The organism is Alteromonas sp. RW2A1, assembly GCF_001886475.1.
Classification (GTDB): domain Bacteria; phylum Pseudomonadota; class Gammaproteobacteria; order Enterobacterales; family Alteromonadaceae; genus Alteromonas; species Alteromonas hispanica.
The window spans coordinates 1,536,957-1,594,627 of sequence record NZ_CP018031.1 but is presented as its reverse complement, the minus strand read 5'-3'; the positions used below and the strand labels follow the sequence as shown (position 1 = coordinate 1,594,627).

Here is a 57,671-nt window from a genome sequence, read left to right as displayed (position 1 = left end):
AAGGGCGGCGAATTCTACCACCACGCTGTTAAACTTACAATTACTGCAGTCGTAAAAAAGCGCCGTAGAAGGCGCTTGTTTAGTATTAGGAAACCAGTTACCAGAACTATCTTGTTAACACAATGCGATAATGTGCTTTCCCCTCGCGCAACCGCTCAACGGCTTCATTTATCTGGTCGAACCTAAAGGTTTCTGTGACTGGCTCAATATTATGTTGCTCAGCAAAGTCCAGCATGGTTTTTATTGTGGCAGGGCTGCCAACCGGCGAGCCTGAAACACTTTTCTGTCCACCAATTAAGTTGAACGCACCAATATCAAGAGGCTCAAGTGTAGCGCCGACAAAGTGCAGCCTACCTTTTGGTGCAAGAGTCGATAAATACAGGTTCCAGTCCAGCTTTACATTTACTGTTGAAATGATGAGGTCGAAACGGCCTTCTGCTTGCTTTATTTCATCTTCATCGCGACTATTTATGGTGTCGTGAGCGCCAAGCTCGTGGGCTTCTTTTTTCTTCGACTCGCTAGAGGTAAAAGCAACCACCTTACAGCCCCAAGCGTTCAAAAATTGCAATGCCAAGTGACCTAGACCGCCAATACCCACCACGCCTACTTCAGATGTTGGCTTGATATCGAACTGAACTAATGGATTGAAAACGGTGATGCCGCCGCAAAATAGTGGACCTGCTTTTGTGCTATCCAATTTTTCAGGCAATGGCACTACGGCGCGAGCCTGAGCACGCACTTTTTCAGCAAAACCACCATGGCGACCGCCAATAGTCATAGAGGCTTGCTGGCATAAATTATGGTCGCCTTCTTCACACGTACGACAGCTATTGCAATAACCTGCATGCCAACCAAGACCGACTCGCTGGCCAATTTGTAGCGACGTAACATGAGCGCCTACTTTGCTGATGGTGCCGACCACTTCGTGGCCAGGTACGAATGGGTACTCTGTAATTCCCCATTCATTATCTAGCATGCTTAGGTCGCTGTGGCAGATACCGCAACTCTCTACGTCAATTTCGACATCGTGTGCGTCCAGTTCGCCGGGGTCATATTCAAACTTTTCTAACTTCCCACCGGCTTCTTTTGCTGCGTATGCATTAATCATTGCGCTCTTCCTTAATCGTTGCTGTTAACTTAAATCAATTTTAATAACACGAATTCGTAAAAGAATAATTACGCGTATTTTTGCAATACGATCAATGCTGTTGGCAATGTGATTGACTCAGCAAACACTGTTAGTGGGTGTTTGTTCCATCAATAACTTTACTGGCGTCGAGTACTTTTACGCTTTGTACTTCTAACACAGTACCGAACTGAGTAATTGTCATCATTTGAGGCTTGGTTATGCCCTCAATCTCAACCACTAAGCCGTTTTTTTGGTAAGTTTTATCTAAGCCATGCAGCGTAAAACGATCGCCTTTCTCTGTAATAAAAGCAAAGAATCCGCCTTCAAGCTCTTTGTAAATAATACTTCCTTTTAAGGTTACGTTATCTTTGATATTGACCTCTTTTGCTTCTGCTTGCGTTACTGGTTCAGCTGCCAATTCTGCTGGCGCATCTTTTCTTGCTTCCATTTTTTCAATGGTCGCTTTGTTTTCATCGTATAACTCTTGGTTAGAAACCGTAGACTCAACGTTTTCGTTGTCCTCTGTACACGCAGAGAGGCCGAACACTGTCGCTATGGCAATAAGCATTACTTGGGCTTTTGATTTAACTATCGGGTTTTTCATTTCTACGTCCTTTGTTTTTGTTTTCTAAAAGAATACATGCACTTCTCATAGCACGTAAACTTCTTTTCAACGTATACACCATGACTATGTGACAATAAGGGTATATGCTAATTTGTCACTTAAGTACATTTAATCAAAGCGCTTTGCGATAAAGCGTAGAGCAATTTCAAATTGAAATGCTTAACATTATTAACGAACAAAGAGGTTTATATGAAAACAATTGGCTATGCAGCGCATTCTTCAGACGCCCACATGGAACCGTATCACTTCGAGCGTAGAGCATTGCGCGATAACGACGTGGCCATTGAAATCCTCTATAGCGGAGTGTGTCATTCTGATTTGCATACCGTAAATGGAGATTGGGGCCCTCAGCCCTATCCACTAGTTCCGGGTCATGAAATTGTAGGAAAAGTGATTGATGTGGGCTCGCAAGTTAGTGATTACAGCGTTGGTGACCATGTTGCAGTAGGTTGTATGGTTGATAGCTGTCAAAGTTGTGACCAGTGCGAAAAAAGCGAAGAGCAATACTGCCGTAACGGCATGACGCCGACTTACGGCGCTCCCGATCGCATTTCTGGCGAAACCACACAAGGCGGCTACTCTAAGCACATAGTTGTTCGTCAAGAATTTGTATTGCGAGTGCCTGAAGCTCTAGATCTATCAAAGGCGGCGCCAATTTTGTGTGCCGGTATTACTACGTATTCGCCGTTGAAAACCTGGGATATTAAAGAAGGAAGTCGAGTGGGTGTAATCGGCATGGGCGGCCTTGGTCATATGGCGGTAAAATTAGCCGTAGCCATGGGGGCAGATGTTACCGTTATTTCTCGCTCTAGCTCTAAAGAGAAAGAAGCGAAAGCGAGTGGTGCAAATGATATTTTGGTTTCCACTGATAAAAAGGCAATGAAAGATTCTGCCTGTGCCTTCGACTTAATAATCGACACAGTTCCTGTAAAGCACTCGGTAGACCAATACACACCGTTGTTAGATATTGATGGTACCTTGGTCATCGTTGGTCAAATTGGGCCAATGGAAGAATCGATGACAGCGCCTCTTGTTCTTGGACGTCGTCGCGTAGCGGGTTCTCTTATTGGCGGAATCAAAGAGACCCAAGAAGTATTAGATTTTTGTGCAGAGCACGACATCCACCCAGAATGTAAAGTGATTAACGCCGACCAAGTGAATGAAGCCTTTGATCATTTAAGAGCCGGTGACGTGGCTCATCGCTTTGTTATTGATATGGCGAGCTTGTCTGTGTAACACGCCCTAGACGTTCGCAGTTATGTAACGGTGGCTTAGCTTAATATTGGCTATGGGTTTTATTGGCTAGGCCTTCTATTGGCTACGCTTTGTATTAGATAAGATAGCCGCTTCATATCTGCGGGCGATTTTTGAATGAATAGCTTTTGCAGGGGTGTGACGCTAAGTCGCCGCCCTGAAATTGATAGAGCGCGGTAAAAAGTCGCGAGAGTAGTGAAAAGGAGTTGAGTTGTGACGCTTGTTTTTGTGCACGGTTCTGGTTGTACCCATCACGTATGGTCTTATCAAACGTCTTTCTTTAATAACAGCATTGCTCTCGATCTTCCTGGGCATCCTAACGGAAATGCACTCACTGACATTGAAGCTATGTCGCAGTGGCTACTATCTGTGCTTGAAGAGCGCAATTTGCATGATGTGGTGCTCGTGGGTCACTCTCTAGGTAGCGCAGTTGTATTAAAAGCCGCTTTAGATATCGCCACCTCTAAAACCGAAAGTCATCGGGCGGCAACTTCCGAGATCAGCAGAATAAAGGGCCTAGTATTAATTGGCGCTGGCGCGAAATTAAAAGTTATGCCGCAGTTTTTAGATGCACTGACTGGGGTGGTAGAAAAGGGTGAGGAGTTCCCCGGCTTTTTATTGGCACCAAACCAAACACTGGCTGAACCACTTAGAACTGAGGTGAATACGGCCATGGTGAAAAATGGCGCAGCCGTTACGCTTACCGACTTTTTAATATGCAATAGTTTCGACGTTATGGGCTCATTGCATAAGGTTTCTTTGCCTGTTCAGCTTATTGTGGGCAGTGAAGATGTAATGACCCCCGTTAAATATTCGCATTATTTAAACGAACAGCTTCCAAACGCGAGGCTAAATATCATTGATGATGGAACGCATATGGTATTTGCCGAGCAGCCAGATATCGTCAATCAATGTATAGAAAACTTTATCGCAAACCTTGATTGATATAATGCCCAGTTTTAGGCCGGAAAGAAGCTCATACAAAAAAAGCGAGCTCGCGCTCGCTTTTTTATAATGCTTTTGTGCGATACTTTTTCAAGCATCTCAAACCAGTATCTTTTACGGATATCCGATTTTAATATTCAAACATCGCTGAGATAGACTCTTCGTTACTGATACGGCGAATAGTTTCCGCAAGCATTTCAGACAACGTAAGCTGTTTGACTTTCCCCATTTTGCGCATTTCTGGGCTTAGTGGGATAGAGTCTGTCACTACAATTTCATCGATAACAGAATCGCGTAAGTTTGTTACTGCGTTTCCTGAGAAGATGGCGTGCGTGGCATAGGCGTAAACTTTTCTTGCACCGTGTGCTTTTAACGCTTCTGCTGCTTTTGCAAGCGTACCGCCAGTATCAATCATGTCGTCCACAATAATACAGTCGCGGTCTTTAACATCACCAATAATGTTCATTACTTGCGCTACGTTCGCTTTAGGGCGACGTTTGTCAATAATGGCTAAGTCGGTATCGTTAAGCAGTTTCGCTGTTGCACGGGCTCTTACCACACCGCCAATGTCGGGTGATACAACAACAGGATCGGCAAAGTCTCGTCTTACCATATCTGCAAGCAGAATTGGTGTACCGAACGCATTATCAACCGGTACATCAAAGAAACCTTGAATTTGCTCAGCGTGAAGGTCAATCGTAAGAACACGATCTACTCCCACGTTTGACAAGAAATCTGCCACAACTTTTGCAGTGATAGGTACTCTTGCTGAACGAACTCGACGGTCTTGACGAGCGTAACCGAAGTAAGGAATGACCGCAGTAATACGACCTGCCGATGCGCGGCGCAATGCGTCGATCATCACAATCAGTTCCATTAGGTTATCGTTGGTAGGGGCACACGTAGACTGGATAATAAAAACGTCCGAACCACGGACGTTTTCATGAATTTCTACGCTTATCTCACCGTCACTGAAACGGCCTACTTTGGCATTTCCAAGTTTGGTGTAGAGACGGTCGGCGACTTTCTGGGCAAGTTCTGGTACGGCATTACCTGCAAAGAGCTTCATATCTGGCACAAGTGATTTCCTCAGTGCGTTGATAAAAGAGATTTGGCTGGGGTAGCAGGACTCGAACCTACGCATAGCGGGATCAAAACCCGCTGCCTTACCAACTTGGCTATACCCCAATTTTTAAGTTCTGTCCGATGTGGCGTTCACGCTATTTATATTGTTTTTTTTTGTTTAATAGTGGTGAGCTATTTACACCTTTTGCAACAAAACCCTGCCACGCATTTGGCAATAATGCTAATACATGTTCTGCTGAAGCTTTGTCGGAAAAAATGGCAAATACGCATGCACCTGTGCCCGTCATTCTCGACGGTGCGTAGTGTAACAACCACTGTAATAATTTTGCAACTTCGGGATGGCAATTAGCGACTAATTGCTGACAATCATTGCGTGTTTCTTCAAATATGTAGTCTTTCCACTGAATAGGGGGGGTGTTTCTAGGTAAATCTTTGGCTTGAAATACTTCTGCTGTGCTTACGTGTACACCAGGGTTTGCAACTAAATACCACTTTTCTTGCTGCTCGGCTGGTGTGATATTTTCCCCTACGCCTCCTGCAAAAGCGGTTTTGCCCCGAACAAAAATGGGCACGTCTGCGCCAAGTGCTAAACCAAGGTCAGCCAGTTGATCTTCACTAAGCCCTGTTTTCCACAGTAAATTAAGCGCCACTAATGTTGTGGCTGCGTTCGACGAACCCCCGCCGATACCGCCTCCCATAGGTAAGCGCTTATTGAGGGATATTGTGACACCTAACGGCGAATTTGCTTCCTTTGCCAGTAGTTTGGCCGCTTTTACAATAAGGTTATCTTCATCCCTGACGCCCTCAAGTGGGCTAGCCATGGTTATTTTTCCATCATTAGTAATGTCGAAAGCCAGCTCGTCGCCGTAATCTAACATCTGAAAAAGGCTTTGAAGCTGATGGTATCCATTATCTAAGCGACCAAGTATATGCAGAAATACGTTGAGCTTGGCGGGGGATGGCCACCAGTCTTTTTTTAGTGAGTTAGCGTTTGGCATAGATGCACTCATTACAAAGTTGTCCATTTATATATTTTTATTTTTAATTGAGTTTGCGGCGTCAGTGATGCATCAGGTTGTGTGTTTGAAGAGTTCTGTTCTTGTGCGAACGCCTGCTGCATCGGCAATTGAGTTAGCGTAATGCTGTGGGGTAGCCATACACTGCTGTCTACTTTACCGTATTGGCCGTAGCGTACTGTCCAATTGCTGCAGCCATTACATCCGCTTTGTAAAGTATCAACAAGGCCTTTATCGGTTAACGTAAAAGTATCGTCTTTAAGAGGAAGTCCTTTTACCCATGAGAGCAGCGGTGCCACAGGGATGATAATGCCAGTGGTGTTGTAAATTAGCGATTCTGGTTCTGCATCGTAATAAGTTTCACCATCCACCACTAATGTAGATTGTTCACTGGTTACATTTAAGTCAACCATGCTTACGCCGAGAAAATTACTTAATCTAAAATCAAAATCGCCTGAATCGTTTTTCCAGACTAGATTTAGACTTACCGCTTCGTTTCCTTGCTTAAATGCAATTTTGCCGCGCATTTGCCAGCGCTGAATTTCGGCTACCTTTTCAAGCTGTGCGGTGAGGTTTACTGCGTGCTGTGGGCCTTTTGGTGCGGTGCTACAAGCACTTAAAAATACTCCGGTGAGAAGAATTACGGTAATGACACGCAGCATAATGTAAATAATTTCCTTGATGGGTTGGGCGAAAACATCGCACATATTATGTGAACACAGTTTCACGAATACTTTCAATCATTTTGGCTTTTTCGTACAATGCGCGTCCGACGTTGCCAGCACAGATTTGAATGACTTTACTTGCCCTTGGCATTAACCACAAGACAGCCCCCGTAGCGCTTCGCGAAAAAGTGGCTTTTACACCAGATTCTCTGGTGGCTGCGCTTGCGAGTTTGAAAAGTGTTGAGGGTGTAAACGAGTCAGTGATCGTCTCTACCTGCAATCGAACCGAACTCTATGTTAATACGCAAGATGACACCGGAGAAAAAATTCTGCGGTGGTTAAGCGACTTCCACCATCTTGATGAGCAAGAGATTGCGAAAAATAGTTATCTTCTTGCGCAGGATGACGCGGTTAAGCATATAATGCGCGTAGCCAGTGGTTTAGACTCGTTAATTCTTGGCGAGCCGCAAATATTGGGTCAGGTAAAACAGGCGTTTGGTGATGCCAAACATTCTGGCATGATAAGCAGCGAATTCGACAAACTGTTCCAGCACACTTTTTCAGTAGCAAAACGCGTTCGCAGCGAAACCGATATTGGCGCTAACGCGGTAAGCGTAGCTTACGCTGCCGTGCAGCTGGCAAAACATATTTTTGCTGAGCTACCCAAACGCTCTGTGTTGTTGGTTGGTGCTGGCGAGACTATAGAGTTAGTGGCACAGCATTTAAAAGAGCAGGGCGTTAAACGCCTTGCTGTAGCAAACCGCACGGTAGCAAGGGCAGAAGCACTTGCCGAAAAACTCGATGCAAGTGTGTACACACTGTCTCAAGTTCCAGAACACCTGCACGAATTTGATATCGTTATTAGCTCTACAGCCAGCCAGTTACCATTAATCGGTAAAGGCATGGTAGAAAAGGCACTAAAGCAGCGTAAAAATACGCCTATGTTTTTGGTCGACCTTGCCGTTCCCCGTGACATCGAGTCGGAAGTTAACGAGCTAGGCGATGCGTACTTGTACACTGTTGATGACCTACAGCACATTGTTCAAAAGAACTTAGAGAACAGAGAGCAAGCGGCGTTAGAGGCGCAAAAGTTGATTGACGAGCAGGCCAGCCATTACATGAGTTGGAAGCAATCTCAGCAATCAATAGATTTGGTCAAGCAATACAGACAGAAGGGCATGCTTCAACGCGATGATATAGTGGAAAAAGCAAAAGCCCAGCTAGAAGAAGGCAAAAGCGCAGACCTTGTTATCGAGGAAATGGCGTACAAGCTAACCAATGCGCTGTTACATCCCACCACGCTTGCGCTTCGCGAAGCGGCAAGACACGACGACCCAGCATTGAGTCGCTGGATGGGACAGGCATTAGATTTATCTGATGATCCATCAGATGAAAATAAATAAGGTAATAAAAAGAATATGAAAGAGTCGGTAGTTAGAAAACTCGAACATCTTGTTGAGCGTTTCGAAGAGGTTCAGGCTTTACTTGGCGATCCTGACGTTATCGGCAATCAGGATAAATTTCGCAATTTATCAAAAGAATTCAGTCAACTTGAAGGCGTTGTCGATGGCTTTAATGCTTATCAGCAAGCGCAAGAAAACCTTTCATCAGCGCAAGAAATGATGAATGAAGACGACGCCGAAATGCGCGAGATGGCCCAAGAAGAGTATAAAGAGGCCAAATCTGAAATAGAACGTCTTGAAACAGACCTTCAGTTATTACTTCTTCCTAAAGATCCGAACGATGATAATAACTGCTTTTTGGAAGTTCGTGCTGGCGCAGGTGGCGATGAGGCGGCTATTTTTGCTGGCGATTTGTTCCGCATGTACAGCCGATATGCCGAAAATAAAGGCTGGCGTGTAGAAGTGATAAACGCCAATGAAGGCGAACACGGCGGCTATAAAGAAGTGGTCGCTAACATTAGCGGTGACGGTGTGTATGGAAACCTTAAATTCGAATCTGGCGGTCATCGCGTACAGCGTGTGCCAGAAACAGAATCTCAGGGCCGTATTCATACCTCCGCGTGTACGGTAGCCATTTTACCTGAAATTCCAGAGTCTGAAGCAATTGAGATTAACCCTGCCGACCTACGCATAGATACGTTTAGAGCCTCGGGTGCTGGTGGTCAGCACGTCAACAAAACCGACTCTGCTATTCGTATTACGCACTTGCCTACCGGCCTGGTGGTAGAGTGTCAGGACGAGCGTTCTCAGCATAAAAATCGTGCTAAAGCTATGTCTGTGCTGCAAGCGCGTTTAAATCAGATAGAAGAAGAGAAACGCGCAGCAGAAGAAGCGTCTACTCGTAAGAGCTTGGTAGGGAGCGGCGATCGTTCTGAGCGCATAAGAACGTACAACTTCCCGCAGGGGCGAGTTACCGATCACCGTATCAACTTGACGATTTACCGCTTAGATGAAGTGGTTGCAGGTGATTTAAATCAGCTAATTAACCCTATTTTGCAGGAGCATCAAGCCGACTTACTCGCGTCTTTGTCTGACGAATAGTATGCGCATCGATGATGCCCTTGTATGGGCAGCAAAAGAGCTAGAGGGTGGTGAGTCACCCTCGGTTGACGCTAAAGTGCTGTTAGCCAATGTTATTGGCAAAGATGCCACCTACCTGTTTACTTGGCCAGATAAAACCCTCGAAACACAAGCTTTAGAGAGATTTAAACAGGCGATAGAGCGAAGACGTCTTGGTGAGCCGGTAGCCTATATAACGGGAAAACGAGATTTCTGGACGTTAACGCTTGCTACTTCGCCTCATACACTCATACCACGTCCTGATACCGAGGTGTTGGTTGAGCAAGTGCTTAATCGGTTGCCTCATAGTAATAAAGGTAATGAAGATAATGACGCTTGCTTCTCCATTTGTGACTTGGGCACGGGAACGGGAGCCATTGCGTTAGCGCTAGCCACGGAACTTCCGCAAGCCTCTGTAACCGGTATTGATTTCAAGCAAGAGGCCGTTGAACTTGCCACACACAACGCGTCAGTCAACCGCATAAGCAACGCCACATTTATTCAGAGCGATTGGTTTGCTGCACTCAATAATATGCAGTTTGATGTAATCGTGTCTAACCCGCCATATATTGAAGACTCCAGCACTTACCTAAAACAAGGTGACGTTCAATTTGAGCCTAAAACAGCGCTTATATCCGGAGAAGATGGCTTGCGTGACATCAGGCATATTATTAACAAATCGCAGTCGTATCTCGCCGCCGGTGGTCTCATTGCTTTTGAGCACGGCTTTAATCAGGGAGAGTCGGTGAGAACGCTACTACTTAAAGCAGGCTTTACTGATGTTGAAACAGTCAAAGATTACGGTGGAAACGATCGAGTGACCTTGGGTTTTCTTCCAATCTAGCACCGCGTTAACCGCCATGCTGTCAGGGCACTTGCTAATATTGTGATATGCATTAGTATCTTGGTTAAAAAATAAAAAGGACATTTACCCAATGAGTGACGACTTTCTTTTTGCTGAGGATGACGACGATAGTAGCGGTGAGAATCTTGGTAGCTGGAAGATACTTATCGTCGACGACGAGCCCGAAGTTCACACAGTAACTCGTCTTGCATTGAATGACTTTATTCTTAATGGTAAATCACTCGAATTTATTAGCGCTTACAGCGGCGAAGAAGCAAAGGCTATGTTTAGAAAGCATAGCGATATCGCTGTTGTGTTACTCGATGTAGTGATGGAAACCGACGACGCTGGTCTTCAGGTTGCGAATTACATCAGAAACGAATTAGACAATCATTTTACCCGCATTATTCTGCGCACAGGTCAGCCCGGCCAGGCCCCCGAAAAAGACGTCATTATAAACTACGATATCAACGATTATAAATCTAAGACCGAGCTAACAGCGCAAAAGCTTTTTACCGTTATGATTGCTGCGTTACGTTCATATCGCGACATCATTGTAATTGAAGAAAACAGAGCCGGTTTAGAAAAGATCATTGATGCATCGGTAGATCTCTTTTCATCTCATTCGTTAGAAAAATTTATGCAGGGCATTATTCAGCAGCTTGCGTCTATATTGGGTTGTTCTAAGGATGCGGCCTACATCACTACAGCTGTGGCAACCACATCGCGTACACTTGATGTGGATAATGGCAAAATTGATGAAGACGAGCTTTATGTGTTTGCAGGTAACGGAGAGTATTCCTCGAAAGAGGGGCTACCACTTAAAAGTGCAATAACAGATGAAGAGTACGCCCTTTGCGAACAAGCGATGAAAGAAAAGCAAATTGTGTATGCAGACGACCATGTGGTTGCCTATTGCAATAGTAAGTCGCACAAAGGCGCGCTTTTGTATCTTTCTGGTTTGCCTCGCCGTTTGTGTGAAAACGATAAACACTTAGTGAAGCGATTTTCAAACAGCGTTCAACTTGCCTTCGATAACGTGTTAAAGACACTAGATTTGGAGGGCACGCAACGAGAAATTATTGAGCGCCTCGGTCACGCTCTAGAGCACGAATCTGGTGATTCAAACCACATTAAGCGAATGGCAGAAATGGCAGGTTTAATGGCACAAAAATTAGCGCTGCCTGAGCAAGAAATTGATACTTTCAAATTGGCCATATCCTTACATGACATAGGAACATCTCAGGTACCTAAATCTATATTGCACAAAAGTACGCCGTTATCCGACGATGAGATTTTTGCGATTCGTCAGCACGCGGAGTTTGGCTACCAAATATTAAAAGACTCTTCTCGACCTACTATTCAGCTAGCTGCTACCCTTGCGCGCCAGCACCATGAGCGATGGGACGGCGATGGATACCCAGAAGGCTTAAAAGGCGAGGAGATAGATCAAAAAAGTCGTATTGCGACACTGCTAGATGTTTTCGATGCCTTACTTAACGAGCGTCCTTATAAGCCAGCATGGAGCGTGGAAAAGGTTGTAAACACGCTAGAAGAGGAAAGCGGACGCCATTTTGATCCCAAACTGGTGTCTCGATTACTTAAACATTTACCCGCGTTTTTAGAGATACAAGCGCAGTACCCCAACAAAAATCAATAATAGGAACGCAAATTATGTACATGATGGCAAAACATCTTCATTTAACGGCAGTTGTGCTAAGTATTCTTTTCTTTATCTTTCGTTTTGTGTGGGCACAATTCGATGCCACAGTATTAGCAAAAAAATGGATAAAAATATTACCTCATATTATCGACACCATACTGTTGGGAAGTGCGCTTTGGCTATGCGTTATTTTGTCGCAATACCCCTTTGTTAACGCTTGGCTCACCTTCAAGTTATTCGGTGTTATTTTGTATATCGTATTTGGGTTGTTTGCACTGAAAAAAGCGAAGACGGCTGCGAGTCGCTGGGGTTTCTTCGTTGCTGCATTAGCCGTCCTCATGGCAACTGCCATGGTAGCCGTGACAAAGCAACCGCTTTTCTAGAAATTAATATTGGAAGTAAAAATGTCTGTATCTAAGCAAGTGATAAGTGTTGGCAATGTAGAAGTGGCTAACCATCTACCGTTTGTTCTCTTTGGTGGCATGAACGTGTTGGAGTCGAGAGACTTGGCAATGCAAATAGCCGAGCACTATGCTGAGGTGACGCAAAAACTGAATATCCCTTACGTGTTCAAAGCGTCCTTCGATAAAGCCAATCGCTCTTCTGTGACTTCTTATCGAGGGCCTGGCATGGAAGAAGGCCTGCGTATATTTGAAGAAATAAAATCTACTTTTAACGTTCCCCTCATCACCGATGTTCACGAGCCGCATCAGGCAGCACCCGTTGCTGAGGTAGTCGATGTTATTCAACTTCCCGCATTTTTAGCCCGTCAAACTGACCTTGTTGTAGCAATGGCGAAAACGGGAAATGTGATTAACGTGAAAAAGCCGCAGTTTTTAGCGCCTCATGAGATGCGTCATATCATTGGTAAACTTAACGAGGCCGGTAACGATAAGGTTATCCTTTGTGAGCGAGGAAGCAGCTTTGGCTACAACAACCTGGTGGTTGATATGTTGGGCATGGACGCGATGAAAGCCTACGCACCGGTAATTTTCGACGCTACTCATGCGCTGCAAATGCCTGGCGGTCGTGCAACGTCTGCAGACGGTCGTCGAGCACAGGCTGCTCAGTTGGCAAGAAGTGGGATGGCGTTAGGTTTAGGGGGATTGTTCATTGAAGCACATCCAAACCCTGATGAAGCGAAGTGTGATGGACCTTGCGCATTACCGCTGTCAAAACTGGAGCCTTACTTAGCTCAAATGAAAGCCTTAGATGATTTAGTGAAAGGGTTCGCAGAGCTTGATACCAGTAATACCTAGTACAGATGTACCTTTGTTATAGCTAGCAGCCAACAAGATGTCTTGTAGCAAGATTGCACTTAGTGAGATGAAACTTAGCGAGATGAAACTTAGCGAGACGGCATTTAACCGGGTGATTTGTAAACAATTGATATTCAGCGCAGTGGTTACTCGTTGTCTATAGCGAGAATAGCTAAAAAGTGAGTGCTGATGGCGTATGCCGGTGTTAGACACCGGCATGCGGATCAGGTGTGATGAGGAATTATTCGCCCGCTTTTTCTACCAGGCTCTCTTCACGTTGGGTCTTTGCTAACAAGTTTTTGTGTAGCGAGATTTGAGTCTCTTCAGTCAATATTGCCGTTGACTGTTTCTTAACAACAATGTGTGCATCGTTAGCCGGTAATACTTCAGCCATTTTTACATTCGTCATAGCGGTATTGATTAGCGACGCAAGATTGATCTTTTCTGGTTGTACGTTAGCATTTGCAGCGGCGCTTACAAACGCCATAACTGATACACTAGCAACAAGTAATTTTTTCATTTTCACACCTAATAAAAATAATTAAATAAAATGTGTTCAATTGTTAATGCGGTTAACAATTAAGCATCATAAAATACTGAAGTTAATAGTTCTTTTTTTAATTTCGGGTGAATTGTAGACAGTTTGGGCGTAAAGTGAAAACGAGTAAAAGTATGGCTTGCCATTAGTAAAACTAATGCTATTGTCATGATCAGGTCACATTGGATTAAGAAAACGCTATGCATCGACGTTTACCCCCGCTAAATGCGCTAAAAGCCTTTGAGGCAGCAGCTCGACACCTCAGCTTTACTAAGGCGGCGGAAGAGCTTTTTGTGACCCAAGCAGCGGTTAGCCACCAAATAAAAGCACTTGAAGAATACTTATCAATGAAATTATTTCTCAGGCGCAATCGAACCCTGCTGCTCACCGAAGAAGGGCAGGCTTACTTTCTAGAACTAAAAGAAATTTTTAAGCACCTGCAAGATGCCACCGAGCGTTTGTTAGCAAAAGGCAGCAAAGGCGCTATAACGGTAGCCATGCCGCCAAGCTTCGCCAGTCAGTGGCTGGTACCCCGCATCAATAAGTTCAGCATTGCCCACCCAGATATTGATGTTCGTATTAAAGCAGTAGATTTTGATGAAGGATTTTTAGCAGACGATGTCGATGTAGCCATTTACTACGGCAAGGGGCGTTGGACAGGCTTGCAAGCCGATCAGCTACACAGAGAGTTTTTAACACCCTTATGCTCGCCCATGTTATTTCAAGGGCCTAAGCCATTATCTACGTTATCTGACCTGCGCCATCATGTTCTGCTTCACGATATGAGCAGGGCCGCGTGGAAAAACTGGCTGAAACATGTCGATGTATTAGGCGTAAATGTTAATCAAGGTCCCGTATTTAGCCACTCTATGCTAGTGCTGCAAGCGGCAGCCCTTGGCCAAGGGATAGCGTTAGGTAACACTATTTTGGCGCGACCAGAAATTGAAGCCGGGCGGTTAGTCATGCCCTTTGAAGAGCGGGTGGAAAGTAAAGATGCGTTCTATCTGGTGTGTGAGGAATCTCAGGCTGAATTGGGCAAAATTGCCGCTTTTAGAGAGTGGATCCTCGCGTTAGTTGAAGAAGAGCAAGACAATGTTTGATATTGAAATAAAAAGAGCAGCTTCGCCTTTTGCACGCCTGTTTTTAGCCCATGGGGCAGGAGCCGGTAAGGAGCATGAGTTTATGCAGGCGATGTCGCTGCATCTCACAAACCTTGGTATTGATGTTGTACTGTTTAACTTTGCTTATATGCAAACGATAAAAGCTACCGGAAAGCGCCGTCCGCCAGACAAAGCAGATAAATTGCTTCAGCATTTCACAGACGTAATTTGCGACGTTAACGCAAAAGAGCCTCTGCTACCTTCGTTCATTGGCGGTAAGTCAATGGGCGGGCGTATGGCAACCATGTTGTTGAGCGAAGCAACTGCATCTCAGCAACATCAATCCAATGAAGCGTCAGTTGAGCAATGTGAGTATTTAGCTGGTATCTACGGCGCTATCGCTCTTGGCTATCCGTTTCACCCTCCTGGAAAACCAGAAAAAACGCGCACAGCGCATTTAGAAACACTCACCAAGCCGCTGCTTGTTATGCAGGGAGAGCGTGATACCTTCGGCACTCAAGCAGATATCAGTACATATTCACTGTCTTCGTCGATAAAGGTGAAGTATCTGCCCGACGGCGAACATAGCTTTAAACCCAGGAAAGCGAGTGGATACACACAAGAGTCTCATATTCAAACCGCGGCCGAAGCTACAGCTGAATTTATAAAAGCAGTAATGAATGAGCGAAAAAGCGTTATAGAAGAGACCGGTTTGGATGAGAAGTCGCACGCTCAGAATTCATCTGCTGAGAGGTTGTTATGAAAAGCGATACAAAAAGCTATACGAAAAGTCACACGAAAAACGAAACGAAGAGCCAGACTGACACCGTTAATGAGAGCACCTGCGAAGATACAAAAAGTATTGCGAAAGTCTATTTAGTTATTGGAGCACTTGCGGCTGGGTTAGCCGTGATATTAGGCGCATTTGCTGCGCATGGCCTCAAAGCTGTGCTGTCCGCACAGCAATTAGCCACATTCGAAATTGGCGTTCGGTATCAAATGTATCACGGTCTAGCACTCTTGTGTTTACCAGCCCTGTCCACAGTAATAGTGTCGAAATGGGCAAATCGTGTGGGTTTTTGTTTTACAGTAGGCTGCGTACTATTTAGTGGTAGCTTGTATGCCCTTGCCATCACAGGAATTAAATGGCTTGGACCTATCACGCCGTTAGGTGGCACATTTTTCATCGTTGGCTGGACGCTACTTACTGTTGCCTTAGTAAGGTCTAAAGCTAGTAAAAATGCTCAGGAAAACCTAGGGCAAACAGTATCGCCAGAGCAAACCGCTGATTCTGAGCAACAAAATGCAAGTCAATTTAAATGAGTCAAAAATGAGTCAAACTAGTGTAATAGCCTATTGTCGCCCAGGGTATGAAAACGATGCTGCAAACGAGCTAACCACGCGCTATGGCGAGGTAAGTATATATGGGTATCCGGTCTCAAAGAAAAATAGCGGGTTCGTGTTATATCATCTCTATGATGCGCAGCAGCTCAGTAACGCCATTGCCGAGTTCGCCGTTAGGGATACTATTTTTCCTCGTCAATTAATTGCTGCTTTTGCGACCTTAGCGAATATCGAAAAAGAAGATCGCGTGGGCCAAATTCTTGAGTGTCTGAAAGATGTTGAAAAACCCTTGTCTATCTTTGGAGCCATTGATATTGAATATCCTGATACCGAAGAAGGGAAAACATTAGCCAAGTTTTGCAAAAAGTTTACTGTGCCCATGCGCCAAGCTCTTCGCAAAGCAGGTTGGCTTACTGCAAAGGAAAATACCGGCAAAGCAAAAATTCATATTTTCTTTGAGTCCTTCGAGACATGCCACATTGGCTATTCGTTACCCACTCATGCAAGCAAAGACCATCTGGGAATATGCAGACTTAAATTTCCCAGCGACTCACCAAGTCGCTCAACCTTAAAACTAGAAGATGCTCTGGTTAATATGTTGAGCTCTCAAGAGCAAGCAAAAGTGCTTCGCAGCGGCGGGAGAGCGGTAGACCTGGGCGCCTGCCCTGGTGGTTGGACTTATCAGCTGGTAAAACGAGGTATGTATGTAGAGGCCATTGATAACGGATTGGTAGCCGACTCACTCATGCAAACAGGTCTTGTAGAACACCACGCCGCCGACGGCTTTACATATAAACCACAATTTGGTCGCGTCGATTTATTAGTCTGTGATATGATAGAGCAACCCGATAGGGTAGCAAAGTTAATGGGCGATTGGCTGGTAAAACACTGGGCGACGCATGCTATCTTTAACCTAAAGCTCCCTATGAAACGGCGCTTTGAAACAGTGGAAGACGCTGTAGCGCTGCTAAAGACGCGATTACAGGCATTGGAAGATGCGTTTTCGGTCAAGGTGAGGCATCTCTACCACGACAGAGATGAAGTAACAGTAACAATTATTCGCACTTCAAAACATGAGGTGTGATTTTGTTATTTTAAAAAAAGTGTCAAAAATGAATAAGTTTTTGATATTTATAGAAAAGAATTAATCGGGGCTTGGTTTTGTACAGTCGATTTATCGGTTTGTGCTAAAAAAGGTGTAAATTTGGTACAGAAATCCTTATAATCCAGCCGTTTTTTTACTCTGAACCAATTGAAAGTGAACTAATGTCAGACTTATCTCATTACAGAAACATTGGTATTTTCGCCCACGTAGACGCGGGTAAAACTACCACAACAGAACGTATTTTGAAGCTAACCGGTAAAATCCATAAAACTGGTGAGGTTCACGATGGTGAATCTACTACCGACTTCATGGAACAAGAAGCTGAGCGTGGTATTACCATCCAGTCTGCAGCGGTAAGCTGTTTCTGGAAAGACCACCGTTTCAACGTTATCGATACTCCTGGACACGTTGACTTCACCGTTGAAGTTTACCGTTCACTAAAAGTACTTGATGGCGGTATCGGTGTATTCTGTGGTTCTGGTGGTGTTGAACCACAATCAGAAACTAACTGGCGTTATGCTAACGAATCAGAAGTTGCACGTATCATTTTCGTGAACAAATTAGATCGTATGGGTGCTGATTTCTATCGCGTAAAAGAGCAAGTTCGTAAAGTGCTAGGCGCTACACCTCTTGTTATGACATTACCTATCGGTATTGAAGACGAATTCGTTGGTGTTGTAGACGTACTTAACAAGCAAGCATACGTTTGGGATGACACAGGTCTTCCTGAAAACTACGAAATTAAAGACGTTCCAGAAGACATGGTTGACTTGGTAGAAGAATACTACGAGCAACTAATCGAAACTGCTGTAGAGCAAGACGATGACCTTATGGAAGCGTACATGGAAGGTGAAGAACCTTCTGTTGAAGACATCAAGCGTTGTATCCGTAAAGGTACTCGCGACCTTGCATTCTTCCCAACATACTGTGGTTCTGCATTTAAGAACAAAGGTGTTCAGCTAGTACTAGACGCCGTTGTTGATTACTTACCTGCGCCTACAGAAGTTGATCCACAGCCTCTAATGGACGAAGAAGGTAACGAAACTGGCGAACACGCTATCGTATCTCCTGATGAAACGTTTAAAGCGCTTGCGTTTAAAATCATGGATGACCGTTTCGGTGCCCTGACATTCGTACGTATATACTCTGGTAAACTTAAGAAGGGTGACACCATCCTTAACTCGTTTACTGGTAAAACAGAGCGTGTTGGCCGTATGGTTGAGATGCAAGCTGATGAGCGTATTGAATTAGAAAGTGCTCAAGCCGGTGACATCATCGCAATCGTGGGTATGAAGAACGTTCAAACTGGTCACACACTTTGTGATCCGAAAGACAAAGTAACGCTAGAGCCAATGGTATTCCCAACTCCAGTAATCTCAATTGCTGTACAGCCTAAAGATAAAGGCGGTAATGAGAAGATGGGTATTGCTATCGGTAAGATGGTTGCTGAAGATCCGTCGTTCCAAGTAGAAACTGACGAAGATTCTGGTGAGACTATCCTTAAAGGGATGGGTGAACTTCACCTAGACATCAAAGTGGACATTCTTAAGCGTACTTACGGTGTTGACCTTATCGTTGGTCAGCCTCAGGTTGCTTACCGTGAAACTATCACGCAACAAGTTGAAGATAGCTACACGCACAAGAAGCAATCAGGTGGTTCTGGTCAATTTGGTAAAATTGACTACCGCATCAAGCCTGGTGAGCAAGGTTCAGGCTTCACGTTCAAGTCAACAGTTGTTGGTGGTAACGTACCAAAAGAATTCTGGCCTGCAGTAGAGAAAGGCTTCAAGTCAATGATGGACGAGGGTGTTCTAGCTGGATTCCCAGTACTTGACGTTGAAGTTGAACTTTACGACGGTGGTTTCCACGCAGTAGATTCATCTGCAATCGCATTTGAAATTGCAGCGAAAGGCGCATTCCGTCAGTCTATTCCTAAAGCAGGTGCACAACTTCTTGAGCCAATCATGAAAGTTGACGTGTTTACTCCTGAAGATCACGTTGGTGACGTAATCGGTGACCTTAACCGTCGTCGTGGTATGCTAAGTGACCAAGAAGCAGGTTTAACAGGCGTTCGCATTAAAGCCGACGTACCGCTTTCAGAAATGTTTGGTTACATCGGTTCACTACGTACAATGACATCAGGTCGTGGTCAGTTCTCTATGGAGTTCAGCCACTATGCACCATGTCCACAGAACGTATCTGACAAAGTAATTGAAGAAGCGAAAGCACGCAAAGCTGCTAAGTAATTAGCAACTTGCTTCCACCGCTTTAGCGGTGGTTTTAATAGTATTTAAAGCCAGTCTTCACAGACTGGCTTTTTTGTTTGCCCAGCGAAGCTGGCAAACCCGTCAGGTTGAAAGAAACCTGAATCACCCTGACTGAGGGGAAGATAATCCGAATGGCAAGGGCGTTAGCAAGTGATATGAAGTATGCAGGAGCCGTATACGAGGCCCGTACGTACGGTTCTGTGAGAGGGATGAGGCGCAAGCCTCACCCTACTCGATATTGGCGAAGAGATTTTTTCAAGGCGCGGTTATGGTGTTTCATCTTCAACGTAACCTTGGCTTTATCGTCACCAATACCTTCACGGCTGTAACTACTCTCGATAAAGAGCAACGTCATTTCACTAAGGATCTTTTGAGTATTTTCATTTAAATGCGAAGAGACCTTGTTGAGATATTCCCGAGGGCTTAAATATTGCCTTTCAACGCCGCTATGTTTTTCAATGGCTGACAAAGCGTTAAGATAAATACGGTGATACTTAGGCAGGGTAGACTGGCGCTGGATAGGAAAGAAATACACCAGCAATATAACGCCTACAATGCTCAAGGTAGCCAGAAATACTGCGGTCATTTTCTTTGTCGTGATTTGGCCTAATAAGTCTTCAAGTAAGTCTTTTTGCTTGTTTGCATCGAATCCTAAAATCCACTTACTCCATTGATAATCCATCTGCCGCATCCATTTTTGCAGCGTAGTAAATAGCGCTCCTTCCCGCAAATCACCTAACAGTCCGTCGGTACGCTTTTCACCAAATTCAGCTAAAGCCTGCTCAATGCCATACTGCAAACGCGAAGGCGCTACCATGCTGGTGGGGTCGTAGCGCACCCAGGTATCGTCTATTAACGCTTCCACCCACGCATGCGCGTCGTATTGTCTTACTTGCAACACGTTATCGTCTAGTTGCTCACCCCCCTGATAACCTGTCACCATTCGAGCTGGCACACCGCCTGCTCGCAGTGCAAACGTCATAGCACTGGCGTAATGAGCACAAAATCCGGCTTTTTCTTCAAATATAAATCTATCGATAGGGTCTACCGGCATTGCGTTAGGCTCTAGCGTGTAGGTAAAACCCTGTTGTTTGAAGTAGTTCATTATGGCTGAAGCTAACCCCTTGGGTGTTGGGTTCGCTTGTTTAAGGCTGCTTACCCACTGGCGAGTTTCTTGGTTAGACGTTGCTGGTAATAAGCTATTCAACTGCCGCTCAAATTCGCCTACCGGGTTGGTTACCGGCGTAGTGGGTAGGTAATCGAAGTAAAACGACTTTTTGCTCATAAGTGGCGTCGATGTCCGTAGGGTGTAGTCGAACTGCGCATTAACCGTAATGTTATTTTTTCCATTATTGGGCGCGGATAACTCCAGAGCAAACAGCCAGTTTTGCTTTGTGGGTTCAACAATCATTTCATAGCTTTTTGTCTCGCTTACACCGCTTTCATCGCTTTCTTCACTTTCGGCAGTATTGGCAAGAAGTAAAAGAGGAGGCGTACGCCGCATAGTTGCAAGCTGTCTTTCCGCCTGCTTGCGTTTTTGACTTATTGACCATGTTTTGCCATTAAAGTCTTCCATAACCAGGGCACGCCAGTAGCGCTGTTGAGGCTCTGGAACGGCGCTCGCAGATGGAAAAGTGGCAGTGAACGCGAGTTCTGATGATTTTGCCAGTGACGCTATGTCTCCGGGTGTTACTGTGTCTGACAGACCCGTTTGCTGAGACTTGGACGTGGGCATTTGCCACAGCGGCGGCAGTTGGGGCATCACCAAAAACAGTAATGCAGCAATGGGAATAGACTGAATAACCAAAGTGCCTACAAATTTAGCGCTACTTTTGAGCGGAGTTACCGGGCCATGGTAATAGGCAAGGGAGAGCAATAAAAATAGCAAAACTCCAAGATACCCTAGCCATGCAATAACACTGAGCGCTGAAATAAAGCCGCAGCCAATAAGAAAGAGGCTGGTACAAAAAAGAAGGTGGAAGTCTCGTTTGCTATCTAGCAGCATAAGTTTAAGGGCAAATGCGATAGCCAGCAGATTAATCATGCTGTTAAGCAAGCCTATTGAAAAGCCAAACCATGTAAGCGCAAACAAAGATAACACTGCGAGCAAGTTAACGGTGCGAGCATTGGGCAAATGACTGCTCTTTTCAAAAGAGACAGTGCGAACAACAATGGCGCACAATCCCAATATGATTACCCATATCATCAACTCTTCGGTTAGTGTAAGTAGCAATACTCCGTACGCAATAGCCAGCATGAAATATGAAATAGGCTTGTGAGATGATAGCGCCGAAGGCTTTAAAAGCGCTATCACGATGACGCTGCCTCTGCTGAGAAGGTGTCATTTGGATAGGTGCGCTGTGGTAAATTCAGAAGTGACAGTGCTTTTAAGCATTGGTGAGTATGGCTGTCTCCATAATGGGGGCTAATATCGATAGAGCGATACTGCAAGCCAAACTGATTACCATTTTTACTCTGCTCAATAACATGATGGGTGAGAATACTGATAGCCCGCTCAACGTCTATTTGGTTATCTACAGAAAGATAATATTTTTCGTTAATAGGATCTGAAAACTGTTTAACTACCCAGTCACCGCTTTTAGCAACTTGCTTCCAGACCACCCGGTTGAGCGGCTCTCCTGCTTTATAGTCACTCAGGCTATGAAAGTCTGTACTGCTATGGCTAGAGGTTGTTGTATCGTTTTTACTTTGCTCTGACTCATCAAAAGGTAAGGCGACTTGTATTGCCTCATCTTGCAGTGGTTTAGGGTAAACCAATATATCTGCATCAAAGTCGAGGTGTGTCCAGCATTTAAACAAACCCAGTGGAAAATCGCAGGCAAGGGTAAGTCTAGGTAATGAATATTTACCCCTTTTGCTTCTTTTAATGGGTACTGAGAGCCGTTGTTGAGATTTTTCTTCGGCGTTAAGAATAAAAGACACGTGCTCTTTTGTGTCTAACCACCTTGCAACTAAATTACCTTTGCACGGTTTGTCTTGCTGTGCGTAATGCTTAATGACAACAAGCTGAAATTTACCTGTTTGATGGCAATGAAAAGGGGCTATTGGCTGGGATTTTACCGCCAGGCGGGCAAAGTTTTGATGAGTGTAAAATAGCGTAAGAAGCATCACACTCAGTAAAATATAGCTCAGCAATACCATAAGATTGTTTTGATAATTCGTGCCCAATAAAAACAGACAAAGCGCCATAATAATAAACGACCAGCCAAAGCCAGTGGGTAATACAAAAATGGAATTCAAGGTAAGGCTGTGCTGTGAGGCTGGCGGAATTCGCTTATCTAACCATCTTGAAAGCATTGTTGATAAAATTGCTTTCCTACGATGAGAAAGCCGTGCTCTTATACTCGTATTTTGCTTTTGCTTGAATTCGTGCTTCGCCGCGTTAGACACCGTTATCAACCTTACTCACCTTATTAAGCCGCCAGAGGATCGATGCTTTCAAGCAGTTTTTTACTGAGCGTTTCGCCAGCAGACTCTCTCGCGTAAGTGCTGTTATCAAAACCAGTGCCTTGATGCTGTGATGACGACGTTAGTCTGTGAGCGGTAATGGCCGTAAATACCGCTTGTACATCATCCGGGGTTGCAAACGCCTTGTTGGAAATAAAGGCCCAGGCTTTTGCTCCTTGCAAAAGCGCTCTACTGGCTCGTGGCGAGAGCGGGTTGGGGTAAGCGCTGTTACTTCTACTTTCATTAACCAGCATCAAAATGTAATTGATAAGCGCATCACTGGCGTGCACGTCATCAACGCTTTTTTGAAGCGCTGTAAGATTCCCTTCGTCTAATATCTGTGAAAGTGCGGTTGAGGCATTAGATTGTTTCAGCATAGCTTTTTCGGCATCCCACTCTGGGTAACCTAACGATATACGCATGAAAAACCTGTCGAGCTGAGATTCTGGCAGCGGATATGTGCCCGACTGAGAACTTGGGTTTTGAGTCGCTATAACGAAAAATGGCGAGGGCAGAGAGTGAGTCGTGCCATCTATACTGACTTGGCGCTCTTCCATAGCTTCAAGTAAGGCGCTCTGGGTTTTAGGACTTGCTCTGTTTAGCTCGTCGGCCAGCACCACTTGACTAAAAATAGGGCCGTGGCGAAAAGTAAATTGTTTATCGGTATCGGCCTCGCCAGTGTGGAAAATATTGACACCTAGCATGTCGGAAGGAAGCAAGTCTGAAGTGAACTGAATGCGTGAATATTGTAACCCGAATACTTGGGAAAGCGCATGAGACAGGGTGGTTTTCCCCATGCCTGGTAAATCCTCAATAAGCAGGTGGCCGTTTGAGAGCAAACAGGTAAGCGCCAGCTTGAGTTGGTGCTGTTTGCCAATTATTTTTTCACCTAAAGCCTGTAAAATTTCTTCAATATCTAAACGCATTGCATTATCACTTAAGGTTAATTGTTGTGGATTGCCTGCTTCATCAAACATGCTTGAATTAAAGCACATAATTGCAGCTATTATTTACTGTTACGCGCCTGCCTTCATTAAAGCGCAATAGTGCTGTTGTAGCTTCTTATTACTTTTTGGGGCGCTTTGTTGTCGTTGCATTCGCATAAATGAACCAGAATTGTTTTTTAGTTCAGTCTATTAAAAGCCGCACAATTTAATTCTAGCAATGTCGGCATACTAGATTCTGCTGTACTTTAATACCCAAGTATATTTGCTCATTACTTGGCTGCTTACATATTAAGTGGCATTTTGTGCTGCGTAGTTATTCTGTGTTGTCTATAATGGTGCATCTAAAAAAGGAAGTAGTTATGAAAAGCATTGAAATAGATGATGATTTATATGCCTTTATCGCCAGTCAAACAAAGCATATTGGTGAGAGTGCATCGAAAATTTTAAGACGTTTACTGTTACCCGAAGACGGGGCAGCACTGCACAGTGTTAAAACGCCAGCGGCATCTTTGGCAAACAATACAGCAAACAGCTCAGTAAAGAATGCGAGTGCTTCGCAAAGTGCTGAAGCGGATAAAAAGGTAGAAGTATCAACAACTCAAAAACAAGTGCCTTCTGCAACCGCCATCTCAAATACGGCTACCGAAAAAGCCACAGTAACCAGACAACGTAAATCGACTGCAGGCGCAGCTCAAGATGATGCGAGCACTAGCACGTCAGCAACCTCCTCTTCAACGAGCAGAGCGAAGCAATCTCCGGTGAAAAAGGCAGCCTCGGCAAAAGCAGCGGTAACATCTGCAGCACCAGTTAACGAGAATGCCGATAGTGAAGCAAGCAGCGCTGCACAAGCTCATGATAAAGACGATATTTTAACTCTGGTATCTAAAAGCGCATTGTCTACATTCACAAAACGAGTAGATCAATTCTTGTTCGTTTTAAGTGCAGCGCACAAACTTAATGCAGATAGCTTCGAGCGCGTAGAATCAATTAAGGGCAAAAATAGAACCTATTTCGCAACAAGCAAAGAAGCCTTGCTCGAGAATGGCAGTAGCACCAATCCCAAAGCGATACCAGACAGTTCTTATTGGGTAGTAACCAATAACAACACCGCTAAAAAAGTGAGTATGTTGGAACAGGTCTTGCGTCAGTTAGGCTATTCACCAGAAGTTATCGACAGCGTGATCTCTCGTTTCTCTTCTGAAGGCAAATAATCGACCCTATATCATAAAGGACTAAAACATGGCATTACACCCTCAAGCTGGACAGCCTGCGGCAAAAGAACAGCTTATTAACGTTGCGCAACTGGTAAGTCAGTACTATAGCTTTAAACCTGATATTCGCGAGGCAGGTCAAGGCGTATCTTTCGGTACGTCTGGCCATAGAGGTACAGCGTCAAACTGTACCTTTACCGATACCCATATCAGTGCCATATGCCAAGCGTTGGTTGAGTACAGACAGCAAGAGGGAATAACGGGGCCTTTATATATAGGGAAAGACACCCATGCACTTTCTGAACCCGCTATGGTGACTGCAATAGAAGTGCTTTGCGCCAATGGTGTCGATGTCGTTGTTCAACGAAGTGATAATGCAAGCTTGGGGTATACACCAACACCGGTTATTTCTCGCACTATAATACGCTATAACCGAGATAACACGGAACATCAGGCTGACGGCATTGTAATTACGCCATCACACAACCCGCCTTCAGATGGTGGATTTAAATATAATCCTCCCCACGGCGGTCCAGCCGACAGCGATGTGACCAAACTCATCCAAGACAGAGCCAATGCGCTTATTGCCGATGGAAACAAAGACGTTAAAAGAATTGATATTTTAAATGCCCGCGAGCGCAAGCTTGTTCGCGAAGAAGACTTCATGGAACCCTATATTGATGACTTAGCGAAGGTTATCGATATGGAAGCGATTGCTAAAGCAAACCTCACGTTGGGTACAGACCCGCTCGGCGGGGCAGGCATTGGCTATTGGTCGCGTATAAGCGAAAAATACGGTATCAAAATTGAAGTGGTCAACGACAGTGTAGACCCCCAGTTTGGTTTTATGCGAAGAGATAAAGACGGCAAGCTGCGCATGGACTGCTCTTCTGCTTACGCCATGGCTGGACTTATTGAACTAAAAGATAACTTTGATTTAGCGTGGGGCAACGATCCAGACTTCGACAGACACGGCATTGTGTGTAAGAGCGTAGGGCTGATGAACCCCAATCATTATCTTGCTGTGGCCATTAATTATTTATACACCCACCGCTCCGAGTGGCCAGCTTCTCTTAAAATAGGCAAAACCTTAGTATCTAGCAGCATGATTGACCGCGTAGCGAAAAGTTTAGGCAGACCGTTGGCAGAAATGCCCGTTGGCTTTAAGTGGTTTGTAGACGGACTAGCCAATAGCCACATTGGCTTTGCGGGCGAAGAAAGTGCCGGAGGCATTTTTCTAGAGAGAAATGGTGACACTTGGGCAACTGACAAAGATGGCTTCATTCTTTGTTTACTCGCCGCTGAAATTTTAGCGGTAACGGGTAAAGATCCAGGCGAGCACTATATTGCTTTAACAGAACAATTCTCTGCTCCCGTTTATAACCGTGTCGATGTTGCCGCCACCCTAGAGCAAAAACAAAAACTATCGGCAATGGATGCCTCTGTTGTAACCAACGATATGCTGGCGGGAGAGCCCATTGTATCCATACAAACTCACGCACCCGGTAATAACGCAGCTATTGGTGGTGTGAAAGTATCGACTGAAAATGGCTGGTTCGCTGCGCGTCCTTCAGGTACCGAGCAAATATATAAAATATACGCAGAAAGCTTTAAAGGTGAAACTCACTTACAGAACTTAATTGAAGAGGCCGAAGCGTTAGTGGGTAAAATTATCGGTTAGTGCTTAAAAATTAAACTGCTTTTAGCTTTAAATGTAATTTAAATGTTAAAAAACGCATGAATGCATACGAATTCATGCGTTTTTTTGTTTTGTTTACAAAATAATAACAACATAATCGTTTAAGTGTTGATATATTACTGTCATATTATTGACGTAAGCTGTAATTAAATTACGTTTTAGAGGGTGCATGAGCACCGTTTAACCTAAGAGTGAGACGCAATATGAATGCAAAAGCGGCAAAGACGCAAACCTCTCAAAAAATTGACAAGTCTGAGTTTAAGGCTGCGGTCATAAACCATCTTCATTGTTCGTTGGGTACCGACGAAAACAAAGCAAACAACCACGCATGGTGGAAAGCAACGTGTGCCGCTATGCAGCAACAAGTATTAGAGGGGCTGCGTAAAACTCAAAAGTCTCACTATTTAAACGATACGCGTGCAGTACATTATTTCTCTGCTGAGTTTTTAATGGGGCGTTTGCTATCGAACAACCTGCAAAACTTTGGTCTGTTTGAAGTTGCAAGCGAAGCATTAAAAGAGCTGGGTGTAGAAATTTCAGACGTGCTGGAAGAAGAGCCGGATATGGCGCTAGGTAACGGTGGTTTAGGCCGCTTGGCAGCGTGCTTTATCGACTCACTGGCAACGATGGAAATGCCTGCAATTGGCTATGGAATTCACTACGAGCACGGTCTGTTTCGTCAGGAAATTAAGAGTGGCGCGCAAATTGAGCGTCCTGATAGCTGGCGAGATTACGGCAATCCATGGGAAATTTGTCGCCCAGAATCTACTCAAGAAATTTCACTATACGGTTACGTAGAAACTAAATACGGTGAAAACGGACGTGTAGTAAAAGAGTGGCACCCTGGTTCGATTGTTAAGGGGGTGCCATGGGATATTCCGGTTGTTGGTTACGAAGGTAAAACCGTTAACGTATTGCGTTTGTGGCAGTCTGAAGCATCAGGTTACTTTAACTGGGATGTATTCAACGCGGGTGGTTATGTAGATGCACAACGTGAAAACGTGCAAGCAGAAACTATCTCTAAAGTATTGTATCCGAATGATGAAACCGAAGCCGGGAAAGAGCTTCGTCTTATTCAACAATACTTCTTCAGCTCATGCTCACTAAAAGACATCATTCGCCGTTACAAGCGCGCGCATGGAGATGACTGGAGTCGCTTTGCTGATCAAGTTGTTATTCAGCTTAACGATACTCATCCAGCCATTTCAATCCCTGAATTAATGCGTATTCTTGTGGATCGCGCCGAACTTAATTGGGACGACGCGTGGGCAATTTGTACTAAAGTATTCGCCTACACAAACCATACTTTGCTTCCTGAAGCACTAGAAAAGTGGCCTGCACGAATGATTGAGAAAATCCTTCCGCGTCACTTAGAAATTATTTACGAAATTAACCATCGCTTTATGGCTGAAGTTGATAAGCAATGGCCTGGCGACAATGCCATGAAAGCGAAGCTGTCGATTATTGAAGAGGGCAGTGAGAAGATGGTACGTATGGGTAACCTATCGGTTATCGGTTCGTTTGCGGTTAACGGTGTGGCAGAAATGCACTCTCGCCTAGTCAAGTCTTCTCTTTTCCCAGAGTTTGATGAGCTTTATCCAGGTAAGTTAACTAACGTGACAAACGGTATTACGCCACGTCGTTGGTTGAAAGCGTGTAACCCAAAACTTTCAAAGCTTATCGACAAGAAAATTGGTGATGACTGGCCGACGGACTTAGATAAACTTCAAGGTTTAGCTAAGTTTGCCAAAAACAAAACGTTCCAAAAGCAGTTCATGAAAGTGAAGCTAGAGAACAAAGAGTTATTGGCAGAGGAAATTCGCAAGTCTTTGGATATCGAAGTTGATGTAAATGCTATTTTTGATGTGCAAATTAAACGTCTGCACGAGTACAAGCGACAGCATCTAGCACTTCTTTATATCATGGCTCTATACCGTCGAATCTTAGAAAACCCAGATTATGACATGCATCCTCGCGTGTTTATCTTTGGTGCGAAAGCGGCTCCGGGCTACAAGCTGGCAAAAGATATCATTTATGCCATCAACAAAGTGGCTGAAAAGATAAATAACGATCCGCGTGTAAACGACAAGCTTAAAGTGGCGTTTTTACCGAACTACCGCGTTTCGTTGGCAGAGAAGATGATTCCGGCTGCAGATGTGTCTGAGCAAATTAGTACGGCGGGTAAAGAAGCCTCTGGTACAGGTAACATGAAGCTTGCGCTTAACGGTGCGGTGACAATTGGTACATTAGACGGCGCGAACGTTGAAATTGCTGAAGAAGTAGGCGATGAAAACATCTTTATCTTTGGTTTAACTGTTGAGGAAGTGAATGAGCGTAAAGCTGCGGGTTATAACCCTCACGACTATTACTACAAAGATGCAGAGATAAAAGCGGTTCTTGACTGGTTAGAAACAGACTACTTCACACCCGGTAAGCCAGGTGCACTAGTTTCTATTAAGCAAAGCCTTCTAGATCACGGCGATCAGTACATGGTGTTGGCTGACTTTAGAGCTTATTCTGATGCACAAACTCTAGTAGACGCCGCCTATAGAGATAAAGAGCGTTGGGCTGAAATGGCCATTATCAATACGGCGAAAATGGGTAAATTTACCTCAGATCGCTCAATAAAAGACTATGTAGAGCGTGTATGGAAGCTTTCACCGTGTAAGATCGAAGGCTAATCGCAATACATCATCGAAAAAGCCCGAAAATGTTATTATTTTCGGGCTTTTTTCATTTTGTAGCCGGCAATTAGACTACACTCATAAATATCGGGTTACCGAGAGAGCGCAACTTTGCGCAGATATGGAATAAAGTATTCGTAAGCTATACGTAAGTATAACCTCGTATGCTTATTTATACGTTAGTGGCATTGCTACAAACGTTGCGCAGTGTTTCTATAGAAGCAGTTAGTATTAGTACTTCGTTGCCATTGAGCGCAAGGAAACTTCATGAGTAGAACCCATACTTCACTGGCCACTATCCCAAATAGATTCGCATTTATAGATAGTGTATCCAAAGTCGCTTCACAGTGTTCAGAGCTGTCGTTAATGCTCGTTGATGTTGTGAGGTTTTCTGATGTAACCACCAGTTTGGGGATCACCGTAGGCGACCAGTTTCTTCTTGAGATAGCGAATAGGATCCAATCGCTGTTTGGCAAAGATGTGTCTATTGGCCGAATAAGCGGTGATGTTTTTGGGATTGTGTTCCCAAATGTTAGTAACGAGGCGTCGCTTCGTTATTCATTCGATTACCTTGTAGAGCACTTCAAAGTACCCATGCATTACGAAGATAATGCATTTATGGCAGATTTTAATGTGGGCGTGGTGTGCAGCAACGACACACATTGGGTAAACAGTGAAGTTGATACGCCGCGTTTTGATATCACTGCATTTGTCTCTCGTGCTGAGGCCGCATTAAAACAAGCCAAAGAAAACAAATACGAGAACTACTTTTCACTCGCACTCAAAGATAAAGCTGACACGGGAAGAAGCCTTGCGTTAAAAGCAGACTTAAAGCGTGCGCTATCCAAAAACGAATTAGAATTATATTACCAGCCAAAAGTAGACTTACAAACCTTACAAGTTGTGGGCGCTGAGTGTCTTCTCAGATGGAACCATCCTCTTGATGGCGTGCTTTTTCCCGGGCCGCTTATCGAAGCTGCTGAATCTTATAACATGATGAATGAGTTGGGTTATTGGACTCTCGAGCAAGCGTTTAGAACACTGGCGGAGTTTGAGGCATTGAAACTTCAGCTTTCTCTATCGGTGAATATATCGCCAACGCAGCTTTACGATAATCAACTTATTCCTACGTTACACATGCTCAGTAAGTCTTACGATATTCCCATGTCTCGATTAGAGCTTGAGTTAACAGAAGATATTGCGCTCTCAAACTCATTAATGGTTAAAAAGCAATTAGATGAATTACGAAGCTTAGATATTTCTATATCTGTTGACGATTTTGGTAAGGGATATTCTAACCTAGCTTATATACGTGACCTACATCTCGATGCGCTTAAAATTGATAAAGCTTTTGTTATGGAATTAGAGGAAGCAGGCGTAAACCGAGCGATAATAGAAGCTGTTAAAATTATCGGAGAGGCTAAAGGTTGTAAGGTGGTTGCAGAAGGCGTTGAAACCGTTGAGCAGCTACATATCTTAAGAGACATTGGTATTACCGATGGGCAAGGATATTTGTTCTCTAAAGCAGTTCCGTTGAAACAATTTGTGACCTTGGCTCAGCAGGAAGTTATTATCGGCAGCTCACCAACGAGGAAGCAGGCATAAAGAACAAACGGAAGCTCCTCTCTGTTGAGTTTTAGTTACTTGACTCGCTAATGCTCTGACTTTTTCGCTAACTTACTCACTTAAACACCAGCTTGAGCTCGTTCCACAAACGGAAGCGAGTGGAGTATGGTTATCACACTTCGCCTTTTCTGTGGTATAACTTGTTAAAGCAAAAACTATTATAAAGCACAGCTTGAAAAGTGCTTCATTTCTTATTTTAATAATAAAAACAATTAGCTCAGTTAAATAGCTAATGTAAACATTGAGGGAATTTAAATATGGACGTTGTATTCAATTACTTGTTCTCCTACCAGGCATTTTTACTCATCCTTGTGGTGGTTTTACTCAAGTCATCGGTGAAGTTCGTACCGCAAAACAGAGCCTACATTATCTCTCGTTTTGGGAAGTACAATACCACTCTTGAAGCTGGGCTTAACTTTATCGTGCCATTTATCGACACGGTTGCCGCAGACCGCTCTTTAAAAGAGCAGGCCGAAGACGTTCCTGAACAATCTGCCATTACTAAAGACAATATTACGCTGTCGGTAGACGGTGTACTTTATTTTCGCGTGGTCGATCCTTACAAAGCTACCTATGGCGTAGAAAATTATACCTTCGCAGTAAAGCAATTAGCTCAAACCACCATGCGTTCAGAGCTGGGTAAAATGGAGCTGGATAAAACTTTTGAAGAGCGAGATTTATTAAACACTAATATTGTGTCTGCACTTAACGACGCCGCAGCGCCCTGGGGCGTTCAGGTGCTTCGTTACGAATTAAAAGATATCAATCCGCCAAACTCTGTTCTTGATGCCATGGAACAGCAAATGAAGGCCGAGCGTCTTAAAAGAGCACAAATCTTAGAGTCGGAAGGTGACAGGCAAGCCGCTATCAACCGCGCAGAAGGTGAGAAGCAATCTATTGTATTAGCAGCTCAAGCCGAGAAAGAAGAGCAAATTCTAAAAGCCCAAGGTGAAGCCGAAGCAATAATTCAGGTAGCTAAAGCCGATGCAGAAGCTATTGAAACAGTGGGTAGGGCCGCTGCTACTGAAGATGGTCAAAAAGCCGTGCAGTTAGACTTGGCAAAAGGTGCTATTAAAGCAAAAGAACAGATTGCTAAAGAGAGCTCAGTAATTTTACTGCCAGACGGCTCAACGGAAATAGGAAGTGTTGTTGCGCAGGCCATGTCAATTGTGAACAAGCTGGGCAAAAAAGTTGATTAATTGCGTGAAGCTTTTTGTTATGAAAAGCACTGCCATTAAAAGCCTGATTTTGCAAAAGCGTGTTATGCAAAGGCCTGCTATGCAAAGTTTTGTTACGCCAAGTACTATTACGCCAAGTACTATTACGCCAAGTACTTTTACGCCAAGTACGATTACGCAAACTATTGTTTGGAAATAGAGTTATGGAAAATATAGAAAGCTACCTCCTTGCATTAGGCTTGGTATTAATGATTTTAGAATCGCTACTAGGGTTCTCAGTTATTTTGCTTTTCACACTAGGGCTATCGTTAATAGTCACCTCTGCATTAGTGTATATGGGCGTTTTTGAGCCCAGTGTACTAAATCTTTTTATTGCGGTATCTGTGCTAGATTCCATTCTTATGGTGGCACTGTGGAAACCTATGAAATATCTTCAACGAGATAGGGCGCCTCGCAAAGTAAAAAGCGACTTGGTGGGTAATGTTGTAGAGCTTTCTCAAGACGTAGGGCCTGCTCAACCATCATCGTTGCACTATTCTGGAGTAACATGGAAAGTAAAAAGCGATGAGCAGTTAGCGGCCGGCACCAGTGTTGTTATTCAAGATGTTGAGGTGGGTATACTCATCGTAAGCGCTAAAAAGTAGTAGAAGCCAAAATGGGTAAAACTAGAGTTAGTAAAACCATAATCAGTAAATGTAACTGAGCACGCTCATAAAAATAGATTGTGAGTAAAAAGAGTGCTTTCGCCAGCCTTTTAGGTGAAGTGCTCTTTACGCTTTCTATGTTGTTAATACTCAGATTTTGCGCGCGAAAACGTGCTTTTAATTAAGGGTGTCGTTAGACTATTAGCATTCTTGATTACGTAGGTTAACTATGCAGCAACTTATCGATGGCGGAAACTTTCTCGCCTTATCCCGACAATCGCCTTCTCTATTTTCAGCACCAACGACCTTCGAATTGGCCAATGGCACAAGCGTGATTATTACTGCGCCTGGCATCATTCAATTTCATCCCGTAGGCAACACTACGAGCAAGAAGAAAGTGGTATTATCTTGCGGTGTTCATGGTAATGAGACAGCACCCATAGAAATATGTGATGAGCTGGTGCAGCGTATTTTATCTGGTCAACTTTCCCTGTCGCACAATGTGCTTTTTCTGTTTGGTAACTTACCTGCAATGGATATTGCAGAGCGCTTTGTTCAAGAGAATATGAACCGCTTATTTAGCGGAGCGCACTCAGAAGGAGAGGGACTGATAAACGATGAACGCAAGCGTGCGAAAGCCCTTGAAGATGCAGTAGCTGACTTTTTCACGAGGCAGAACGAGCAAAACGGTGAGCGTTTGCATTACGATTTACACACTGCAATTCGTGAGTCTAAAAATGAGAAGTTTGCGGTGTATCCGTATCTTCACGATAGAAAACACAGCAAAAGTCAGCTTGCATTTCTTGCTGCATGCGGCGTAAAAACTATTCTTCTTTCAGAAAACCCGACAACTACATTTAGTTACTTCTCTTCTTTCTACCACAATGCTCATGCGTTTACGGTAGAGCTTGGCAAGGTAAAGCCTTTTGGGCAAAACGACATGAGTCGCTTTAAGGAAGCTAAAGACGCTTTGGTTTCTCTTATAACCAGCAATGATTATTCTCCTCAAGTGGACATGGATGAGCTTGATATATTTCGGGTTAACCAAGTGATAAACAGACAACAAGAAGAGTTTACACTGCATTTCGACGACGATACGCCAAACTTTACGGGTTATCCAAAAGGAACCGTTCTCGCCTCGGAGCCGGGCACAGACTATACAGCCCAAGTAGACGGGGAAGCTATTGTATTTCCTAATGCAAAAGTGGCTATTGGCCAACGAGCACTGCTTACGGTAGTGCCTACAAAACTGGACGATCTTGATGTTTGAATTAGACAGTCGGTTACAGAATGATACATTTTTTGTCTGCGATTTAACGCTCAGTCGTGTACTTTTAATGAATGACAGTCAATTTCCATGGCTTATTTTAGTGCCGATGAGAAACGACGTAGCTGAAATAATTGATTTAACCGAGCAAGAACAACAAATGCTGCTGAGTGAGTCTGCCAAAGTATCTAAAGCAATGCAGAAGTTATTTTCACCTTATAAGCTTAATGTGGCAGCGCTTGGCAATGTGGTTAGGCAACTGCACGTGCATCATGTTGCCCGTTTTGAAAATGACGTGGCGTGGCCTAAACCCGTATGGGGAAATCAGAGTTCTGTGGCCTATGAAGAAAGCGATGCTGCAGAGATAATTTCAGAATTAAAATTGAAACTAACATCCTGAATAAAACCTAAATTAAATGGAGTTACCTATGATTATATCTACAACCCCTACACTTGAAGGTCAGAAAATTGATGCATATTGCGGCATCGTGGTTGGCGAAGCGGTAATGGGGGCCAATGTATTTAAAGACTTATTTGCTTCTATCAGAGACATCGTGGGCGGACGTTCTGGTTCATACGAAGAAGAACTTACTACGGCTAGAAAGTTGGCGTTTAGTGAAATTGAGCACGAAGCAAGAGCAATGGGCGCCAATGCAGTGGTGGGTATCGACCTTGATTACCAAGTTATTGGCGATAAAGGCAGTATGCTTATGGTGAGCATTAGCGGCACCGCAGTAAAAACTTCGCCTCTTTAAAGCCTGATATTGGAAAGCTTTATTCTGGAAGGCCTTATACTGGAAAGCCTGTCACCGCAATGCCTGTCACCGCAAAGCTTTGTCACCGGAACGCAAGCTGTTAAACGCCTGCATTGATAAAAGCAGTCAACACTTTGCCTGTTTTTAACGAAGTCTTGTTTTATCCTATGGCGTAGTTGTGATATTCCTAAAACGCGCGACATACCGAATGTTGCGCTTTTTTGTTTGCCCAGCGAAGCTGGCAAACCCGTCAGGTTGAAAGAAACCTGAATCACCCTGACTGAGGGGAAGATAATCCGAATGGCAAGGGCGTCTTAGCAAGTGATATGAAGTATGCAGGAGCCGTATACGAGGCCCGTACGTACGGTTCTGTGAGAGGGATGAGGCGCAAGCCTCACCCTACTCGATGTTTTTAAAACGATAGATTTACCACTCGTCATCATCTTCATCGTCAAACCCATTTGACGTTTTTTTACTCGCCTTGTCGTCATCCTGCTTTTTATTGCTATCAAAGGGCTTTGATGGCGTAGGGAATTTAAATTTTGCGCTGTACTTCAACAGAGTAATGTTGCCAACAATGACACCTAGCACGAGTACAATAATTAAGACTATCCATGTTGTGTCCATTGAGTGTTCTCCGTTTATAAAGTTATGACAGCGAAATATTATGCTCAACTCACAGGTTATTAGAGGCGGCTAGCTTTCGCCCTTATTAAGCACGTATTGTTGGTACAACGAGGGCAGTTGGCCTAAAATAATGTCCTTGCCAAGGATCTCACTTTGCGTAAGGGCATCGGCTAATGCGTTTTCACTTCTAGCCAACTCAAAGTTTGACGCCACACTTTTATAACTAATATGCCAGGGTTCTCGCGCCACGCCACCAACATTTTTCTCGAAAGGGCGGTAAAAGCCAAATTCATTCATATTATCCTCAAGCCAGCACGCTAACGCATAGCAAGGGCCTTCGGATAAATATTCTTGCTCTACCAACTCAAAGCTCCCGCTCCATTGATGAACAGAGGTTCTGTCATAGACATCAAGATCGGTACCCCAATGATGTCGGCTGCCTCCAGGTAATGCAGACCATGTCAGAATAGCCTGTAATTTTTGGGTGTCAGACAATTCGCTAAAAACAAGCTCGTTACCTTGGGCATCTCGTAACACAGCTTCCCCCCGCCATTTTCTATTAAAAATAGCCAGTTGGCGGTCGAAGCTTCTATAGCTGCTTACTATTTGTAAATCGATACCGTCACGATGCGCTTTTTGCTGCATCGCCTTAACAGCATCATTCACATCAGGGTGAAGAAAGTGTCCATGGCCAGCGTCTACTAAGTAGTCGTTTTGCTGACCTAGCCACTGTTGCTTTAAAATACTTGATGGCATTAGTTAGCCAGCAGGCGTTCTAAAATACCGAAGTACATGTCGGCGAGTTGTTCTAAATCTGACATTTTTACGCATTCATCTATTTTGTGAATGGTTGCGTTAACCGGGCCTAGCTCTATAACTTGCGCTCCAGTGGGTGCGATAAAGCGACCGTCGGATGTACCGCCGGCAGTTGAAAGCACCGTTGGCGTGCCTTTTACCGCTTCAATAGCGCCTTGAGTGGCTTCAAGTAAAGCGCCAGAGTCGGTAAGGAATGGTTGCCCGTTGAATGTCCACTTAATATCGTAATCCAGCTCGTGTTTGTCCAAGATGGCTTTGGTGCGCTCTATGAGAATGTCGTTGGTAACTTCTGTTGAAAAGCGAAAGTTAAAACACACGTGCATTTCACCGGGAATAACATTACCAGCGCCTGTACCAGCATGGATATTGGATATCTGAAAGCTGGTGGGCGGGAAGAAATCGTTGCCATTGTCCCAGTGTGAAGAAGCTAGTTCATCGAGTGCAGCTGCGGCCATATGAACAGGGTTTTTGGCTAGGTGAGGATAAGCAACATGCCCCTGTATACCTTTAACAATAAGGTCGCCGGTTAGCGAGCCTCGACGACCGTTTTTCACAATGTCGCCAACGTGGTCAGTAGAAGATGGCTCGCCAACTAAACACCAGTCAATTTTTTCATTGCGCGCTTCAAGGGTATCAATAACGCGGGTAGTGCCATTGATAAATGGCCCTTCCTCATCGCTGGTGATCAAAAATGCGATGCTGCCTTTGTGATCGGGATACTTATTCACAAACTCTCTGGTAGCGACCAGCATAGCTGCTAAGCTGCCTTTCATGTCTGCGGCTCCACGACCATGCAGATAACCGTCTATTTCTGTGGCGACAAAAGGAGATGTCTTCCAAGCACTTTCAGGTCCACTTGGGACAACATCAGTATGGCCTGCAAAACAGAACAGTGGGCCTTCGGTATTGCGTCGCGACCATAAATTTGTGGTGTCATCGAACACCATGGTCTCATTGTTGAAACCTAAAGCGTCGAGAAATGTTTTCATCGCATCCTGACAACCGGCGTCTTCTGGTGTAACCGAACGGCGGTTGATCAGATTTTTAGCAATGTCGATGACTGAATCGTTTAACAAAATATTTCCTCGTATTGAGCAGGTTTAAAACCAATATAGAATTGATTGTTGTGAACCATAATTGGGCGCTTAATCATGGCCGGGTGAAGTTCAAGCAGGGTCAGAGCTTTTTCTCTATCAATGGTCGCTTTTTCTGCTTCATCAAGCTGCCTGTAGGTGGTGCCGCGTTTGTTCAGCATTACTTCCCAGCCAAGATGTGCTTCGGCGCGTTGTAAAAACTCTGAATCTGCGCCCTCTTTTCGATAGTCGTGAAACGTGAATTCAATATCCCGTTCGGCTAACCATTTTTTTGCTTTTTTAATTGTATCGCAGTTTGGAATGCCGTAAATAACAGTGCTCATATATATCTATTCCGTACTTATAAAACCGTTTATTTGTGTCGTGTGCGTATTTAAACCATGTCGCTGAGCTACACCGCTAAGTCATGTCGCTAAGCCATGCCAATAAGTCATGTCAATAAGCCATGCCAATAAGTCATGTCAATAAGCCATGCCAATAACCCATAAAAATTAGCAAACAAGCATGGGGCTACACGAATAGCGTGAGTAATGGATCTTCCACAGCGTCTACATGTTTTCTATCTGTGGTCATTACGCCAAGTAATGCATGGCCGTTTAATATGGTCATTATACAAATATTTTCGACGCCTTGCTGCTTTAGCCAGCTAGAATTAACGGTAAATAATAGAGAACCCGCTTTAAATGTATCACCTGTCTTTATTGCGCAAGAAAATTGAGCGCCATGCAATTGATGGGTATCGCTACCGTATTTGATCAAACACTTTAGTCCTGCACTCGACTTAATTTCAACAGCGTAATCAAGTGGGATAACGCGAGTGCAGATACCGCCAAAAGGGGCTTTCACACTTGACGATGGTGATGTGATTGCCGCTCCTGGTCCAAAATACCCCTTTGCATATAGGCTATCACTGGCAGCACTTAACGGTTTTACCTGTCCGCTCATAGGCGCTAACACATCAAACGACTTTCTGTATGAGTCAGGTGCACTAAAAAGTAACTGGCCTTTCTTCACTGTTACGGGGTCTCGTTGACGGTATAACCAGCTTTCTTAAGCGCTTTTACAGCATCACTAAGTTTGTTGTCCTTTACCAAAAAGAAGTCGGTGTCGAACGTGGATACAACAAAAATAGAGACTTTTACCGCGGCTAAAACCTGTCCGAGTTCAGCCATAATACCCACCATAGAGAGGTGAAGGGGGCCTAGCAACTCTAATGCTCTCCAATTTTCGTCGCGGTCGACAGAATCGACTTCCACAGACTCTGGCACCACAATAGAGAGCTCGTCTTCGGTTTTTCCAAGAAAAAATAGAGGGCTACTAAGCACTGACGAAGGAATGCTTGAGTCTGGATCCAGACTGTGAATAGTGAATAACTCGTCGTGTACGAAGAGTGTTTGTTTAGGCATGGATTATCTAAAAATATGAATACTTCAACATATCCACATTAAACCATTAACTGTGATTAAGTGTCACGTGTTATCCACTTTATCTGTGGATAAGTTTGTTGAGTAGTTTGGAGTGTTCTCTTAATTTGTTGATATTAAACAAAAAAATAAACTGTACAAAAAAAGCTCAGTGGATAACATTAACGGTTTAACAAGCATTTTCCACAGGCTATGTCTACAACTTAAATAAAAAATGTTTATATTTTTTGCAATTTCTTTGCTTGACATTATGTCTAATCTTTAGCGAAAAGCGCGTTAGCAGATAAGATCTAAGTGCCGTTAATATGCACCCTTGTTTAACTTTTCCAACTCGGCCTTATACCTTTTATTCAGATCACTTCATAACAGCCACATTTGATGAATGAGGGCAACTTTTTACACAACAAGATAAGTCGCTTTTAGTGACATAAGCTAAACTGAATAAATATCTCTGCATATTTGCTGTGCCGCTACATATGCAAAGATTAGCAAAGATAAACAAAAATGCGTAAATCCAAAATTTTATTAAGGAAGAGTTATGGCTGATTGGTGTGATATTACAACTGACTGTGCAGAGGAGTTAGTGCATTTCTATGAGGCGGTAATGGGATGGCAGAAACAGGCGATAGATATGGGCGGATACAGCGACTACGTAATGATGAAGCCCGACGGTACGCCAATTGGAGGCATTTGCCATAAAAGAGGGGTAAATAGCGAACTACCAGGTGGTTGGATTAATTATTTCACCGTTGATAGTGTAGAAAAATCACTGGCCGCATTAAAAGAGACAGGCGGAACCCAAGTAGGGGACGTGAAACATCACGGTAGTGACCTTTTTTGCGTGGCCCTAGACCCATCCGGCGCCCCCTTTGCGCTATATGAAAAGGGGAGTGAAAATGGCGATGAATGAGACAATAAAAAACGGCGAATGAAACTTCATCCGCCGTAAATTAAAGGCCTTGCCGCAAGGGCTAGCGCTTTTATCGAGTAGCTTGTTGCTCGCTACTTTTTATTAATAGCGCCGCGGCTAACTTGATCACGCTCTATAGACTCAAACAGCGCTTTGAAATTTCCTTCGCCGAAGCCATCATCTTCTTTGCGCTGAATAAACTCAAAGAAAACCGGGCCAAATACCGTCTCAGAAAATATTTGAAGCAGCAGTCGAGGCTCGCCATCTTTTGTTGTGCCGTCGAGTAATATTCCGCGCTTTTGAAGTTCTTCAACATTTTCGCCATGACCTGGAAGGCGCTCTTCTAGCATTTCATAGTAAGTATTAGGCGGAGGCGTCATAAACTTCATACCTCTGGCTTTCAACTTATCTAAGCAAGCGACTAAATCATCGCAGGCAAACGCAATATGTTGAATGCCTTCGCCGTTATATTTCATCAAAAATTCTTCAATTTGACCGCCACCGCCAACAGCTTCTTCATTTAGCGGAATTCGGATTTTGCCATCTGGAGCTGTCATCGCCTTAGACAGCAGTCCTGTGTATTCCCCTTTAATATCGAAATAGCGAATTTCTCTGAAGTTAAAGAGCTTCTCGTAAAAGTTTGCCCAAAAGTCCATGCGACCACGGTAAACGTTGTGCGTAAGATGATCTAGAGTATGGAAACCACATCCAACTGGGTGACGATCTACGCCTTCAATCCAGTTAAAGTCGATGTCGTAAATGGTATTTTCGCCTTTATAACGGTCGATGAGGTATAGCATGGCACCGCCGATACCTTTTATTGCAGGCAGTTTTAGCTCCATTGGACCGGTGTAAGTGTCCATGGGCTGTGCCCCACGCTCTAACACTTCTTTATAAGCCACTTGTGAGTCTTTTACTCTAAACGCCATGCCGCAAGCAGAAGGGCCGTGCTCTTCAGCATAGTAGGCAGCATGACAGTCTTTTTCGTAATTACTTAAAAGGTTAATGTCGCCTTGACGCCACAATTCAACGTCTTTTGATTTATGGCGAGCCACAAGCGTAAAACCCATCGCTTCAAACATGGGTTCTAAGATACCTTTCTCTGGTGCGGTGAATTCTAAAAATTCGAAGCCGTCTAAACCAATGGGATTTTCAAATAGATCTGCCATAGGAAGTTTTCCTTCGTGAATATGTTTTTGTAATTGTGTATCGATTGTAAGCGCGACGTTAAAACACAAGCAATAGACGCTACGAACACCTGCTTTTGCTATGGAAAGCAAAGCTGTAACGATAAGTTTTCACTCCAAAATACTCAGCGGTTTAATGGGGTAATAAAAGCCCTAAAATACTAATTTTTAGCGCTTTTATTAAAAATTGATGGTGGTAGAGAGTGTCCATAATTTGATACAGCCTTATGTACTCTCGTTAATTCACCATGACTTAATAACGCAACCTGTTTAAAGGTTACCATCGAAATATTTTTTCAGGCCGCTCCAGCAGTTGATATAGTCTTTTTGCCGTTGCGGGCTTTGCATGGCATACGCCGTTGGTGCAATGGCGTAACGGGATTCAAACATAAATGCCAACGTATCTTTATATTGCTGTGGACCTAAATCTGCGTTCGATGCTTTTTCAAACACTTCGGCCTCAGGGCCGTGAGGCGTCATGCAATTATGCAGGCTCATTCCGCCTGGCACGAAACCATGCTCTTTTGCGTCGTACGTACCTTCAATTAACCCCATAAATTCACTCATCACATTTCTGTGATAGTAAGGAGGGCGAAATGTATTTTCTGCCACCATCCAGCGTGGAGGAAATATCACAAAGTCTACGTTTGCAGTGCCTTCTAATTCAGAGGGCGAGGTGAGCACAGTAAAAATAGAGGGGTCGGGATGATCGAAGCTCACAGTGTTCATCACATTAAAGTTAGCAAGATCGTATTTATAAGGGGCAGAGTTGCCTACCCATGCCACTACATCAAAAGGAGAGTGGTCCATTTCCGCTGCGTACAAATTGCCGCAGAATTTATTGATAACAGTATGCGCCATATCGTTATCTTCAAACCATGCCACAGGGTAAAGAAAATCGCGCTGATTTGAATAGCCGTTGGCTCCTACAGGGCCGCGTTCGGGCAAAACAAACGGATGGCCATAATTTTCACAAATGTAGCCGCGAATTGGCTCGTCTTTGCTCACATCTACAGAAAAGCGCACGCCACGAGGAATAACCATAATTTCACCGGGCACTACAGAGAGTAAACCAAATTCGGTTTTCACGTTAAGCTTACCTTCTTGAGGTACAAACAGCATTTCTCCATCGGAAGAGTAAAACACTCTATTGCCCATAGACGCATTGGCAGCGTAGCAGTGAATGCCCATACCAATTTGCGCTTTCGCATCGCCATTTGTGCCAATAGTGACTAGGCCATCAACAAAATCGGTGCTTTTCTCTGGCAGTGGAATAGGATTCCACCTCAGAACATTAGGAGGGCAGAGAATGTCGCTATCCGGAGCGGTTTTTATTAGAGCGTGGGCATAAGGTGCAAAGTCGCCCATAGCAATAGACGGCCTAATACGATAAGTCCAGGTGCGTCTGTTGGCGTGACGAGGGGCCGTAAATGCTGTACTGCTAAACTGTTCTGCATACAGCTTATAATTTACTTTCTGGGGACTAAACTGGCCTTTAGGAAGGGCATTTTCTAGCGCCTCGGTTTCGTGCTCATTATTGAAACCCGTCATGTATTTTAAGTTTTTCATTGCTCCCCCAATTTGCTTTTTTGGTCGCGGTATTATCAACCGTTCTTCTGCGCTGCATTTCTACACTGTGATTTTAAATAGTAATTTTAAATAGTGATTTTACATCGTGGTCTTTTATAGTGAGTTGAAACCTTCTGTTCATCTCGTTACTTCTAAAAATATTAGTGAGACACCCACGCTATTAAACTAGTTACAAATGAAACTAATTCGTTTAGGCTAGTGCTTAATGTTATGTAAATCAATTGTGAACAGTAAAACATGTTGGGAGTTAGTCGAGAAACGTGCTGATTAGTTTACATCCGGAGTAATTATTAAGTGTTTGCCGGCAACTGCACCTTTGAAAGGGTTGGTTAAAACAACTTAGGTTGATAAACACTATTTGAGAGCATGTTGATTTGTGTAAAGCGGCAATAGTCAGCAGATAGATTTCTAATCGCTCCGAAGAAGAGCTTTATATCGTAGTAACACGGCTGGTTGAAAAAGAGGTTTAAAATGAAGCTTAACGACATGTTGGCCTACAAGGTAGCCATGCTTTCTAATGATCTCAGTCAGTCATTAGCCTCTATTTATCGACCATTTGGACTGAGCATGCCCGAATGGCGTGTGGTGGCCACTCTAGGAAACAATAACGCTATGTTATCTAAAAACATAGCGATTGCCACGTGCCTCGATAAAGTACAAATAAGTAGGGCACTTCAGCAATTAGAAAATAAACAACTGGTTACTAGGATGGCTAGCGAGCGAGATAAGCGTGCCGTTAATGTTGCGCTTTCTGAAAAGGGAGAAAACATCTTTAATGAAATTACTCCGTTAGTTTCCCAATGGCAGGCTGAAAAAATTAAAAATATCACTGCTGATGAGTACAACACATTTTTAAAAGTGATGAATAGTTTAAGCGACGAATAATAGAGGCGTGAGCTGAGTTCAGAATAGGTAATGGCCGCATTCGACTACGAGAAAATCATTACTTTTAAGTTGTTAGCTGGTAATTTACGACATAAGTGCAAAAACGCACGATTTTATGAATAAAAACTAACAGAACAATCTAGATTTAAAACAGGAAAGCGCGTGGCACCATTAGAAGTATATGCAGGAGATAAAGCAAGAGAAACTATCTTAAAGAACGGTTTTACCCCTGAGTTATTTAGCTACTTTCTGGGGGCATCCGGAGGGCCTAAGTGGTTTTCACTTGCCGGGCTAGATAGAGTTTTATTTCCAGAATGGTTTGCCAGCGTAAAGCACCAAATTCACGTAATTGGTTCATCAGCAGGGGCTTTTCGTGCCATTTGTGCGGTGCAAAATGATCCGCTTGCAGCAATAAACAGACTTGCAGAGTCTTATTCAACAACAACGTACAGCAGTAACAAACCCACAGCTCGAGAAATAACATCAAAAGCAGAAGACTTGTTAAAACACATGGTTGATGAAAAGGGCAAGCAAGAGGTTTTGGCTAACGAGCGGTTTAAAGCGCATTTAATTGTTGCTAAATGCTTAGGTGCAACGCGTTTTGAGGGTAAATTTCAGCAGCTGTCTGGCTTGGCTATGAGTGCGGCTGCTAATACCGTAAGCCGGAAAAACTTAGCTAAGTTGTATGAGCGATATGTGTTTTCATCGCCAAATAGCCAATTAACTATTACCGATCCCTACGGGATACCCTCTCATTTTCATTCGCTAACGCAAGGCAATATTCATAGTGCATTATTGGCGTCAGGTTCAATTCCGATAGTGATTGAAGGGGTTACTCAAATAGAAGGCGCGCCACCAGGAATGTATAGAGACGGCGGCATAATAGACTATCACTTTGATGTGTCGTTTGGCCCCGATGAAGGCTTGGTTTTGTATCCACACTTTTACGATAAGCCCATACCGGGCTGGTTTGATAAAGGCTTAAAGCGCCGCGTTCCCCATCGTTCAAGCTACGATAATGTAGTTATGTTGGTGCCTTCGCCATCATTTGTCGCCAAATTACCTTACGGCAAGATACCTGATAGAAAAGATTTTGAAGTGCTCGATGCACCCACGCGTATAAAGTACTGGCAAACCGTATTAAGCGAAACCGACAGGCTAGGTGAATACTTTATGGAAGCGGTGAACGACGGAAGGTTGGTAGATAGCATAAAACCGCTCCCTTTTAACTTGCGTTACTAACAGTGCTTCCAACACTCTGTGGGCTGTGAGTATTTTTAACTGACCGCCCATGCTGCTTGTAAAATAAGCACTTAATTCAGTTTTATTAAGTTTTTCTTGCAGCTTTCATTCTGCCTCAGTATTATACGCGCCGTTGAGCAGACAAATGCCCGTTTGTTTTTTTACGCCTCAACTCAAAATGCGTCTATAGCTCAGTTGGTTAGAGCGCTACCTTGACATGGTAGAGGTCCCCTGTTCGAATCAGGGTAGACGCACCATTTATTTTTCTTCTAAAAACTTTTTCTAGCGTCATTTCAAAAAAATTTAAGATTCCTAACTCATTGACAGCATTGAAATAATCGGTTTTAAGCAATTTTTTCAGAATTTGTGTTTCTTTTCGTTTTTTCCTTTGAAAACAGATGAGTACTGTCAGAATGGTCACGCGTGGTCACAATTCGTGACCACTCGTGACCAAATCTAGATTTCACTCCCTTGTTCTTTGCCGTTAAAAGCCATGAGGTTTTCCTCCTATGGCTGTTTATATGCAACAAAGTCACTCAAGAACATTTCACTATTCTGCTTCGCACAACTACGCATTAAATTATGCAATGCCGATTTTTCATGAGGTTTTAGGAGAGCGGTATCGCGAAATAATGTGCTGTTTGTAGATATGCCGTATCCATTTGCCGAGCACTTAACACTGAATAACGTCACACACTGCTTATCCTGCATTTTTTAGAGTTTTTTTCACGTCATTGAAAAAGTTTGCACATTAAAAATATTAGTGAAATTGTTTAGATGAAAGGCAATAAATGCAGGTTACGAAATATCATAGTGTAGGTGTGGATTTTGTGAAAACTTAGTTCTAATGGATTCAAGGTGGGCAATCAGTAACAAGTCTCATCCTATTCAACTACTGGCTTTTTAGCCAAAAATATAGTGTGCTTACTTCCTTTTCCTTTGCGAGCTCTGGCAATACGCGTAGACACTTTGTAACCCGCATTTTTTAAGCGAACGGAAAACAAATAATCAGGCCCAGCTGACCATATAGCAAGCATGCCATTAGGTTTAAGCACCTCATAGATGTCTTCTAAACCCTCTGGCGAATAGATCCAGTTGTTATCGGAATGTGTTAAGCCTTCTGGGCCATTGTCTACATCGAGTAATATAGCGTCGTAGGTTGGCTCTCTTGTATTCAAAAGGTGTTTAACATCACCCACTACAACATTGGTTCTAGGATCTTGAAGTGGGTTTTTAGCACAGTTACCTAAGGGGCCTTTGTTCCATTCAACAACCTCAGGAATTAGCTCGGCAACGGTAACCTTAGAGCTTGGCGTCACTTCATTGAGTGCGGCTCTTAGTGTGTAGCCCATCCCCAAACCACCAACGAGAACGTGGGCGTTTGGTGTTGATTTAAGATGCGCGCAGCCCATTTGCGACAGCTCTTTTTCTGAATTGAATACACGGCTATTCATTAATTCACCACGAATTCCAGAAAGCCTAATGCTAAATTCCTGATCTCGCTGAGAAAAGGTTAGTTCACCACCATTGTTTGGAATTTTTGCTGTACCCAATTTAACCCATGGAACCATGTGAAGAATTGTCCTTTTAAACGCATTTTTTGCGTAAATTAATTGTCGGCGCGCAGAGTAGCACAGAAATAAGCAGGGTCAGATCCAAATTAACGCACTGGCATTCAAAATCACCTTCTGCGATTACAAAAAGCTCGCTATCTCACTAAGCGATTTCTTCTTTGTGGCGTGAACTGGAACCGTCGCATTCTTTGCAGGGTACCCAGCAATAATCAGCATGTATGCTCGTTCGTTATCAGGCCTACCACACACATTGGTTAAAAAGTTCATTGGCTTGGGTGTATGAGTGAGCGTGGCTAGCCCGGCATTGTGCAAAGCAGTAATTAGCATGCCAACAGCAATGCCGACAGACTCGTGAACGTAGTAATTCTGCTGTTTTTCTCCACCGTCAGTCTCTGAGAACTTTTGACTAAATACAGCAATTAGCCAAGGCGCTATTTCTAAGTAAGGCTTATCGGCGTTTGTGCCTAATGGCTTTAAGTCATCTAACCATTGCTGACCAGCGCGCCCCTCATAAAATCCGCGCTCATGAGCTTCGGCATGTTCACGTATTTTTTGCTTCACTGATGACGAGTTAATTGCAGCGAAATGCCAGGGCTGATGATTAGCGCCGCTTGGGGCAGTGCCAGCTGTTAATAAGCAGTTCTCGATAATGGCCTTATCTACAGGGCGATCGCTAAATTGGCGAATACTGTGTCTTCGCTGCATTGTTTTTAAGAAGTCAGCGCTTCGTAACACCATAGCTTGTTCTGAATATTCTATAAAATCGTGTAGAGGTAACTGGTCATGAGGTTGCATAAATTAATCCGATAGTATCCGTTGTTAGCTGTTGTTATTAAGATTTTGGCTAAATTGCTGGTTCTCATTGTTATCCATAGGGTAAATGGATAAGGCGTCTTTAGCAAAAGAGAAGGCTCTGCGTCGATATACGTCAATTTCTGACGCATAAATGGTGCATGCTCTGTAGGTACTTAAACGCTATTTATACCAATAACAATAACTAGAGTAAGGGGCTGAGCATGCACAACGTAGAGTCTAAAGAATTAAACATTCACGTCATTGGGGTTGGTGGTTGTGGAGGGAACGCCGTTACCAATATGGCGGATTTATGTAGCCAAACTAATATTCGATTTAGCTCTATCAATACCGACATATCTGCGCTACACCAATGTAAAAATCATGAAGTGCTTCTTATCGGCGAGTCAACCACAAAAGGGTATGGCGCTGGTGCCGATCCCGAGGTGGCCTACAACGCAGCTCAACAAAGTGAAGAAGCATTAAGAACCCTTATAGAAGACGATACCATTATTATCATCATTGCTGGGCTGGGCGGTGGTACAGGCAGCGGAGCAACACCTGTACTGTTAGACATCGCCAAGAAAAACCACATCGACGTGATGTGTTTTGTCACCTTGCCGTTTAAATCGGAAGGAAGTAAACGTCAAGAGATTGCGTTCAATGCACTAGAGGAGATAAAAGCAACGGCTAACGCCACGTTAGTGCTTTCAAATGATTCGCTAGTTTCCGCGCTAAATGAAACCGTTGGATTACTCTCGGCATTTCGTCATTGCGATACACAAATGCACCGAATTGTTGAAGCTATAATTACCATGCTTACCAATACTGGCTATATCAACGTTGACATAAACGACTTTAGTCACATTCTCTCGTTAGATGGCGATACTGCATTAGGGGTAGGAATAGCAGAGGAAAATAGCTCTCTTTGCAGTGCCGTAACTCATGCTTTAAATAACCCCCTTGTTAATGAGCAAAACATAGTGGGGGCTCAGGGTGTTATTGTTCAGCTTACCTGTAAAGAAGAGCCAAGCTTAGTGGCGTACGAAGAAATGCTGGCTACGCTTCAGGTACTTATAGACGATACTCGCACGTTAATCATTTCTGGGGTAACGGTAGCATCAGATTTACCTTATTTTGGTGAGGTGTTGATCATTGCTACGGGAATTCCCAGAAAAGAGCAGACTAAAAGGCTGGGTACTACGCAAAAAGAAAATGTGGTTCCTATGACACAACTGCTCAAAGCGTCTGGCGGTGGATTAGAAAAGGCGTATCTCGATATACCTACGTTTGTGCGCCTACAGGGGAGAGAGCAGGGCTAAGTTTTATGTGTTAATGGCAAGTACTATGTGTAGGTGTTATAGAGCTTTTTCGAGAGTTCGCAAAAGTAATCTCTCAGTTTTTGTGGAGCAATAATTTCAATGTTATCGCCCAAACCTCTTAAAAATGCTCTTAGTTTGTTGGTATCTTTTACTGTAGCAATAAGCAAAGATTTATCTTTGTGAGATGACTTGTTGATAGTTTGATCTTCAGAGAGCTTGTAACCATGAAGCAGAAAAAGAGAGTTGTTTTTTACCAATAACTTTAGCTGAACTTCTTCTTTGCTCGTAGCCGTTAAGAACTGAACATTTTCAAGCTCTCCAAATGTTTGTTGGCAATCATCATCGGTTACGGTCACATTTCTTATAAATTGTAGAGGCAATGCATAGCGCCTTTTATGCAAAGTTCCAAAGGTACAAACAAACAACTGCCTTCCGTCTTGTTTTACCAAGCCCATGGGGTTTACTCGGTCGTAGTGTTTCCAAACCGTTTCGTTACCACCACTGAATACGCGTTTTATATCCGCCGATATCTGTTTTTTGAAGAAGATGGCGCTTTTTATTTTTTCAAAACAAGATGCATCAATTTCTGGAGCAATGAGTGGTTGGGACACTTGAGAGTCTGCAACCGATTTTAACCAGTTAGTGAGCAGTGAATCGCTATCTTGCTGCAAAATTTGCGTCGCTTTATCAAAGTAGGGTTGCATTTCAGTTAGGGTAGAATTGGGCAGTGTAGCTCCAGATTGTTCTAACACTTTAAATGCTAGCGCGGTGTTTCCATCCATCAAGCTAAGGTTCAACTTTTTAAAGTTGGCGTTTATATACCAGCCATACGGCTTTGAGCGTTTATCAACCTCTAGTCCAAATAAACCCACGTTTTCAAGATTGACGAGATCTCGTTGAATAGTGCGCATATCGATATGATGATGTCCGCAATTTTGAAGATTCTCAAAAATTTGTCGGCTTGACACTTTCCTAGGGGCCGTAGGCACAAACTGCAAGATATCGAGTTTTCGTTGAAATGCGCTCATAATGAGAAAACAGGCTTTAAGGGTAACAATGACGATAGCATAGTTAGTATATGCGACAAAAACTGTCGCACTGGAATTTTAGCCTAGTGACATTCATTTTATCTGTCAGATAGTGAGTGTTGTGCCTGTCTTGATAGGTGCGTGCCAAGTCAGAAACCCTGTATTAAAGGTTCTTTACTCAAGCTAAGCGGGTAACTCATTGCATAAAAGTGATTGATTATGGTAACTTTCTAAAAAGTGATTATTTATAGTCACTTTTGAAGTAGGGGAAATTTAAGAATGTACTTTGGCTTCTCACTTTAGCTCCACACTGTAGCTCGACTATATAAAGTGAGAAAGGTATGAATTGTATCTGTATAAAAATACAGTTAATCTAAACTAAGAATATAAATTGATTCTACTTAACGTCTTTACTCACTTTCTTTCTTACTAAAAGCAAGGTGTGGAAAAGGCATTTAAAACGCGAAGAAGGACGATATGGAAAAGGCTCTGCAGAGCGCGGCAGTAATAACCGGTGATATTGCGAATTCACAGTCTTTAAGTGAGGCCGACTTTGCGCATGTATTGAAAGTACTCACCGCCACCCTTAAAGAGCAAACATCGCTTTATGAAGGGGAATTTGATGTGTTTCGCGGAGATGCTTTTCAGGCTGTTATTCCCTCACCACAACACGCTATGCAGGTGGCGGTTTGTATAAGGCTTGCGTTGAAAGCCTGCACACCCTCTATAAACGTTCGCATCAGCGTGGGGCTTGGTACCGTGAATTTTACTGGTGGTGAAGTTAAAACCGGCAATGGCGACGCATTCGTACGCTCTGGCAGGGCGCTGGATAATCTGAAATCGCAATATTTAGCGTTTACGAGTAACTCTGAAGCCCTTAACAAGCATGCATCATTATTAACTGCATTTTTAGACAGCCACATTACAAGTCTAACTCAAACCCAAGCAGAAACCTTATTAGCCTACATTAGCGCAGAAGATAAAGGGCATGAGCAGATAGCAGTTAAACTGGGTAAAACCCGCAGTAACGTTACCCGTATTTTAAATGCCAGCGAATATCACTTGGTAAGCGATTATCTTTCTTATATGGCTGCAGAAGTTAATGAGAATAGTCGCTGATGAGCGGGTATGCCGTATGGTATGCCACTAGGTATGCCACGAAATATGCTACGACGTATGCCACGAGAAACACCCATATTGAACAACATGCAACAGAAGAACGGTTTGCAGAAAATCTGCTAAAAAAGCCGCTGGGGTTAGCCGAATATAAAACGGATTTCTAAGAATGGAACACATTGGTATTTTAATCGGGCTATTGGTGGCTCACGTCATTGGCGATTTCTATCTTCAGCCTGCCAGCTGGGTAAACAGCCGAAATACTAAACACCTTCAATCGCCGGCACTGTATCTTCATGCTCTATTGCATGGCGTAGTGGCATTGCTGCTATTACTCGTAATATCGTTTGTGTCGTATAAGCAGGCAGGGCAGTTGCCAAGCAAAGGCAGTATTCAGCAACTCACATCTTTGTCGATTGGCATAGGCCCGCTATGTATAGTGGCAATTGCCGTGTTATTCAGCCATTTCATAATTGATGCAATAAAGTCTTACGCAGGTTCTTCCACACTCGCATTTGCAATAGATCAAGCAGCCCATGTCGCAGTTCTCGTATCATTGTGGGCGATGTTAACCAATCAGCTGGACGCTTTAATAATCAGAATTTTCACCATTAACCATAATCACTTAGCTGTGTTCTTAGCGTATTTAGTAATTTTACAGCCCACCTCTATATTTATTAAGCAGCTGCTGTCGCCGTGGACAAAACAACTTGATGAACTGAATAAGCCAAAAGAAGCAGAACACCTCGTTCAGCTTCCTATTCAAACAACATTAGCAATGGCTGGGCAACGTATTGGCTACTTAGAAAGGCTGCTTATGCTTACTTTTGTGCTTATGAACCAATTTGCCGCTATAGGTTTCTTAATTGCTGCGAAATCTATTTTTAGGTTTGGTAATTTAACAAAAAGTGAAGACAAAAAATTAACCGAATATGTATTGCTAGGAACATTTACAAGCGTTGCAATAACCATAGCAATAGGGCTTTTTACTCATTGGTATATCAGCACGCCCTAGTTAACTGTCAATTAGGTTGGATTTTAGTGCTGATTTAAAAAAACTGGATATATCAACAGTGGTTATCTACCATGTACCCCTATTTTTCACTTCTCTTTGCTAAAGCGTTTTAATGAAGTTATACATTGCAGAAAAACCTAGCTTAGGGCGTGCAATAGCAGATGCGTTGCCCAAACCTCACAAAAAACATCAAGGCTACATTGAAGTAGGAAATGGTGATGTCGTTACTTGGTGTATAGGGCATATTCTTGAACAAGCAGAGCCCGACAGCTACGATGAAAAATTCAAGAAGTGGCAGTTAGAACATTTACCTATCATTCCACAGCAATGGCAACTCAAGCCAAAATATAAAACAAAAAACCAGCTAGCGGTTATTCGCAAATTAGTTAAACAATGTCAGCAGATAGTGCATGCAGGCGACCCTGATCGTGAAGGGCAACTGCTTATTGACGAAGTTATCGATTTTTTAAACGTGGCGCAGCGAAAGCGCGATGCTATGCAGCGTTTGCTAGTAAGCGACTTAAACTTACCGGCAGTAAAGCGAGCATTAACGCAACTGAAGTCAAATAAACAATTTGTGCCCCTGTCAGTTTCAGCACTTGCTAGAAGCCGAGCCGACTGGTTATATGGTATTAACCTAACCCGGGCATATACTATTCAGGGCGGCAAAGTGGGCTACAAAGGTGTACTTTCCGTTGGTCGTGTTCAAACCCCAATTCTTGGCTTAGTAGTAACCAGAGACAAGGAAATTAAACACTTCGTCTCCAAGCCTTTTTACGAGGTGAACGCTCATGTTCAAGCCCCTAACAATCAACGATTTATTGCAAAGTGGCAACCAAGCGACGCATGTAGCGCCTACATGGATGATGAAGGGCGCGTTCTCTCTAAAGCACTTGCGGAAAATGTCGTAGCGAGAATAACCAATCAAGCTGCAAAAATTGCCGATATAAAAAAGCAGCAGAAAAAGCTTAACGCTCCTTTGCCTTACAACCTGTCGTCGCTTCAAATAGATGCAGCTAAGCGGTTTTCATTAAACGCAAAGCTAGTGCTTGATGTATGCCAGTCGCTGTATGAAAAACATAAACTCATCACGTATCCACGCTCTGATTGTCGATATTTACCAAACGAACAATTTGCTTTAGCGAAATCGATTATCAACACGCTTTCAAACGCGCAAATGCCTTTTTCTGAAGATGCTAAAAAAGCCGACGCATCAATAAAGTCTAAAGCGTGGAATAATGCAAAGGTAGGGGCTCACCATGCCATTATTCCAACTGAAAAGTCGCCAGCAAACTCGTCGTTAAGTAGTTTAGAAAAAAACGTTTATGGGCTTATTGTGCGCCAGTACCTAGCGCAGTTTTATCCGGCTTTTATTTATCAACACACTCACATTGAATTGACTATTGCTGGTGGCAAATTTAACGCAACCGCCAATGTGACTAAGCAATTAGGCTGGAAGAAACTATTTGAGAAAGGGCCCGCTGCTAATACAAACACAGGCGAACAAAACAGTTTTGAGACCGATACAGGAAAACAAAGCAACAACGAGGGCGCATTTGCCCAAGTATTATCCAACCTTAAAAAAACAGACCTGTTGCACTGTGAAAAAGGAGAGCTTCTAGAAAAGCTTACCCAGCCGCCAAAGCACTTTACCGACGCCACGCTGCTTGCTGCAATGACGGGCATTAACCGTTTCGTAAAAGACGCGACGCTTAAATCAATATTAAAAGACACAGATGGATTAGGTACCGAAGCCACTCGTGCCGGCATTATCGAGTTATTATTTAAACGAGGCTTTTTGCAGCGTCAGGGAAAAGCAATAGTGGCTACCCCCGCTGGCGTAGGGTTAATTGAGGCGCTTCCTGAAATATGCACAACCCCAGACATGACAGCGAAGTGGGAGGCCACGTTAAATAGTATTGCCGAACAGCAAGCCAACTATAAAAGCTTTATGCAGCCGCTAGAAAGCACACTAAACAGCCTTATTAGCGCAGCATCATCATCTTTGCCTACCTCACTTAAAGGGGTGAAAGCAGCGGGAAAGCCTGCCTACAAAAAGCGAAAACGAACTAAGAAGGCTGAAGTTGGAAGCAAAAATAGAGGACAGGCGAAATAGGCAAACTATCACAGGCTGTTGAAACGCTCGAATAGGTCTGACATAACAAGACTTTACCGCACATTCGTGATAATACTATCTTCACTATTTTGCACTCTTCATTTGGGTAGATAAAAATGAAATCCCGGCTAATAAAAATAATAAGTTTCTTAATTGTGCTGGTTGTTGTTCTTGGTGTAGGCCTTTATGTGAATACGCTAATGAGTTTTAAAGACAGCCAACTAGTTGTAGATAGCCCGTTGCCAGAGGCGCCCATCGATAGAGAATCCGCTGTAGCAAGGTTCGCTAAATCTATTCAGTTTAAGACGGTCTCTTATGACGACCCATCTCGCCTTAATGCAGAGGCCTTTTTGGGGTTACACAAGCACATTCAAAACAGTTTTCCCTTAATTCATGAGAAAGCAGAGCATTACACAATTAGTGAGTACAGCCTTGTTTATCATTTAAAAGGTAGCGATGCTTCGCTGCAGCCTGTGCTTTTTATGGGGCATACAGACGTGGTGCCGGTAGATGAAGGCACCGCTGAGCAATGGGAGCAGCAGCCATTTAGTGGCGCCGTAGTCGATGATACGGTTTGGGGACGAGGCACCATTGATGACAAGGTAACAGTAATGGCGTTGCTTGAAGCCATGGAAACGCACTTAAAAAATGGTTTTGCACCTAAGCGCAGTATTTACTTTGCGTTCGGTCACGATGAGGAAATAGGCGGCAAACAGGGAGCTGCAAAAATTGCGGAGCACTTTAAACAGCAAGGGTTAAGCTTTGAGTTTGTTCTTGATGAGGGTGGCGCTATAACTCAAGGCGTAATGACAGGCATAGAGCAACCCGTTGCCATTATCGGTGTTGCCGAAAAAGGGTTCGTTAATTTACGGTTGACCGTATCGTCTGAGGGGGGCCATTCTTCTCAACCGCCAAACCATACAGCGGCAGGAATTCTAAGCCAGGCTATCGTCAATATAGAGAATAATCAGTTCGACACCGATTTATCTCACAGTTACAACACCTTTTCTCATGTGGCGGCTTATGCGCCTTTTTCACTTCAGCTTCCTATGGCAAACCTTTGGCTGTTCTCGCCAATTGTAGAGCAAACGATGCTGGCATCGCCAAGCAGTGCTGCGGGCATTCGCACCTCTATAGCGGCTACAATGCTAGAGGGCAGCAGTAAGTCTAATATATTACCAACAGTAGCGAGTGCCGTAGTGAATGTGCGTATTTTACCTGGCGACACTATTGCTAGTGTTAAACAGCACATTACTGAGGCAATAAACGAGCCTCGCGTAAAAGTTGAAACTTTTATGGAAAACGAGCCTTCTCAAGTGTCACCTACAGACAGTTTGGGGTATCGCTTGATTGAGACCAACATTCGCCGTATGGATGACAGTATTTTAGTTGCCCCTTACTTGGTAATGGGAGGCACAGACTCTAAGCACTTTTATGAGCTATCAGACAACGTGTATAGATTTATGATGGTGAGACTGGACAAGCAAAGCTTAAAACGTTTCCATGGCGTGAATGAGCAGCTTGCGGTTGATGATTATATAAAAGCGGTAAGTTATTTTTACAGTATGATTGAAGACGCCGGTAGTAAGTAACTCAAGCCGGCGTGCTAACGATATTGGCTGAAAAAGTGCCTAAAACTCATATCTGCTACTTTAAGTACGCATTCAAGGTGCCGAGTATTCTCGCGAGTGACTCATCATCGAGGCAGAATATAACCCGCATGCTAAATGACGATATCGTAATTAAAAACTGCACTTCCATTGCTAAGCTATGCTGCCATGGAAGGCCGTCAAAACTGGCTTTATCAGGCTGAAAAAGTAAAGGCATGTTGAGGTTTGTGGTTAGCTTAAGTTGCTCCGAAAGTCCTGAAAGACAAGCCCCTGCAAGAATATTAGAAAGTTCTAAAATAATTTCTTGAATATCCTCCTCGCTTAATGGCTGGTCATAATCCATCAGCGCGCCAATTTCAGAGAGGCCAGAATAGGAAATGATCGATATTACCTCGCCGTGAATGTCGCGCATAAACGATTGTCGAGTGTAAGAGAGGTCGCCGGTTTCAAACAGCAAGTCGTACAGCTGATTTGGGGTTACGGCAGAAATTTCTGGAATGGAAATATCAATTCTTGTATCTAGCATAACCGCTAGAGAGTTAGCGGCCTGGCCCATTGAGATGTTCAATAGCTCTTGGAGTACATCCCTTTGCTCTTCATTCAACTGTGATGACGTGTTCATAAATACCCTAACTCAGTGAGAACGTTCACCAAATCTTCTTTTTTGAGTGGTTTTCGAAGAAAGTATTTAGCCCCAAGCTCCTTTACCACCCTTTGTTTCTCTGGTTGAAAGTCAGCACTTATTACCACCACATTCGGCATTTCTGGTAGTGTTTGAAGTCGCTCGAGAACGTCAATACCATCGAGTTTCGGCATTGTAAGATCAAGTAAAACAAGGCTGTATGTGTTATCTGCAAGCAAACTTACTGCTTCTTGCCCGTTTGTCACTTCAGTTACCGCAAAATCGACCTCTAAAGGAAGTGAGCGAACAACGTTTCGTCTTGCTAGTTTAGAGTCATCGGCAATTAGTACAGATAACGACATGTAAATCCTCCGTGAGCAGGGAAAATACCTCTTCAATACATTTTATTCTGTTGAAGAAACTTTGTACATCATAATGCGACATATATGACATTTAAGTATATTAAACTTTAAATTAATACAAAAGTGGATACAACTTTAGTTTTAGTCACTTTTAACCTAGACGCGATTTAGCGAAATCGCAATTTATGCTCGGGCTAAAAATACGATTTAGTGGGGTTAAATTCTACTTTAAAATTCGACAGCGCCCGCATCATCAATACGCTCTAATCTTAATCTCAAGCTTCTCGTATCACGTAACATAATGGCTATGTTCTGCTAAATTGTTGCTATACTGTATATGAATACAGTTATTGAGGGTTGATCATGATCCCAGCACAATTTACAAAGCTTATAGCCGAGTTATGTTGCAACGGGATATGTGTTTAGCAATTACGCTAAATAACTATGTGCATGAGCCGTATACGAGGCCCGTATGTACGGTTCTGTGAGAGGGATGAGGCGCAAGCCTCACCCTACTCGATATACATTAGCTTTTTAGTAGCGGAAAGCTTCCCACTGCAATTTCGCGCAGCCTACTGTTTCAATTGCCATTGCTTATACCACAGCGCTATAGCGGCCCGTTCTTGCTCGGTCATACCGGTTTTATTCATAAAGGGCATATCTTTTGTTACCGAGGTACGCCGTACAATTTGAGGTGCGTAGCGCTCAATGTCTTGCCACGAGTCTAGAACCACACCCATTGGCGCAACTTTGAAGATATCATCCGTTGGGTTTCGGGAGTGGCAGCTCACACAATGTTTTTCTATTAACCCCTCGACTTGAGTATTACTGATAAGCGTTTTTGTACCTACGGCTACAGTATCACCCACACCTAAATCCACACCTTTTTCACCTTTGCTTGCATCGGCAGCGGTCGCATTTAAATTATCAGAGTGAGAGCCAGAGTTAGAGTCAGAGTGAGGAAGGACTTGGGAGAGTGTCGGGCTTTCTAGCGCGGCCGAACTTTGCGGCCAAGACACCCATAATGATATGGCCAGCATAGCGATTGCCCCAGAAACTAAAATACCGGGTTGTGTTTGGCCTTTGTGACGCAAATTGAAGAAGTGTCGAATCCACGCCGCAGCAGCCATAATGGCAATAAGTACCAAATAATTTTGAGGGTGTTGATACGTCATGGGGTAATGATTTGAAATCATGATAAAAAGAAGGGGGAGCGTAAAATAATTGTTGTGCAATGAACGAAGCTTGGCACTAGCGCCCCATTGTGGGTCTATGGATTGTTTAGCTGCCACCGCCGCCACCATTTTACGTTGATTGGGCATGATATTTAAAAAGACATTCCCAGCCATAATGGTGCCTATTAATGCACCTACATGGATAAATGCACCGCGCCCACTAAACCATTGCGTCGCAAAAAACGTGACCGCACAAATAAGCGCAATTAAGCAAATGCCAAAAGCGACTGGATAGTTTGCAAGTCGGCTTCTACAAGCAATTT

54 protein-coding genes and 2 tRNA genes (1 of these 56 only partly in view) are annotated in these 57,671 nt (G+C 43.7%); 32 read left to right on the top strand and 24 right to left on the bottom strand.

Annotated elements, in window-relative coordinates:
- Nucleotides 1–106 precede the first annotated feature (106 nt).
- Both ahr and BM528_RS07160 read right to left on the bottom strand, forming a co-directional pair.
- Nucleotides 107–1,108, bottom strand: a complete 1,002-nt coding sequence (gene ahr / locus BM528_RS07165; protein WP_071979302.1) for an NADPH-dependent aldehyde reductase Ahr — start codon at nt 1,106–1,108, stop codon at nt 107–109.
- A gap of 130 nt (nt 1,109–1,238) precedes the next feature.
- On the bottom strand, nt 1,239–1,733 hold the full coding sequence (locus BM528_RS07160; RefSeq protein WP_071979301.1) for a ribose-phosphate pyrophosphokinase: 495 nt from the start codon (nt 1,731–1,733) through the stop codon (nt 1,239–1,241).
- Nucleotides 1,734–1,943: 210 nt separating this feature from the next.
- Between BM528_RS07160 and BM528_RS07155 the strand changes: the two genes are divergently transcribed.
- On the top strand, nt 1,944–2,990 hold the full coding sequence (locus BM528_RS07155; RefSeq protein ID WP_071979300.1) for an NAD(P)-dependent alcohol dehydrogenase: 1,047 nt from the start codon (nt 1,944–1,946) through the stop codon (nt 2,988–2,990).
- A 231-nt stretch (nt 2,991–3,221) separates the two neighbouring features.
- Entirely contained in the window at nt 3,222–3,953 is a 732-nt protein-coding gene (locus BM528_RS07150) for an alpha/beta fold hydrolase (RefSeq protein WP_071979299.1), read from the top strand.
- Nucleotides 3,954–4,083: 130 nt separating this feature from the next.
- Here BM528_RS07150 and BM528_RS07145 read toward each other — a convergent pair whose 3' ends face one another.
- From BM528_RS07145 to lolB, 4 genes are all read right to left on the bottom strand, one after another.
- Entirely contained in the window at nt 4,084–5,031 is a 948-nt protein-coding gene (locus BM528_RS07145; protein ID WP_071979298.1) for a ribose-phosphate pyrophosphokinase, read from the bottom strand.
- Between the two features lie 34 nt (nt 5,032–5,065).
- A tRNA-Gln gene (locus tag BM528_RS07140) sits at nt 5,066–5,141 on the bottom strand.
- Nucleotides 5,142–5,173: 32 nt separating this feature from the next.
- Nucleotides 5,174–6,037 carry a 4-(cytidine 5'-diphospho)-2-C-methyl-D-erythritol kinase gene (gene ispE / locus BM528_RS07135; protein WP_071981204.1) on the bottom strand — a complete coding sequence of 288 codons (864 nt, stop codon included), beginning with the start codon at nt 6,035–6,037 and terminating at the stop codon, nt 5,174–5,176.
- Nucleotides 6,038–6,048: 11 nt separating this feature from the next.
- The gene (gene lolB, locus BM528_RS07130; RefSeq protein ID WP_071979297.1) at nt 6,049–6,717 is read right to left on the bottom strand and encodes a lipoprotein insertase outer membrane protein LolB; all 669 of its coding nucleotides are present in this window, start codon (nt 6,715–6,717) and stop codon (nt 6,049–6,051) included.
- A 131-nt stretch (nt 6,718–6,848) separates the two neighbouring features.
- Here lolB and hemA point away from each other — a divergent pair, with 131 nt between their 5' ends.
- From hemA to kdsA, 6 genes are all read left to right on the top strand, one after another.
- Complete coding sequence (hemA, locus tag BM528_RS07125) at nt 6,849–8,123, top strand: glutamyl-tRNA reductase (RefSeq protein ID WP_071979296.1); 1,275 nt, start codon at nt 6,849–6,851, stop codon at nt 8,121–8,123.
- 15 nt (nt 8,124–8,138) lie between these two features.
- Entirely contained in the window at nt 8,139–9,224 is a 1,086-nt protein-coding gene (prfA, locus tag BM528_RS07120; RefSeq protein ID WP_071979295.1) for a peptide chain release factor 1, read from the top strand.
- A 1-nt stretch (nt 9,225) separates the two neighbouring features.
- Nucleotides 9,226–10,086, top strand: a complete 861-nt coding sequence (gene prmC, locus BM528_RS07115) for a peptide chain release factor N(5)-glutamine methyltransferase (RefSeq protein WP_071979294.1) — start codon at nt 9,226–9,228, stop codon at nt 10,084–10,086.
- A gap of 91 nt (nt 10,087–10,177) precedes the next feature.
- Nucleotides 10,178–11,746: a DUF3369 domain-containing protein gene (locus BM528_RS07110; RefSeq protein WP_071979293.1), complete on the top strand. Its 1,569-nt coding sequence runs from the start codon at nt 10,178–10,180 to the stop codon at nt 11,744–11,746.
- Nucleotides 11,747–11,760: 14 nt separating this feature from the next.
- Nucleotides 11,761–12,132: a SirB2 family protein gene (locus tag BM528_RS07105; protein ID WP_071979292.1), complete on the top strand. Its 372-nt coding sequence runs from the start codon at nt 11,761–11,763 to the stop codon at nt 12,130–12,132.
- 21 nt (nt 12,133–12,153) lie between these two features.
- On the top strand, nt 12,154–13,008 hold the full coding sequence (kdsA, locus tag BM528_RS07100; protein WP_071979291.1) for a 3-deoxy-8-phosphooctulonate synthase: 855 nt from the start codon (nt 12,154–12,156) through the stop codon (nt 13,006–13,008).
- A gap of 241 nt (nt 13,009–13,249) precedes the next feature.
- Here the strand turns inward: kdsA and BM528_RS07095 are convergent, their stop codons facing one another.
- The gene (locus tag BM528_RS07095) at nt 13,250–13,528 is read right to left on the bottom strand and encodes a hypothetical protein (protein ID WP_071979290.1); all 279 of its coding nucleotides are present in this window, start codon (nt 13,526–13,528) and stop codon (nt 13,250–13,252) included.
- Nucleotides 13,529–13,746: 218 nt separating this feature from the next.
- On the opposite strand from BM528_RS07095, the gene BM528_RS07090 reads away from it, so the two are divergent.
- The 5 genes from BM528_RS07090 to fusA all read left to right on the top strand — a co-directional run bounded on the left by BM528_RS07090 (nt 13,747) and on the right by fusA (nt 19,341).
- Entirely contained in the window at nt 13,747–14,646 is a 900-nt protein-coding gene (locus BM528_RS07090) for a transcriptional regulator GcvA (protein ID WP_071979289.1), read from the top strand.
- A complete protein-coding gene (locus BM528_RS07085; protein WP_071979288.1) occupies nt 14,639–15,409 on the top strand; it encodes an alpha/beta family hydrolase in 771 nt (256 codons plus the stop codon). The genes BM528_RS07090 and BM528_RS07085 overlap by 8 nt, the downstream gene beginning before the upstream one ends.
- Nucleotides 15,410–15,507: 98 nt before the next feature.
- On the top strand, nt 15,508–15,969 hold the full coding sequence (locus BM528_RS07080) for a DUF423 domain-containing protein (RefSeq protein WP_232230637.1): 462 nt from the start codon (nt 15,508–15,510) through the stop codon (nt 15,967–15,969).
- 7 nt (nt 15,970–15,976) lie between these two features.
- Nucleotides 15,977–17,074, top strand: a complete 1,098-nt coding sequence (gene rlmM, locus BM528_RS07075; RefSeq protein WP_071981203.1) for a 23S rRNA (cytidine(2498)-2'-O)-methyltransferase RlmM — start codon at nt 15,977–15,979, stop codon at nt 17,072–17,074.
- A 182-nt stretch (nt 17,075–17,256) separates the two neighbouring features.
- Nucleotides 17,257–19,341 carry an elongation factor G gene (gene fusA, locus BM528_RS07070; protein WP_071979286.1) on the top strand — a complete coding sequence of 695 codons (2,085 nt, stop codon included), beginning with the start codon at nt 17,257–17,259 and terminating at the stop codon, nt 19,339–19,341.
- A 244-nt stretch (nt 19,342–19,585) separates the two neighbouring features.
- On the opposite strand, the gene BM528_RS07060 is transcribed toward fusA, so the two are convergent.
- The 3 genes from BM528_RS07060 to BM528_RS07050 form a co-directional block, all read right to left on the bottom strand.
- Entirely contained in the window at nt 19,586–21,676 is a 2,091-nt protein-coding gene (locus BM528_RS07060; RefSeq protein ID WP_232230596.1) for a transglutaminase family protein, read from the bottom strand.
- The gene (locus tag BM528_RS07055) at nt 21,673–22,680 is read right to left on the bottom strand and encodes a DUF58 domain-containing protein (RefSeq protein ID WP_071981202.1); all 1,008 of its coding nucleotides are present in this window, start codon (nt 22,678–22,680) and stop codon (nt 21,673–21,675) included. Before BM528_RS07055 ends, BM528_RS07060 begins: the two co-directional genes overlap by 4 nt.
- Before the next feature lie 116 nt (nt 22,681–22,796).
- Nucleotides 22,797–23,756: an AAA family ATPase gene (locus BM528_RS07050; protein ID WP_071981201.1), complete on the bottom strand. Its 960-nt coding sequence runs from the start codon at nt 23,754–23,756 to the stop codon at nt 22,797–22,799.
- 380 nt (nt 23,757–24,136) lie between these two features.
- Between BM528_RS07050 and BM528_RS07045 the strand changes: the two genes are divergently transcribed.
- The 10 genes from BM528_RS07045 (at nt 24,137) to BM528_RS07000 (ending at nt 34,841) form a co-directional block, all read left to right on the top strand.
- Nucleotides 24,137–24,988, top strand: a complete 852-nt coding sequence (locus BM528_RS07045) for a replication initiation regulator SeqA (protein WP_071979283.1) — start codon at nt 24,137–24,139, stop codon at nt 24,986–24,988.
- A 28-nt stretch (nt 24,989–25,016) separates the two neighbouring features.
- Nucleotides 25,017–26,669 carry a phosphoglucomutase (alpha-D-glucose-1,6-bisphosphate-dependent) gene (gene pgm, locus BM528_RS07040; RefSeq protein WP_071979282.1) on the top strand — a complete coding sequence of 551 codons (1,653 nt, stop codon included), beginning with the start codon at nt 25,017–25,019 and terminating at the stop codon, nt 26,667–26,669.
- Between the two features lie 221 nt (nt 26,670–26,890).
- Nucleotides 26,891–29,368: a glycogen/starch/alpha-glucan phosphorylase gene (locus BM528_RS07035; RefSeq protein ID WP_071979281.1), complete on the top strand. Its 2,478-nt coding sequence runs from the start codon at nt 26,891–26,893 to the stop codon at nt 29,366–29,368.
- A gap of 270 nt (nt 29,369–29,638) precedes the next feature.
- Entirely contained in the window at nt 29,639–30,976 is a 1,338-nt protein-coding gene (locus BM528_RS07030; protein ID WP_071979280.1) for a putative bifunctional diguanylate cyclase/phosphodiesterase, read from the top strand.
- A gap of 278 nt (nt 30,977–31,254) precedes the next feature.
- Entirely contained in the window at nt 31,255–32,196 is a 942-nt protein-coding gene (locus BM528_RS07025; RefSeq protein ID WP_071979279.1) for a slipin family protein, read from the top strand.
- Between the two features lie 19 nt (nt 32,197–32,215).
- On the top strand, nt 32,216–32,374 hold the full coding sequence (locus BM528_RS07020; RefSeq protein WP_156844037.1) for a hypothetical protein: 159 nt from the start codon (nt 32,216–32,218) through the stop codon (nt 32,372–32,374).
- A gap of 4 nt (nt 32,375–32,378) precedes the next feature.
- Nucleotides 32,379–32,819 carry an NfeD family protein gene (locus tag BM528_RS07015; RefSeq protein ID WP_071979277.1) on the top strand — a complete coding sequence of 147 codons (441 nt, stop codon included), beginning with the start codon at nt 32,379–32,381 and terminating at the stop codon, nt 32,817–32,819.
- 229 nt (nt 32,820–33,048) lie between these two features.
- Nucleotides 33,049–34,089, top strand: a complete 1,041-nt coding sequence (gene astE / locus BM528_RS07010; protein WP_071979276.1) for a succinylglutamate desuccinylase — start codon at nt 33,049–33,051, stop codon at nt 34,087–34,089.
- A complete protein-coding gene (locus BM528_RS07005) occupies nt 34,082–34,486 on the top strand; it encodes an HIT domain-containing protein (protein WP_071979275.1) in 405 nt (134 codons plus the stop codon). The genes astE and BM528_RS07005 overlap by 8 nt, the downstream gene beginning before the upstream one ends.
- Nucleotides 34,487–34,514: 28 nt before the next feature.
- On the top strand, nt 34,515–34,841 hold the full coding sequence (locus BM528_RS07000; protein WP_071979274.1) for a heavy metal-binding domain-containing protein: 327 nt from the start codon (nt 34,515–34,517) through the stop codon (nt 34,839–34,841).
- 426 nt (nt 34,842–35,267) lie between these two features.
- On the opposite strand, the gene BM528_RS06990 is transcribed toward BM528_RS07000, so the two are convergent.
- The 6 genes from BM528_RS06990 to BM528_RS06965 form a co-directional block, all read right to left on the bottom strand.
- A complete protein-coding gene (locus BM528_RS06990) occupies nt 35,268–35,468 on the bottom strand; it encodes a DUF2897 family protein (RefSeq protein ID WP_071979272.1) in 201 nt (66 codons plus the stop codon).
- 69 nt (nt 35,469–35,537) lie between these two features.
- Complete coding sequence (locus tag BM528_RS06985; protein WP_071979271.1) at nt 35,538–36,224, bottom strand: M15 family metallopeptidase; 687 nt, start codon at nt 36,222–36,224, stop codon at nt 35,538–35,540.
- Nucleotides 36,224–37,360: a succinyl-diaminopimelate desuccinylase gene (gene dapE, locus BM528_RS06980; RefSeq protein WP_071979270.1), complete on the bottom strand. Its 1,137-nt coding sequence runs from the start codon at nt 37,358–37,360 to the stop codon at nt 36,224–36,226. Before dapE ends, BM528_RS06985 begins: the two co-directional genes overlap by 1 nt.
- The gene (locus BM528_RS06975) at nt 37,354–37,701 is read right to left on the bottom strand and encodes an ArsC family reductase (protein ID WP_071979269.1); all 348 of its coding nucleotides are present in this window, start codon (nt 37,699–37,701) and stop codon (nt 37,354–37,356) included. Before BM528_RS06975 ends, dapE begins: the two co-directional genes overlap by 7 nt.
- Nucleotides 37,702–37,888: 187 nt before the next feature.
- Nucleotides 37,889–38,392 (bottom strand): PTS sugar transporter subunit IIA, encoded by a 504-nt coding sequence (locus tag BM528_RS06970; RefSeq protein WP_071979268.1) that lies wholly within the window; start codon nt 38,390–38,392, stop codon nt 37,889–37,891.
- Nucleotides 38,393–38,394: 2 nt separating this feature from the next.
- Complete coding sequence (locus BM528_RS06965) at nt 38,395–38,784, bottom strand: ACT domain-containing protein (protein ID WP_071979267.1); 390 nt, start codon at nt 38,782–38,784, stop codon at nt 38,395–38,397.
- A gap of 556 nt (nt 38,785–39,340) precedes the next feature.
- Between BM528_RS06965 and BM528_RS06960 the strand changes: the two genes are divergently transcribed.
- On the top strand, nt 39,341–39,712 hold the full coding sequence (locus BM528_RS06960) for a VOC family protein (protein ID WP_071979266.1): 372 nt from the start codon (nt 39,341–39,343) through the stop codon (nt 39,710–39,712).
- Nucleotides 39,713–39,804: 92 nt separating this feature from the next.
- Here BM528_RS06960 and hppD read toward each other — a convergent pair whose 3' ends face one another.
- Both hppD and hmgA read right to left on the bottom strand, forming a co-directional pair.
- On the bottom strand, nt 39,805–40,881 hold the full coding sequence (gene hppD / locus BM528_RS06955) for a 4-hydroxyphenylpyruvate dioxygenase (RefSeq protein ID WP_071979265.1): 1,077 nt from the start codon (nt 40,879–40,881) through the stop codon (nt 39,805–39,807).
- A gap of 288 nt (nt 40,882–41,169) precedes the next feature.
- A complete protein-coding gene (hmgA, locus tag BM528_RS06950; protein WP_071979264.1) occupies nt 41,170–42,468 on the bottom strand; it encodes a homogentisate 1,2-dioxygenase in 1,299 nt (432 codons plus the stop codon).
- A 492-nt stretch (nt 42,469–42,960) separates the two neighbouring features.
- Here hmgA and BM528_RS06945 point away from each other — a divergent pair, with 492 nt between their 5' ends.
- The 3 genes from BM528_RS06945 to BM528_RS06935 all read left to right on the top strand — a co-directional run bounded on the left by BM528_RS06945 (nt 42,961) and on the right by BM528_RS06935 (nt 44,873).
- The gene (locus tag BM528_RS06945; protein WP_071979263.1) at nt 42,961–43,374 is read left to right on the top strand and encodes a MarR family winged helix-turn-helix transcriptional regulator; all 414 of its coding nucleotides are present in this window, start codon (nt 42,961–42,963) and stop codon (nt 43,372–43,374) included.
- A 162-nt stretch (nt 43,375–43,536) separates the two neighbouring features.
- Nucleotides 43,537–44,616: a patatin-like phospholipase family protein gene (locus BM528_RS06940; RefSeq protein ID WP_071979262.1), complete on the top strand. Its 1,080-nt coding sequence runs from the start codon at nt 43,537–43,539 to the stop codon at nt 44,614–44,616.
- Between the two features lie 180 nt (nt 44,617–44,796).
- Nucleotides 44,797–44,873 (top strand) — tRNA-Val (locus tag BM528_RS06935).
- A 627-nt stretch (nt 44,874–45,500) separates the two neighbouring features.
- Here the strand turns inward: BM528_RS06935 and BM528_RS06925 are convergent.
- Both BM528_RS06925 and BM528_RS06920 read right to left on the bottom strand, forming a co-directional pair.
- The gene (locus BM528_RS06925; protein WP_071979261.1) at nt 45,501–46,187 is read right to left on the bottom strand and encodes a spermidine synthase; all 687 of its coding nucleotides are present in this window, start codon (nt 46,185–46,187) and stop codon (nt 45,501–45,503) included.
- A 123-nt stretch (nt 46,188–46,310) separates the two neighbouring features.
- Nucleotides 46,311–46,985: a nitroreductase family protein gene (locus tag BM528_RS06920; protein WP_071979260.1), complete on the bottom strand. Its 675-nt coding sequence runs from the start codon at nt 46,983–46,985 to the stop codon at nt 46,311–46,313.
- A 221-nt stretch (nt 46,986–47,206) separates the two neighbouring features.
- On the opposite strand from BM528_RS06920, the gene BM528_RS06915 reads away from it, so the two are divergent.
- A complete protein-coding gene (locus BM528_RS06915) occupies nt 47,207–48,304 on the top strand; it encodes a cell division protein FtsZ (protein ID WP_071979259.1) in 1,098 nt (365 codons plus the stop codon).
- A gap of 23 nt (nt 48,305–48,327) precedes the next feature.
- On the opposite strand, the gene BM528_RS06910 is transcribed toward BM528_RS06915, so the two are convergent.
- On the bottom strand, nt 48,328–49,332 hold the full coding sequence (locus tag BM528_RS06910; RefSeq protein ID WP_071979258.1) for a helix-turn-helix transcriptional regulator: 1,005 nt from the start codon (nt 49,330–49,332) through the stop codon (nt 48,328–48,330).
- A gap of 477 nt (nt 49,333–49,809) precedes the next feature.
- Between BM528_RS06910 and BM528_RS06905 the strand changes: the two genes are divergently transcribed.
- From BM528_RS06905 to BM528_RS06890, 4 genes are all read left to right on the top strand, one after another.
- Nucleotides 49,810–50,451, top strand: coding sequence for a hypothetical protein (locus BM528_RS06905; protein ID WP_071979257.1), 642 nt, complete (start codon nt 49,810–49,812; stop codon nt 50,449–50,451).
- Nucleotides 50,452–50,617: 166 nt separating this feature from the next.
- Entirely contained in the window at nt 50,618–51,463 is an 846-nt protein-coding gene (locus BM528_RS06900) for a DUF3307 domain-containing protein (protein ID WP_071979256.1), read from the top strand.
- Nucleotides 51,464–51,575: 112 nt separating this feature from the next.
- Nucleotides 51,576–53,579: a DNA topoisomerase III gene (locus BM528_RS06895; protein WP_071979255.1), complete on the top strand. Its 2,004-nt coding sequence runs from the start codon at nt 51,576–51,578 to the stop codon at nt 53,577–53,579.
- Nucleotides 53,580–53,695: 116 nt separating this feature from the next.
- A complete protein-coding gene (locus tag BM528_RS06890) occupies nt 53,696–55,171 on the top strand; it encodes a M20 family peptidase (protein ID WP_071979254.1) in 1,476 nt (491 codons plus the stop codon).
- Nucleotides 55,172–55,226: 55 nt separating this feature from the next.
- Here BM528_RS06890 and BM528_RS06885 read toward each other — a convergent pair whose 3' ends face one another.
- The 3 genes from BM528_RS06885 to BM528_RS06875 form a co-directional block, all read right to left on the bottom strand.
- Nucleotides 55,227–55,811 carry a chemotaxis protein CheC gene (locus BM528_RS06885; RefSeq protein ID WP_071979253.1) on the bottom strand — a complete coding sequence of 195 codons (585 nt, stop codon included), beginning with the start codon at nt 55,809–55,811 and terminating at the stop codon, nt 55,227–55,229.
- Nucleotides 55,808–56,173: a response regulator gene (locus BM528_RS06880; protein ID WP_071979252.1), complete on the bottom strand. Its 366-nt coding sequence runs from the start codon at nt 56,171–56,173 to the stop codon at nt 55,808–55,810. The genes BM528_RS06885 and BM528_RS06880 overlap by 4 nt, the downstream gene beginning before the upstream one ends.
- Nucleotides 56,174–56,745: 572 nt before the next feature.
- Nucleotides 56,746–57,671, bottom strand: partial view of a urate hydroxylase PuuD gene (locus BM528_RS06875; protein ID WP_071979251.1) — the 3' portion only. Its footprint extends 406 nt past the window's final position; only the last 926 of its 1,332 coding nucleotides appear in the window; its start codon lies beyond the right edge, outside the window; the stop codon is at nt 56,746–56,748.

Bases quoted from the DNA above. Each gene is read 5' to 3' on its own strand.
- ahr (WP_071979302.1), bottom strand. From the start codon at position 1,108: ATGATTAATGCATACGCAGCAAAAGAAGCCGGTGGGAAGTTAGAAAAG.
- BM528_RS07160 (WP_071979301.1), bottom strand. From the start codon at position 1,733: ATGAAAAACCCGATAGTTAAATCAAAAGCCCAAGTAATGCTTATTGCC.
- BM528_RS07155 (WP_071979300.1), top strand. From the start codon at position 1,944: ATGAAAACAATTGGCTATGCAGCGCATTCTTCAGACGCCCACATGGAA.
- ispE (WP_071981204.1), bottom strand. From the start codon at position 6,037: ATGCCAAACGCTAACTCACTAAAAAAAGACTGGTGGCCATCCCCCGCC.
- lolB (WP_071979297.1), bottom strand. From the start codon at position 6,717: ATGCTGCGTGTCATTACCGTAATTCTTCTCACCGGAGTATTTTTAAGT.
- hemA (WP_071979296.1), top strand. From the start codon at position 6,849: ATGACTTTACTTGCCCTTGGCATTAACCACAAGACAGCCCCCGTAGCG.
- prfA (WP_071979295.1), top strand. From the start codon at position 8,139: ATGAAAGAGTCGGTAGTTAGAAAACTCGAACATCTTGTTGAGCGTTTC.
- prmC (WP_071979294.1), top strand. From the start codon at position 9,226: ATGCGCATCGATGATGCCCTTGTATGGGCAGCAAAAGAGCTAGAGGGT.
- BM528_RS07110 (WP_071979293.1), top strand. From the start codon at position 10,178: ATGAGTGACGACTTTCTTTTTGCTGAGGATGACGACGATAGTAGCGGT.
- BM528_RS07105 (WP_071979292.1), top strand. From the start codon at position 11,761: ATGTACATGATGGCAAAACATCTTCATTTAACGGCAGTTGTGCTAAGT.
- kdsA (WP_071979291.1), top strand. From the start codon at position 12,154: ATGTCTGTATCTAAGCAAGTGATAAGTGTTGGCAATGTAGAAGTGGCT.
- BM528_RS07095 (WP_071979290.1), bottom strand. From the start codon at position 13,528: ATGAAAAAATTACTTGTTGCTAGTGTATCAGTTATGGCGTTTGTAAGC.
- BM528_RS07090 (WP_071979289.1), top strand. From the start codon at position 13,747: ATGCATCGACGTTTACCCCCGCTAAATGCGCTAAAAGCCTTTGAGGCA.
- BM528_RS07085 (WP_071979288.1), top strand. From the start codon at position 14,639: ATGTTTGATATTGAAATAAAAAGAGCAGCTTCGCCTTTTGCACGCCTG.
- rlmM (WP_071981203.1), top strand. From the start codon at position 15,977: ATGAGTCAAACTAGTGTAATAGCCTATTGTCGCCCAGGGTATGAAAAC.
- fusA (WP_071979286.1), top strand. From the start codon at position 17,257: ATGTCAGACTTATCTCATTACAGAAACATTGGTATTTTCGCCCACGTA.
- BM528_RS07055 (WP_071981202.1), bottom strand. From the start codon at position 22,680: ATGCTTTCAAGATGGTTAGATAAGCGAATTCCGCCAGCCTCACAGCAC.
- BM528_RS07050 (WP_071981201.1), bottom strand. From the start codon at position 23,756: ATGCGTTTAGATATTGAAGAAATTTTACAGGCTTTAGGTGAAAAAATA.
- BM528_RS07045 (WP_071979283.1), top strand. From the start codon at position 24,137: ATGAAAAGCATTGAAATAGATGATGATTTATATGCCTTTATCGCCAGT.
- pgm (WP_071979282.1), top strand. From the start codon at position 25,017: ATGGCATTACACCCTCAAGCTGGACAGCCTGCGGCAAAAGAACAGCTT.
- BM528_RS07035 (WP_071979281.1), top strand. From the start codon at position 26,891: ATGAATGCAAAAGCGGCAAAGACGCAAACCTCTCAAAAAATTGACAAG.
- BM528_RS07030 (WP_071979280.1), top strand. From the start codon at position 29,639: ATGAGTAGAACCCATACTTCACTGGCCACTATCCCAAATAGATTCGCA.
- BM528_RS07025 (WP_071979279.1), top strand. From the start codon at position 31,255: ATGGACGTTGTATTCAATTACTTGTTCTCCTACCAGGCATTTTTACTC.
- BM528_RS07020 (WP_156844037.1), top strand. From the start codon at position 32,216: ATGAAAAGCACTGCCATTAAAAGCCTGATTTTGCAAAAGCGTGTTATG.
- BM528_RS07015 (WP_071979277.1), top strand. From the start codon at position 32,379: ATGGAAAATATAGAAAGCTACCTCCTTGCATTAGGCTTGGTATTAATG.
- astE (WP_071979276.1), top strand. From the start codon at position 33,049: ATGCAGCAACTTATCGATGGCGGAAACTTTCTCGCCTTATCCCGACAA.
- BM528_RS07005 (WP_071979275.1), top strand. From the start codon at position 34,082: ATGTTTGAATTAGACAGTCGGTTACAGAATGATACATTTTTTGTCTGC.
- BM528_RS07000 (WP_071979274.1), top strand. From the start codon at position 34,515: ATGATTATATCTACAACCCCTACACTTGAAGGTCAGAAAATTGATGCA.
- BM528_RS06990 (WP_071979272.1), bottom strand. From the start codon at position 35,468: ATGGACACAACATGGATAGTCTTAATTATTGTACTCGTGCTAGGTGTC.
- BM528_RS06985 (WP_071979271.1), bottom strand. From the start codon at position 36,224: ATGCCATCAAGTATTTTAAAGCAACAGTGGCTAGGTCAGCAAAACGAC.
- BM528_RS06975 (WP_071979269.1), bottom strand. From the start codon at position 37,701: ATGAGCACTGTTATTTACGGCATTCCAAACTGCGATACAATTAAAAAA.
- BM528_RS06965 (WP_071979267.1), bottom strand. From the start codon at position 38,784: ATGCCTAAACAAACACTCTTCGTACACGACGAGTTATTCACTATTCAC.
- BM528_RS06960 (WP_071979266.1), top strand. From the start codon at position 39,341: ATGGCTGATTGGTGTGATATTACAACTGACTGTGCAGAGGAGTTAGTG.
- hppD (WP_071979265.1), bottom strand. From the start codon at position 40,881: ATGGCAGATCTATTTGAAAATCCCATTGGTTTAGACGGCTTCGAATTT.
- hmgA (WP_071979264.1), bottom strand. From the start codon at position 42,468: ATGAAAAACTTAAAATACATGACGGGTTTCAATAATGAGCACGAAACC.
- BM528_RS06945 (WP_071979263.1), top strand. From the start codon at position 42,961: ATGAAGCTTAACGACATGTTGGCCTACAAGGTAGCCATGCTTTCTAAT.
- BM528_RS06925 (WP_071979261.1), bottom strand. From the start codon at position 46,187: ATGGTTCCATGGGTTAAATTGGGTACAGCAAAAATTCCAAACAATGGT.
- BM528_RS06920 (WP_071979260.1), bottom strand. From the start codon at position 46,985: ATGCAACCTCATGACCAGTTACCTCTACACGATTTTATAGAATATTCA.
- BM528_RS06915 (WP_071979259.1), top strand. From the start codon at position 47,207: ATGCACAACGTAGAGTCTAAAGAATTAAACATTCACGTCATTGGGGTT.
- BM528_RS06910 (WP_071979258.1), bottom strand. From the start codon at position 49,332: ATGAGCGCATTTCAACGAAAACTCGATATCTTGCAGTTTGTGCCTACG.
- BM528_RS06905 (WP_071979257.1), top strand. From the start codon at position 49,810: ATGGAAAAGGCTCTGCAGAGCGCGGCAGTAATAACCGGTGATATTGCG.
- BM528_RS06900 (WP_071979256.1), top strand. From the start codon at position 50,618: ATGGAACACATTGGTATTTTAATCGGGCTATTGGTGGCTCACGTCATT.
- BM528_RS06895 (WP_071979255.1), top strand. From the start codon at position 51,576: ATGAAGTTATACATTGCAGAAAAACCTAGCTTAGGGCGTGCAATAGCA.
- BM528_RS06890 (WP_071979254.1), top strand. From the start codon at position 53,696: ATGAAATCCCGGCTAATAAAAATAATAAGTTTCTTAATTGTGCTGGTT.
- BM528_RS06885 (WP_071979253.1), bottom strand. From the start codon at position 55,811: ATGAACACGTCATCACAGTTGAATGAAGAGCAAAGGGATGTACTCCAA.
- BM528_RS06880 (WP_071979252.1), bottom strand. From the start codon at position 56,173: ATGTCGTTATCTGTACTAATTGCCGATGACTCTAAACTAGCAAGACGA.